Origin of the sequence: Brevibacillus sp. NPDC058079 (assembly GCF_042885155.1) — a bacterium.
Taxonomy (GTDB): Bacteria; Bacillota; Bacilli; order Brevibacillales; family Brevibacillaceae; genus Brevibacillus.
The window spans coordinates 114,907-156,880 of sequence record NZ_JBHVSO010000012.1; the positions used below are offsets into that span (position 1 = coordinate 114,907).

Consider the following 41,974-nt stretch of genomic DNA (forward strand, 5'->3'; position numbering starts at 1 on the left):
AAGAAATCTTCTCGCTTGCTTATACATGATCGATAACGTCATTTCCCTGATCTTGTTCATGATCACTTCTTTATCCTCTGGATGCACTTCGGAAGAGAGCTGCTGTTCTTGCAGCTCTAGGTAAGACATCACCCATTCCGGGTCTAACTTATAGGCAGGCAACGACAGCGACTCCTCTACTCTAGTAATCTACTCTAGTCTACAGGTGGAAGCGTCGCTTTCCCAGCCCTCAATTACTGGCTACGCCACTAATTATTTCCCTTGCTCCAATTCCTCTACCAATGCTGATAATTCCGCCCAACGCTCAATGGTTGCCTCCAGCTCTGCCGCCACTTGCTGTTCTTCTGCATAGAGCTTTTCAATTTTGCCATAATCGCTGCCAGACGCTGCAATCTCTTGCTTTAGCTTGACGCTGCGCTCTTCCAAAGCCGCGATCTTGCCTTCAATCGCATCCCATTCCTTCTGATCCTTGTAAGACAGCTTGCGTGTGCGGTTGTTGCCGCGATTAGCCCCGCTGTTGCTTTGCGTCTTTTCTGCCTGTTGATCCGCTTCTTGCACCTGAGTTACTTTTTCCTGACGTCTTTCTTCCAGATACTCGGAGTAGTTGCCGTAGTATTGACGGATGTTTCCTTGCCCCTCAAAAGCAAACAAATGGTCAACGGTACGATCGAGGAAATAGCGGTCATGCGATACCGTGATAACTGCCCCTGGGAACTGCTCGAGATAGTCTTCCAAAATACTGAGCGTTTGAATATCCAAATCATTCGTAGGCTCATCTAAAAACAGCACATTCGGCTCTCCCATCAGCGTACGAAGCAGATAGAGACGTCTGCGCTCTCCCCCAGACAGGCGGGAAATCGGTGTCCATTGCATATGCGGCGAAAACAGGAACCGCTCCAGCATTTGCGAAGCCGTGATTGACTCGCCATTGCTCGTCTGAATGACCTCTGCTGCTTCCTTTACATATTCGATGACGCGCAGCTTTTCGTCCATCTCGACATTATCTTGCGTGTAGTAGGCGATTTTAACGGTCGTCCCGATTTCCAATGAACCGCTATCCGGTTGAATTCTTCCTGCTAGCATGTTCAAGAGTGTCGTTTTTCCGCTTCCGTTTGGCCCGATAATCCCCACACGATCACCCGGCAGGACAATATAGCTGAAATCGTTGATCAGTTTTCGCTCACCGTACGCTTTATGGATGCTTGTAAGCTCGATCACCTTTTTACCGAGACGGCTGGCCCCGAGTGCCATTTCCATCTTGTTAGCAGGTCCATCTACGACTTTATCTCGCAACTCCTCAGCCCGTTGCACACGCGCCTTTTGTTTGGTCGTCCGCGCTTTTGCTCCACGACGAAGCCATGCCAGCTCACGTCGAAGCAGATTTTGTCGCTTGCTCTCTACGGCCGCTTCATTTTCTTCACGCTCCGCCTTTTTCTCCAGAAACATCGCGTAGTTGCCTTCATAGCTGTACAGCTTGCCGCGATCCAGCTCAAACGTGCGGTTCGTCACGCGATCCAGGAAGTAACGATCATGGGTGACGAGCAGCAATGCACCCTTGTAGCGGGACAAATACTCTTCCAGCCACTCGACTGTCTCATTGTCAATATGGTTCGTAGGCTCATCCAAAATGAGCAGGTCTGCTGGTTGGATCAGAGCACGTGCCATTGCTACCCGCTTTTTTTGTCCACCAGAGAGCTCTCCTACCTTTTGCGAGAAATTGTGCAGGCCAAGCTTGGTCAGGATCATTTTGGCTTGCGTATTGCTCTCCCACGCATCAGCCGCATCCATCCTGTTTTGAACAGCAAACAATCGCGCCTGCTTTTTCTCGTCGTCAGGAGATTCCTGAACAGCCTCTAGCGCAGTTTCATAATCACGCAAAAGCTGAATGAGCGGAGAATCGCCGTAAAATACTTGTTCCAGTACGGAGAAGTTTTCGTCAAAATCGGGATTTTGCGGTAAATACTCCACACGGAAATGATTCGCGTGAACAATTTTCCCGCTATCCGCTGTATCCAAGCCCGCCACGATTTTCAAGAGCGAGGATTTTCCCGTACCATTGACGCCGATCAGACCAATGCGCTCTTGCTCGGCAATATGAAAGGAAATGTTTTCAAACAATACTTTTTCTCCATAGCCTTTGGAGAGGTTTTCTACTGATAATATTTGCATGAACGTCACCTGTACTTTTCTATTTGCTTATCGAGAAGCCATATGAATCTTACACTCGATGGTATCATGTTTTTCGCGCAAGCTCTAGGGTGATTCAAATGGATCGAACAAATATTGGAATGTTATCTCACTAATGGTAAAATATTGAATATTAAGTAATAATGACACCTGTATAAAAATAAAATAGGAAGCGTCATCAGCAATAAGGCATGTAAACGAGCCCAAACAGAAGAAGCGTACTCTTTTCATCGAGCACGCCTGCTTTTATTCTCCTAACGACTGTCCTACTCTTTGCAGCACGTCGCCGATCCGTTCATTTTGGATGACCTCATCTGCCCACGCATCCAATGGGGTTGGTTCCTGATTGACAATGACTAGTTTGGCTCCTATTTCTTTTGCATGCTGCGGAAACCAATTAGCTGGACTCACCGTAAGCGAAGAACCTAATACGATGAACAAATCGGCTTGTTCGGTCCACGAGATGGCTTGATCGACTTGCGATTGCGGCAAAGATTCACCAAACAAGACAACACCCGGACGCAAAAATTCTCCGCATGCGCAAATCGTCCCTTGATCCTCCAGATAACGTGTATTGGCATATTCGGTCCCGCAGGCAAGACAGCGGATTTTCGCAAGGGAGCCATGGAGTTCGGCTACTGCCAAGCTTCCCGCCGCTTGATGAAAGCCATCTACATTTTGTGTAATGATCCCATGAACCAATCCAAGCCGCTCCCATTCAGCTAAGCATTCGTGTCCGGCGTGTGGCTTGCAAGACAGCAGTCCTTGAATACGCATCTGATAAAATTCCACAAACGCTTCCCGATTCTCCATCATTGCGCGTGTACTCGCGAGTTGCATCGGATCTTTGCCGCGCCATAGCCCGTACTGTGAACGAAAATCAGGCAAGCCACTCTCTGTCGACATGCCTGCTCCGGTGAATACAACTGTAAAGGAAGATGTCCGCAACCAGTGTGCCAGATGATCCATCATGGTCTCCCCTTCTTCTTTGAAAATGTTCTTCTCCTGATTGTAATAGAAGAATGCCGGATTTGGGAGACCTGCCCATCAAGACACTAGCTGTCTTTCCATTCAATAGGATGGATAAACGGGTTGGGGCGGGTATCCGGTATGGTAGGGATTCGTGCCATATTGCGGATAACCAGTCGGCTGTTGATAGACTGGGTGCTGTCCATACCCACCCTGCTGCACATAGTTGGCATCGTAATAACCGTAACTGTCTGGCAACTGGCTCGAGTAGCCATGGTACGGGTACTGACTTGCGGCAGCTCTATCTGGCAACTGCCCTTGCTGCTGACATCCTACTGGTGGGCCAATCACAACTGTTTTTGTAAGAGGCGCAAATGTTTCTTTTACCTTTGCTTCGTCTAAACAATACGTATGTGCCCACACACTTGCTGGAGTCAACCGTAAAATATCGGAGCCAAAGATCACCTCAGGATCAGGCGCATCAAAAATAGCCAGTAGATGCGTATCATCTGTCAAAGCCATTTCATAATGCCACCAGCCCTGCGGGATATTGGCAACTTGTCTCGGTTTAATATTGTAGTTGAGCAATTGATTAGTAAAAGGATTGATTAAGGACACAATGGCCTCACCAGCGATGCAATACACCAGTTCCGCTGCATTTTGATGAATGTGTGGCTCGACAACATTTCCCGTTGTCAGGAAAATATCTAGCAGTGAGCTGTTGCCCAATGTATTTAATTGTGCGATCCCCAAGGCATCGATGAAATTCCGATCGTCCTTTTTGAAAAACAGATTATTTCTCATATCGTACGTGAACTGAGTATTTGGCGATGTATAGTCGCGATAGGAAGTAGCCATCTGTCGTTTGATCCTCCCACCGTATGGGTATTTGACTCATTATGCATCTCTATTCCGGTTCACAAAATATGTGCACCCATCTATTCCATCAAGAAAGAGACACACCTTTCACCCTCCACTTTACACAAACATATCCTACTAAAAGGCATAACGGGTACTCGAGGAGGGTGATCTTGTTTGACTACTTATTTAGTCTCGGACATACATGGTCAGAATCAGGCTTTTCAAAAGGCGCTGCGGGACGTTTCCTTCTCATCCCAAGCTGGTGATCGCCTGTACGTATTGGGGGACATGATTGATCGAGGACCGGAATCAAAGGAAGTATTGCTCGATCTACTCGCTCTTCGGCATGCGTATCCGAACCAAATCTATCTCATAAAAGGCAACCACGAGCAGATGCTCGAGGATTGGCTATCCGGCAACGGCAATCCAGAGTTATACCTGCGCTACAATGGCGGCGATGCCACCATACGTTCTTTCTTAGGGAATCACCCGCTTCGGCGAGCTTTTCTTAACCGGATGCCTTCTATGCAGGAACAAGAAGAAGCGCGGCAATTCATCCTTTCTCGCTATCCAACAATTTTGCCAGCCTTGTCGTCGCTTCCTTTGTATATAGAGCTGCCAGCCGATCCGCGAACAGGAGCTCCAGCCGCACTTTTGGTACACGCAGGTATTCGGCCCGGCATCCCCTTGCAGGAACAAAATCCGCAAGATTTACTATGGATTCGCGAGCCTTTTTACCTTTATTATGATGGAGAACTCCCTGTCATCTTTGGTCATACCCCTGTTCCAGGATTGCCTCAATACACAGGCAGCGGTCCTTGGCGCAGAGACAATATCGTCGGCATTGATGGTGGCGCAGGATATTGGCGAGGCGTCATGCTCGTCGAATGGCCTTCTCTTCAATCCATTTTCGTACCGATTCGGGATAGGCAATCCTCTCCACAAGTAAGAGTCTACTGATCATGCTCGGGAAAACTGGTAGCTTTCGCACTGGTGCTCCTACCTGCTGCAAGCGCATCGGGTAGTGCATCCAGTATGATGCGGGAGACAAGCCCATTCGTTCAACAAATTATTACTTTTTATAATCTACTTTCGATTTGTAATATGTTAAGATATGGACGAGGTGTTTATATGAAACGTCAGCAAATCGTGGAACAAGCCATGTTTGCCGCTTGGGGAGTCTCCCTGATCGCAACCGGAGGCAGTTTGTTTTTTTCAGAGGTGTTAAAGTACATACCGTGTGACCTGTGCTGGTACCAGCGAATCTTGATGTACCCACTCGTCATCTTACTCGGGGTGGCCACCGCGAAGAAAGATGACAAGATCGCGTCGTACGCCTTGATTCTCTCCATCATAGGAGGACTCACATCGCTGTATCATTACTCGATTCAAAAAATACCTGCCCTGCAAGATCTGGGTAGCGCTTGCGGCATTGTACCATGCAACACGGACTATATTAACTGGCTAGGCTTTATCACAATTCCGTTCCTTGCTCTCATTGCCTTCACCTTGATCAGCATCCTGCTTGTCATCGTTATGAAAAATGCAAAGGAGAAATGATTCATGAAGAAAGTCATCTTTCTATCTATCCTTGTGGCTGCGCTCCTGATCGGTGCGATTGTGTACGCTGACATTTCGAACCGTCAGCTTGCGGAAGGAAACCCTTACGGTAAAGCCAATTTGCACCCCGCTACTCTCGATCAATTGAGTGACCCGCTGTACGATAATCTCATTATGCCTAATGAGCTCAAAGGTAAGCTCGATAATCAGGAGGACGCGTTTGTTTACTTTTACAGCCCGGTTTGTGAGCATTGCAAAGCAACTACCCCCGTCCTTGTGCCGATCGTGAAAAGCTTGGACATCGATATGAAAAAGCTCAATTTGCTGGAATTTAACGCCAGCTATGGTGAATACAACATCGAATTCACTCCGACCCTCGTTCATTACAAGGGCGGCAAGGAAGTAGCTCGACTCGTCGGTGGACGCGAAGCAAGCGAATGGAAAACTTGGTTGGAAGAACAGAAAAAATCATAACATTTGGTAGCCTCCCACAATTCTTTGCGGGAGGCTCTTTTCATATTGGACATACGTGACAAATATGTGAAGATTTCCGTTCCCTTGGAAGAAATAGCCCGAACGAGTCATTAGGCTTTTCCAGTTATTTGCCTATAATGAGTACTGGGGATAATCCTTGAAAACGGAGGTAATCGCATGACCCTCACTTATTTCACTGAAACCTTTGGCTTTCGGGCGACATGGAATCCAGAGCTGATTCTTTTGACCTTCTTGATCGGTCTGGCTTATTTCTCGCTGACCGGACCATTACGCCAAACTTTTCAAGATTCCACACCTGTTACACGAAAGCAAAAGACTTTTTTCACCCTCGGCTTACTTGGTTTTTACTTTAGTATGGGGAGTCCTTTGAACGTAGCTGGGCATTTTTTGTTTAGTGCCCACATGCTGCAGCAATCGTTGCTCTATCTCGTAATGCCCTTGCTCCTCTTGGCAGGGACCCCGTCATGGTTGATCCGCGGCCTGTTCTATCGCCGGGGGCTCAAGCTGTTCATGCGCATAGCGAGTCACCCGATACCAGCTATTCTCATGTTCAATGCCCTGTTCTCTTTTTACCACATGCCCGTTATTTTAGACTTGGCAATGAACAACCTGGCCCTACATAATTTGATTCATTTACTGCTGCTGGTGACTGCGATTTTGATGTGGATGCCGGTTGTCGCACCGATACCGGAAATTCACCGTCTGTCGGAACTGCAAAAGCTTGCCTACATCTTTGCTAACGGCGTTTTAATTACGCCTGCATGCGCACTGATTATTTTTTCAGCAACACCGTTGTATACGACATATGTAGACGGTCCTTCCATGCTCTGCGCTCCATTCTTTTCCACGCCGATCGACAAATCGATGTTTGCCGTTCCTCTTCTCCCTCTCGAGGATCAACGGCTGGGCGGAATTGTGATGAAGCTCATGCAGGAACTGACGTACGGAGTCGTCCTGGCTTACATCTTCTCTACCTGGTATCGAAAAGAAAAGAATCAGGAAGAGGACGGCCTCATGACGCCATAGCCAAAAAGAAACAGAAAGGAGGCGCCACACACACGTGAATATCGCCCCTGCTACCGCTATCCGAATCCGACGGTTGCTCTTGTTGTTACCCGTCCTTGTGCTTGTTGCTCTTGTCGCTTCTTGGGTTTGGTTCGGGCCCAAGAACGCCCAGGCGAAATTACCTGATGTGACTTTGCAAACCATCGATGGACAATCCTATTCGCTAGCACCGCAAAAGAAAACGTTTCGCTTGGTAGAGCTGATTTATACCCGTTGCCCGGATATTTGTCCCACGACAACGATAAAAATGGTTCAGCTACAAAAGCGCTTGCTCGAAGCAAACTTGATGGGGCAAGACGTTGAGTTTTTGACCATCACGATTGATCCACAAAACGACACCCCTGATGTCATGCGCTACTATGCCAAGCAGTTGGGGATACAAGAACAAGGCTGGACCCTGCTTCGGGGTGATGAGACAACGATCAAAACGGTTACAAATTCGCTTGGCTTTTTTGCCAATAAGATGGATGATGGATTTATCTCTCATACCTCGAGTACGTATCTCGTGGATGATAACAATGCCGTCATTCAAAAATTCGGCATGGGAGACGATTTCGATCCCGAACAAATTTATCAGGAACTGTTGAAATTGAAGAAGGAAGGGTAATCCAACATGAAACGTACGATGATTCTGCTCTTATCCATGCTTATGCTCCTTTTAGCCGCTTGTGGAAAAGAGAACGAGCAACAAGCTTTGCTACCTGGATCTCCCGTCGAGGCTGCCTTTACATTGGAACCAAAGGAACTTGTAGCCGGCGACACAGTTACCTTCTCCGTTAAAGTTACACAAGATGGCCAACCCGTGGATGATGCCAAGGAAGTGAAGTTCGAATGGTGGAAAGATGGGCAAGAAAAGCATGAGACGATCCCGGCTTCGCTGCAAGGAGACGGTGTCTACACGGCCCAACAAACCATTAGCGAGCCAGGTTCTTATTTTGTCTACTACCATGTAACGGCACGTGATTTCCACAATATGCAGAAGACACCGTTTACCGTAAACAACAAGACTGGCGAGACGACTGGGGCAACGCCATCCGCACCTCCAGCTGACGCAGGTCAGTCACATGATCATGGGGCGGCAGGTCACGCGAATGGTGAAACAGTTGATTATCATTTCTCTCCAGCCGACAATATTCAAGTGGCAACACCAGCTGCTCTCACCGTTCATCTGATGAAAGACAACAAAGCGTTGGACAAAGCGACAGTCAAATTCGAGTTCTGGCTGGGAAATGACGAGAAGCACAGCTTCGTCGATGCAACGGAAACTGCGACAGGCCAGTATGAAGGCAACGTACAGTTCCCCACTGCCGGAGATTATACAGTGAAGGTTCATGTGGAAAAAGGAGACATTCATGATCACAAGGATTTCTCACTCTCCATAAAATAAGTCCTTCAAAATAAAAAGGCCATCCTCCCCGGGAATGGCCTTTTTGCTCGTAAATGGAGTCAACATGTAAAATAAGCGATTCGATCCAAGTCTGTCCCGTAATACTGCCATCGATTCCCTCTCCAGCGATAACCGGATACAGAGTTACGACTGACATAGACGGGGTAAAACCAGAAAGAGCGACCATTTCGCAGCCAAACATACGTGTAACGATATAAACAGGGGTAGAATCCGCCAGCATCGATCCGGCGTGTTCCCCCATAGCCTCTTGCTCCCGGTGCACTTGGCGTCCTGCTCGGTGGAGGACCTGGTGGCGGAGGGGGAAAACCTCCCGGTGAACCAGGGGAACCTTGATAACCTGGGGAACCTTCTGGACCGCCAGGGGGAAATTGATATGACATGACGTGTCACCTCCTACTAGTCTCCCTATAGGAAATGCAGCAAACGCACAGATGGTATGTGCGTTTGCCCGCCGTCATTCACCTATTTTTTCCGCAATAGCCTGTATGCAAATCCCTTGTCCGCACCCTTTCAGGCGTCCCCACTCTTTCATCCTTTCCGATTGCTTAGATTGGCTGTTACTCTGCACAAAAATTGTACAGTCTCTCCCATTTTCAACCGATTCGATCCTTTTACGAGGAAGGCTGTATCTGGCTTCAGCTGTTTTGCTAGACGACGATGCAAGCCTGCCTTGCTCAAACAATGCCTGACCCGATTTGCCGGAAAACCGGAGAGAATCGCTGCTCTGGCAATATACCTAGCACTTCTCCCCAGCGTATATAAGTAGTCTACATTTTTTTGACTCAAATATTTCCCGACATCCTCGTGACCTTTCACGTCGTATTTGCCCATTTCCAGCATACTGGCGAGCACCGCGATCTTTGTGGTATGCCCTACCTGGCTTAATACATCAATCGCTGCCTTGGCCGCATCCGGATTCGAGCTGTAGGTATCATCCAGCACCTGAATGTTATTCGCGAATCGATAGCTGGTTAGTCGTTTTCGTTGTCCGCGAAACTGGCTTAACCCGCGACGAATATCATCGACGGGAATCCCCATCGTATGCGCGACTGCGATAGCAGCCAACGCGTTGTACAAATTATGCTCGCCGGGAATAGGAACAAAAAATGACTCCTTTTCTCCACGCAAAGAACATTCGAATCGAAACCCATTGCCCTCTATTTTCGTTCGCCCCGCCTTATAGTCCGCCTCCTGCTCCTTGCCAAATGTCACGACTTTTCCCGTGAACGAACCCAGGTAAGGCTGTTGAATGAACTCGCGAGAAAAGGGACAGTCCCCATTCAGAAAAATGGTTCCCGTGGGTTTCATATGACGAATTAACTCCGTTTTTGCTAATGCCAGCTGCCTAGCATCACCGCCAAAATTTCCGATATGAGCCGTGCCAATATTCGTGATGACTCCCATCGACGGCTGTATGATTTTGCAATGCTGTCGCAAATGACCACGTCGATAAATACCATACTCAAGCACTGCGGCCTTGTGCTCGTCCCGAATTCTTTTGGTATGCGCTCTTGTATTTCCCAGGAAGTTCTTGTTGTGCATCGATTTATATGTGGGCATGCGTAGATTCAGGATGGTATAGATCATTTCCTTTGTCGTGGTCTTCCCTGCACTTCCTGTCACAGCAATAACGGGCTTGTCGAGAATCAGTGTCTTTACCGGTACAGCAGCTCTTCTCTTCTTTTTCACGGGCATCACCCCTTTGCCTCGTTCTTCTCTCGATCAGCTTTCCTATTGTATGAAAGGCATAGACAGCCTGTATAGACCATTATCTATGAAAACGTTCCGCTACTATCCAAATCAGACGGACGACTTCTGGAATAGAGTAGGAGGGGAGGTGAAGCGCATGAAAAAAAAGGCCACCATCGCCGCTGTAGGCGACATCCTGATGTGGAAAGAGCAGGTGGCAACTGCCAGACTGCCTGGTACAGATCAATTCACTTTTACGGATATGTTTCATCCCGTGACACCGATTCTCTCAGCGGCAGATCTCACGATTGGCAATTTAGAAACCACCTTTTCCGGGAAAACGCAGCCCTATCAAATCGGTTCGGCACGAACCGGTTACCCTCGCTTCAACTGTCCAGATGAATTGGCTCGGGACTTGAAAACATCTGGCTTTGACGTATTGACTACAGTGAATAACCACTGTCTGGATGGCGGAGTAACCGGACTTTGCCGAACCCTTGATGTTTTGGATCGATACAAGCTTGCTCATACCGGAACCTATCGAAGCCGCGAGGAGGCAAATACCTACCTGATTAAGGAGGTAAACGGCATTCGCATCGCTATGCTTGCATACACCTACGGGACAAACAAGCAGGTGATCCCCGCTCATACGCCATGGATCGTCCGACTTCTTCATCTTGACACGATATTATCCGACCTGAGAAAAGTCCGTCCTCTCGTCGATGTTGTGATCATCTCCCTTCACTTTGGGATTGAATTCCGCTATACACCAACGACGCGCCAGCGACAGCTCGTACAAAGCCTGCTCGACAACGGCGCTGATATCATCCTCGGAGCTCATCCACATGTTCTGCAGCCTGTTGTCACCCCGAGTATCACGACTGCTCACGGAACAAAGAGACAAACACTAGTCGCGTATTCATTGGGCAATTTCACATCAGAGAAAATGCTCTCGTTTGATCAATCTCAGTGCGGAGCAATCCTGCGATTTACTGTCGAGAAGGATGAAAGGAATCAGATTTCACTCGAGCAAATTTCGGTCATCCCGACGTTTTCGCAACGATATGTAAGTCAAGGGCGTATATGCTTTCGTGTCATCCCCATGCGTTCGTATCTAAAAAGCCCTGATCTGTATGGGCGACCCCTGCTGAGAAAAAAGCTCCAGTTGCTGTGGAATCGCGCCATCCGCATCATAGGTAGAGCGCGGGGCGTATTGATTGAATAACACCGGAGCAAACGAGGGAGCGGGCAGTTTGCTCCCTACCCTTCCTCTTTTCCTACATAGATCCCGATTGACGATTCACAGAACATTTTGGTAAAATTCTTTTGTAACTAACAAACTTACTTTAGATAGTTACAAAGGAGAGATGACCTGCATGATCACCGTTCGCCGTATCCACTCGGAGGATTTACCTGCATTTCTTGCCTACCCGTACCATCCTGCGTCCGTTCAGGATGATGTAGCTGCTTACCTCGACAAAATGTTCACACAAGGAGCCATGCGTCAGGACTGGTGCTTCGTTCTGGAGGTACAGGGTGAGATCACTGGTCGTCTTGCCTTCTGGACATTGCCTGGCAGTAATCAAGCGACTGATTTGGTATTGTGGGAGCTTCCATGGAAAGAAACAGAATGTCCTTCGCTCGGAGCTCATTTCTTACGCGAAGTCTTTACACTCATGGCAGGGAATCTTTCGGAGAAAATCGGTTATGTTCTGGATTCACCTTCCTCCTCTCCCCAATGGCATACGGATCACCAGGAGCGGAGAAATGTTCTGGAAGCGCTCGGCTTTCGAATTAGCCGGGAAACAAACCGCTTCGAATGGCATGCTCCGATTGATGCAACTGTTATACCATCAAACGAAACGCATGATCCCATTGTGTATCGCAGTCTTCCTGAGGTTGGCGAGGCTGCATTTATGGATGCCATCATGCGCGTCTCACAATTCACCCATGATCAACAAATTGCAGAGGAGCGCTTGGAAAAAGGCCCACTAGCCCAAGCAAAGGAAATGTTCCAAGATTTACAACAAATGAAGTACGAACCGGAATGGTGGCAGCTTGCCTATACAGCAAAAAATGAGCTTATTGGTTTTTTGATGCCTACGGTCAGCCCTACCTTTGCCACGATTGGATACATAGGTGTTCTCCCCGAGCAAAGAGGACACGGCTATATAGATCGATTGCTGAAGCAGGCCACAGACGTTCTTGTACAAGCAGGAGAAACGTACATCCGCGCAGATACCGATGTAAAAAACACGCCAATGGCCAAAGCCTTTTTACGTGCTGGATACCACCAGTTTGCCAGTCGCCAAGAATTTTCCCTGGATCGCAGCTTGTTGCTCTAACAGACATACAAAAAAGGGGGTGATTGTAGTAACAATCACTCCCCTTGCTTACCTCATATCAACAAAATTTATGGCACAATCTCAGACATTTCTTCTGGGCATACAGCTTGCTTTAGCATCTCTGTTGCCTGATCCGTATCTACGTCTTTTACCAGTTCAATCTCACTAATGAGGAGCTGCTGCGCATTATCCAGCATCACTTTGTCACTCGTTCCCAATACTTTCTCTTTACTCATACCAACCAAATCGCGAATGACCTCAGATTGCTCGTAAATATCGCCACTCTTCATTTTTTCTGTATGAAGTTTGTAGCGCTGCGCTGCATTCAAGGTGGTGTCGCGTTGCCCCTCTCGCATGGCGGCCAAAACATTCTCCAGAATGTCGGCTTCGACCACCTTTCGAATACCAAGAGCGGACATCTTTTCAACCGGGACCATGATGTTTAACTCTTTCAGCAGCATGTTGAGCACATAATAGAGGTGTTTTTCACCCAGAAATTCTTTCTCCTCCATCGCCTCGATTACGCCTGCTCCGTGCATCGGATAAAAAACCTTGTCTCCAACTTGAAACATACGTCCACCTCCTTCAAAGCAATCTAAATCCATTATAGCACAAAAATTGAATTTAAAATTTTTTATTTTATCATGACGTTTAAAATTAAGTCAATAAAAATTTTACATCTTACTTATTGAGCGATTCTGCTGCCATTCGCCGCCTAGTTTAAATACGATCACACCCCCGACAATGACCAGAACCCCAAACAATTGCGTAAAAGTAATTGGCACTTGAACTAACCCTAACCAGCCGATTGAATCCGACCATAAAGCAAAGCCAAGCTGGGCAGTGAGCACGATGGAAATGGCATACGTTGGGCCAAGCAGTCTCATCCCTTGCACCAGACAAAAGACCACTCCAACGCCGATCATGCCGCTGAACCAGTACCACGGCTGCATAACTGGAAGCGAAAACAACTGATTTCCTTCGAATATGAGCCCCATCGTCAAAGACGACAGAAATCCCATCCCAAGCACAAGTGTCGTCGTAGTCCATGTTCCTGCCTGTTCACTTACTTTTCTGTTGAAAATATTTTGCAAGCTGACCAACAAGCCAGCCACTAACGCGAAAAATAGCCCGACTACCATGTTTTTGACACTCCTGTCTCATTATTGGTTCGGAGTCTCGCTCGCCATTTTAGCTAAACCTTCCCTATCCTTAATCAGAAGGAATCCATTGGCACGCTCAATCAGCCCCTCCTTGCAGAACTGCTGGATGACCCGATTCAAATGTCTGTAGCTCGTTCCAATCATATTCGCTGCATCCAAGAGATTGCTCGTACTAATCTGTTCTTTGTTGGCAGAATTCCACTCTTCTATCGAAACGGACAACAAATAACGAGCGAAACGTACTTCTACTGGGTACAGAAGGTTGATGCTTAATGAGTTGGACTTCACACAAAATTTATGCGTAATGATTTGCAGTAAAAATTGCAGGAGTGGAGCGTAGTCTGTACCGTATTTTTTCAACCAGCGATAATGAATCCCGATCATCTGAACAGACGAGGCCGCTTCCACCGAATTCAGATAAGAAATTCCCCTTACGTACTCAATATCTCCGATCACTTCAAGCGGCTTTTTAAAGGAAAGGATCAGGGTTTTTCCTTCGGGGGAAGTCGTAAAAATCTTTACTTTTCCCTCAACTAAAACATACAGATGACAGGCCGTTTCGCCCTGAGCACAAATGAGCTCCCCTTGATCAAATTGGAACAAGGACAAATGCGGCAAAAAAGGCTCATGAAAAACAGACGCTAACTGATGGTCACGGAGATATTGTTGCAAAAGCTCACGATTTTCGATTTCCTTCATTCCTCTGTTTCACCCTCTCGTCATCAGGCCCTCAGTATTAGTACCCCCAGAATCATTATCCCGATCCCAATAAAATGCGGCAGCCTCATCTTTTGTTTATCGACACCGAACCACCCATTACTGTCAATGAGAAAAGTCAGGCTTAGCTGCGCAATCAAGAGGGCGGAAATCGTCATGGTTACCCCGATATGGTGGATGGCCGTAACATTGCTAAAAATGATAAACGCAGCGAATGCCCCACCTGTCAAATATAACGGTTTCACTCGCCTGTATGCCTGCCATTTTCCATCTCGAAAAAACAACAGGAGTAAAAAAGCTGTGAGGAAGCCCGTTAACTGCGTAAGTGTCGCGGTTTGCCAAGTACCAATATCCTGACTGATTTTTGAATTCGCTACACCTTGCAAGGTAATAAAAACGCCGCCCAAAATAGCAAAAATAATCCCTTTCATCCTCTCACCTCACACTGATCTGCTCCTAATTAAAAAGGATCGCAAGGTGGATAGGGAAGGACATATGTCCTCATGATTTTCGTTGCAAAAACAAAGGAGAGGACCTTCCCGTTAGAAGGACCCCTCGCTCATTCTTTTCATTGAATCTTTTTTTGTTTCACGATTCCTATCACAAGCAGAACGATCATCCCAATGATGGTGATCGGCAGAAACCATTTCCCAAAGCCGCCTCCCCATCCTAGAGCAATGGAAACCGACTCCAACAAGATTACGGAAAAAATAATTAAGCAGCTATTTTTTATTTGGTTCACGATTTTTCGACTGTGCAAATAAAACTGCTCGGCATTCAATTCAGTGAAGCGTCCTGGATAGTTATGCAGCTCCGGATGTTTTTCGAGTACCTGCATGAGGAAAATGATAAAGACGCCAATCCCAGGTAAAAGAAGCAGTTCCCATTTTGATCCCCAGCGATCTACTTCCCCCAATGCATTGTAATGGGCAGGCACCTCGTCAGGAAGCTTATTCCATGCAAAGACTAAAAAGAGTAGCGATCCCACGAAAAATAAACAACCAACGACATCCCATAACCATTCGCTGCCTGTCTTTGGTATATCTATGATTGGTCTCTTCATATTCTCCCCCCTTTCTGCTGCTCCTCCTACAAGCATTTTACCATTTATGTCCATTTGCGAGTCAAGGTACAAGCTTTCCGATGCGGTAGGGCATGCAGCCACCAGACTGTTTCCCGACCAGACCGCGAATCGAGTAAAAAATTCACCCTGTTCAGAACGGGGCGAAAGCTAAAGGCTTTACGCCTCTTTTTCATTCTTTCTTTGCGATATCCACTCATGCATAAGCAAGCAGGAAGCTGTCCTCATATCTTATAAAGTACCAACGTTAAGGGGGAAGTGTCATGGATCCGATTGAGCATCATAGACAGCGAATGCATCATCACATGAGGCAAGCAGAACGTTTTCGCTCTTTAGCTTTTGAACATCGTCATGATCGCATGCGTCATCATACCTTTCGAGAAAAAGAACACTTCCATCGCATGCGGGCCCATCACCACAGAACGCAAATGCATTCGATGCGTCGTTATTAACATTGAAACTCCCATTACAGGGAGTTTTTTTTGTGGGACAAGTCAAATGAACGCCCGAGACAATCGTATGAAGAAATGGGCTTCGTTCTTATGTGGATTCTGTGCTCATGCCCATTCACGAAACTGGGTAAACGCATAGACATACATCATGTGTGATCAAAAGTGGAAAATGGGCTATGATCCGCCCAAATCCTTATGCGGAGGTACAAAATGACAGATGTTTTTGTAGAACGATCATTAGAGGAAATACGTTTTTGGTCTCGCATCATGAAAGAACATTCCCTGTTTCTCAAATTGGGCTTTAACTGCGAAGACACAAAATTGATTGAAGAAGCGAATCGCTTTTACAGCATTTTTGAAGAAATTGAAAGCCAAGCACTTGCCTATTCTTCCGACGTAGACCCTCAACGAATCTATGACTTTAATCAAATCGTTCACAATGCCGTTTCATATATTTGGGCTTTTAAACGCAAAGTACTCGGACTCATTATTCAATGCAAAATCGGTGGTAACAACTTTCCGCTCTTGGTCGATCACACAAGTAGGGAGGCTGCCTATTTTCGAAATCGATTAGAACAACTGAATACAGGAAACCTTGATCCCTTACCTGATGCGGTGATTAATGAAAATGTCTTCTTCCTACGAATCATGGCTGACCATGCGAAATTTATTAACCATTTGCTCGATCCTTCCGAAAGAAAGCTAGTGGATCAAGCTAGAGAGTTTAGTCATGATTTTGATCAATTATTGTTCCAAGCTCAGGATCTTGATTCCATGCGCCCCCAGTCTCAAACGCAACCGCTACTGAATCAATTTGTCGATCAAAATCGCGTATCCGTCCGTCAATTGCGTGACTTCAAAAAAACAGCTCGTGATCTAATTGAGGAATGCAAAATTAAGAGTATAATCCCCCCATTGCTCGCTGACCATGTATTTAGAGAAGCCTCGCATTTTCTAGAGATTTTAGATGCCTTTGAGGTATCCCTTACACACGCAAGGTAGCGAAAATTCGCCCGTAAGATTGTCACTTTTTGCAAAGTGTATCTTTCGGGCAATTGCTATTGTGCGTACCTGGGAACAACAGATTAGCGATACATACCCTGGTATTACTGCAAGTTGTATATTCATTTTTCTATTGTGAATAAAATGAGCCCAGTAAAAAGATGTTGACCCCAACACTGACAAGCATAAATAAAATAAAAAAGAATTCCCCTGCAATAAAAACCTATTTACCAAATATGAATATATGATGCCTGTTAATACAAAGATCAAAGTTACAAGAAAACGGTTTACTATATTGGATGTAAAAGAAAATACCAATTCTCCTATTAAGCATCCAACATAGCAAAACGGTAGTAAATAAAACGCCAACATAAATGTCAAGGAAGTTAAAACATTAAACACTCCTTCACCTTTATATGATAGGAAGGTGAACATACTAATGACATACAATATGGCACTGACAAGAAATGCTACACCTGCTGCACTAAAAAAACGTAAAGTACGCATAAACACCTCATTAAATTGTTCAATAAAGGGAATCTCCTGGACCATCAACCAGATTATATAATAGATCAGTCCCAACTATCAGATTTATACTTTTACAGGGTTGTATTTCCATCACAGTTCGTTAGTGAGGATTTAAATCTCTGTTAAGAGGCTGTTATATTCCATGTGTTTATGGGGTTTTTGGCTTCTTTTTGTAGCAATGGAGATGTTTGCACGGCAGTAATCGAATAAAGAATGCTGGTAAGGAAAGTTGGCCTTCCAAACACGCTTGAATACTTGCTATGACTGCGTTCTCGCCGCCTAGACTTGTGGACTGGCATACAGTGACACCTTCGCTAAAAAGCCTGCATCCATGTATGTGAGCTGATCAACCAACATATGAGACCGCCTGCCATTCTTCATCTTCACAAACTTGACATCTCGCCCACCTCAATAAAAAAGCACCCTATAGGTGCTTTTACGTCTATCTATTCCGTTAGCCATTACTTTAACATAAGATAAATAACCGTATCTTGACCTCTTGTCCCTCTAATTTCCACCGAATTTGATACTGCGATTACATTATTGTTTTGGTCTAAAGCATAAGCATGTAATCTGTATAGTTTTCCAATACTAAAACTATAAATTTTTGTGCTAGTAGTGTACGAAGTACCACTCATGTCCTCATATCCATCGGTTATATTGTAACGAACCCACTTATATCTATCTACATTTGGAACATGATTAAAACGCACCTCAATATCTTGAAACACATCTTCATACTTTTCATCTTCGTTAGAAGATATTTTTGATGAGGAATATTGAGCGGTTGCAGTAGTTGCAGTTGATTGCTGTCCCTCCTGTGCAAATGCAGGTACGGCTGATGTCAATAGTGCCAGTGTTGCTAAACTAGTCAGAAACTTTTTCATCGAAAAACACTCCTTCTTCCTCTTATTTTTACCCGACCTCAGAAGAGAAGCAAGTTGATAGGGAGTGGACTTGGTAGCCGACATTCGAGCAATGGAATAATCCTTACCATGGTAAGTTTTAGTGTAACTCGCACCAAAACTAAGATAGATCGCTCACTGATGTCACCTATCCATTTTCATTTCCATTTACTTCCAATCACAAAGAATCATAACATGCGATTTTAAACAATACAACCGTGCTATTTAAAAATTTTCTAGATTTTTTATTGTTGCAATATAACCATGCCTAAAATCATGAGTAGTGACGAAATCAAATCCATGAAGAAATACAGCATAGGTGCCCCTGTCATTACATGTATTGATTTACCGAGACAGAAACATCTGCCGGATCACTTGAGTGATTTCGGAAGTTCACATGGTACGTGCCAGGTGGGAGCCAAAATGTCTGTGTACCTATGGTGTCTCCTTTTAACTGAAAAGTCTTTGGTTCCTTGCCTTGGGCAGTCACTACGTATTCGATATTAGCAGTCTGTCCTGATTGGTTGATGGTAATCTCTACTATTCGGTAGTAGTTAACAGTGAACTTGGCATAATCCTCAAAAGCTACCCATCCATCCGTATTTCTTAATCCCAGCTTTCTAAAAAAGATGTTTTCATTAGATAGCTGCTGAACATTTTTGATTTGTTGTTCTTTACCAATGACACTCCCCTCTTGTAACCTAGCCTTTTCTTGGCTTAATTTCTCGGTTTGTGAAATGTCATTTGCAAGCACAGCTTGCGAACCGAAAGTTAATGCAGAAACAACTGCACCCAAAGTCATTAACTTTTTCATCATAATATCCACACTCCTCTTTCCACTTAATCTTTTCGAACATGCCTTTTTCATAATTCTTATCTAATATTATATAATTTCCACCTCTTTCCATTTTTTCAAAAACATCATAACACGCAATTTTAAACAATACAACTGTACTATTTAAAACCACTCTGATTTTTTTCTTGTTACAATTTAACCTTGCCGATAAGCTGCTTTCCAATGCGAGGAAACTCGTTTATGAAAACTCAGCAGACTCCTGTCGGGGGATTATTTTTTATCTCATTTGTTTTACTGTCGAAATAGCGTTTTGACAGATCCAATGAGAGCGACTTGATCAGCATGCAAATAGAAAAGCCACCCGACATCCGAGTGGCTTCATCCCTTTTACTTGTCTGTGTTTTACCAGAATATTAAATCCAACCATCAAAAACACTTGTTGTGTAAACTTTTGTAATGAAATGTCATTTTTCACAACGCTTTATCATTCACTTTGAATAGAAGTAGAGAACGAGCTACGAAAGGTTTCCCTCAAAATAGTGTCCTCCGCTGCGAACAAACTACCGATTCTGCGGCTGTTTCGTCCGATAAAACTCATTAAACAACTTCATTAACGCTCGCTTTTCGATACGGGATACATACGAACGAGAAATGCCCAGCTCACGCGCAATTTCGCGCTGCGTCTTTTCTTTGTCCTGATCCAACCCAAATCTGCCGATGATGACCTCTTTTTCGCGCTCATCAAGGATGTGAATGTGCTGGTAAATTTTATTGGACTCCAGCTTGAGCTGTACTGCGTCGACCACTTCGTCGGTTTCAGTGCCAAGGACGTCGATTAAGGTAATTTCATTGCCTTCTTTATCCGTCCCGATTGGGTCGTGCAAGGATACGTCTTTTTTGGTTTTTTTCAAACTTCTTAGATGCATGAGGATTTCAATCTAAATGTCAAAAGGGGTGCGTAGACAGACTTAGAACGTGTATATCTCCACGCTTTCTTCAAATACCCTTACTTCCCTTACCACATGACGGATCAGTTCTTTTTTATCCTCAAAGGTTAGCTCATCCTGTGCCTTCGATAAATAATATTCAGCAGCTTCCTGGATTAAGTTGCGGCTATACTCATGATTAATTTGCAGTTTCGTTTGTTCTGTCAACTCACTTAAACGCTGATTTATTTTATCTTCCTTCTCCTTCAGTTCTTTCAACTCTTGGCGAATATCTTCTTCACCAATATCTTCTTCGCCGGAAGCAAACAATTTAAGCAATCTCTTACGTCCTGTTTTTGTTTTTTCGAGTTCCTTTTGCAATCGCTCCAACTCCACTTGCTCGAATGGAGTTTCCACTTTATCTTCTACTGCCACCGCAATCTCGTCAGGATTATTCAACCAGGACGCAACCATTTCCCAAACCTGATTGTCCAATTGCTCACATCTTACACGGCGACCGCATCCCTTATTTTTTGCGCCTGCTGTATTCTTAACGTCGGTATACTCAAAAACATGCTGGCTCCAGTTTTTCGCTTTTTTGCCTGACATCGTATTTCCACAAGTCCCGCATCGTACTAGGCCGCTTAAGAGGTACTCGTTTAAGCTCCGGCCCGCCCATCTTCTTCTGGATTCCTTAAGTAGTCGCTGGGCATGTTCAAATTTTACTTCGTCAATAATGGATGGGCAGGGCAAGGATATCCACTCTTCTTTTGGTCGCATTTTCATACGGACTTTCTCATCTGGCTGGCGAAACTGATTACCCAGCATCCCTTCCGTATTCCACTTATTTTGATAAAATCTCCCTACGTACGCCTCGTTCATCAACATCTGTCGTACCACCTGACGATGCCATACACTAGCACCACGCTTTGTAGGGACCCCTTTATTAGTTAAGTAAACAGCTATCCCATTTATCCCTTGAACTAGCTCGTTGGGCTGAGTAAACAGATCAAATACAAGTCGTACTACTGCTGCCTCAGCTTCATTTATTACAATCTGTTCCTTTTCAGGATCATAACTGTACCCATATATTTGAAAGTCACGGAGGACGCGGCCTTGTCTTGCCTTTTCTCTTCTTCCACGACTCATACGCTCATTAATTTTTGCTTTCTCAAATTCAGCAATCGCTCCACGCATACTGTAAAAGAGCTGACCTTCAGGAGTTTTCGCATATTCGCCATTCACGAACACAAGCTCTATACCACGTTTATCGAATTCATCTGTAATAAGCAGTTGATTCATTAGCTTACGCGATAAACGGTCAGGGTCCAGACAAACAATCTTTGTTATGACTCCATCCTTTACATCATGTCTTAGTCTTGAGAGAGCCGGCCGATCTAGGAACTCGCCTGATACATCATCTATGTACTCGGCAGCTTCACTCGTCGCTGCCTTTTTCCTGCATTCCCTTATCTGATCGTCGAGGCTGAATCCGCTTTTGGCCTGCTCCTCTGTACTCACCCTGGCATATATTCCGATCATACGGCTTCTCCCTCCTGTATTTTCCTAATAAATAATGATAACAGGCGGAACGAATACTGCCAGTAGAACTACCCGGTATAATCTTTACATGCACCGTTCATCCCCTCCTGTCGAGAAGATATGCGCGAACGGCTTGTCATAAGTAGTGAGGAAACATGAAAAACCCGTCTCCTTAAAACAGGGACGGGTTGTTTTTTAAAAATAAGGGCTTCGTAGAGACCGAGTGTTTAGCTTAATCAAAAAAATCATCACCATATTCAGCTTCTGAGTCACTAGAAACATCATCGATCCTCGCCATAATTGTTTGTAAATCACCTTCTCGAATAAGCTCATCCACTACTTTTTCAATCGTTCCACGACTCACATCTTCAACAATAACCATATTTATCGACCATAGATAAGTGCCAGACAGGTTCTCACCAGTATTTTTATTCTTCCGTCGTAATGTCTCGATGTTTTGATAAGTAAAAAATGTTCCCCACCATCTTGTTCGATCTGGTAAGGTGACAATTACATCTACATTATTATCATTTTTTTGTTGACTCTCGATATCAGATAATTCCGTGTTAATCCAAATATGCTTTTTCATAGTTAATAGATCCCTTCTCAATTGACAATATTAAACCAATATGCTCTAATCGTATAGTTTTCTCAAACGGTTGATAACGTCTTTCTGATTGTTTTTGTCAGATTTCGCTAGTACCTCAACAGTATCTCCTGACTTTCTCAAGTACACTCTTGCACCATTTTTTGATCTGAGTTCAAAGATGTCTCCAAAAATATTATTATTAGAGATCCCAGGATTATTATTCCCTTCTAGGTATCTTCTTAATAATGCATCAGCATCCTTCTGTATTTTCGGGTCTTTCATAGCCTTCTCAGCTTCTCTAACGAGAAGGCTATCTTCCTGTATACGAGACTCTACATAATATTTTCCGACTTTTACTTTTCCCGAAAGAGTACGATCAACAAACTTAGCAACATCTTCGTCAAATTTTTTTAGAAGTTTCATCCCTTTTATTGCCTTACCAGCAGGGAATAAAGATAAAGCAGCTAATCCCTTATCCGTATTGCTGGATTTAGGGTCAAATAATGTTTTTACATCATCTAATACAAGAAAATCAAGACCTGCTTTGCCTGCTTCTACTGCGAAATCAGCTGCATCAGATAACCATTGTTTCCCTATATCATACCATTCTGATACTATATCCTCTACGTCCTTCCAAGGACTACTGTATGCCGCACTTCTAGAACTTCTCAACATCAACTGCGCATCGTTTGAAATCTCTACAGTGTCGACATTATTACTCGGTACCTGTAATTTAGTTTCCTTTCCAGTTTTATATTTATCTTGTACACTATTTACGCTTGTCAATGAATCTCTATAGCTAGGCACAGCCTGAAAATTAAAGTTGTTTTCTATCCTTACCACAATATTACCTCCCAATATATTACATAACTACATGTAAAAATATTACATGGTAATTTAATCAAGTCAAGTTTTTTTATACATACTAAATTTTTATAAACTATAAAATATACAGGAAGCCACAGTAAAAATCCCTCCCCCGAATTATTCCGAAGGAGGTATCCGCTTTTAGAATCAATTAAAATTAACTCAAAATAACACGTCTCCTCTAAAAAGGACGGGTCAGTTATTTCTTGAATGCATTCGGACATATCATTTTTCAGGCTACTAATCATGGTCACCACAAACAAACGTTCCCCAAGCACTTACATTTCCTCTATTTTTCTAGTAAAATGAGGATATCTTGAGGAAAGGGTGTTTTCATGAATAAGACTGAACTGGTTACAAGAGTCGCTGAAACCACAGAATTAACTAAGAAAGATGCTACAAAAGCGGTAGATGCTATATTAGATGCTATTGCAGATGCGCTAAAAGAAGGGGACAAAGTATCCCTTATTGGATTTGGCAATTTTGAAGTGCGGGAGCGAGCTGCTCGAAAGGGTCGTAATCCTCAAACTGGAGAAGAAATTGAAATCGCTGCGAGTAAGATGCCTGCGTTTAAACCAGGTAAAGAACTAAAGGATTCAGTAAAATAATCAATACATACAAAAAACGCCCCGATTATTCGAGGCGTTTTCCTTTTTAAAGCAATAGTTGTCAATCAAGGTAATTCCGCGTTATGCAGGAGGTACCCTATATAGCATCACCGCTATAATTGTATCAATCAGTCGTGAAATATTAATTGGTAATTACTTCGTCAGCAACGTTAAACTAACAGGCAGGATAGTTTAATATTATCTTGAAGGGGGCTTAACATTGGAATTGAAATGGGAACCTTATTGGTACGACCTTGACCAACCGATCATCGTAGGTGATAAAGACTTTTTTTATCTTAATAACAATGGAACAGGATTTTCAAATGGTTTCGCTTCTGCTGAAGATAAGGAAGTGCTTGCTGAGGTTGTGAAGATATCTCATAGTGATTTGGGCGAGGTACTAGGTATATTAGCTTATGGACTAAGTTATAAATTCTTTCTTGAAGATGGTTCTTTTATTCAAGTAGATTCAGAGCAGGAGCCAGGTCTAATCGAACACTCCACCTCATCTAGCCTTAATGTGAGTAGTTGGGTTTTTAATGTAGAATTAAACGTACTTGAAGAGACAGGTTTTTCATCTAAGATGAGATTAGATCTCTTATGTAACGTAGAAAGGAATAGGCTGAAAATAGAAAGAGAAGAAAAATACAGACGTTTATTAAATATTGATTCCTTATGAACTATACTGAATTAACAGGAGTCGATTGTGCAATAAACACAAAAAGAAGCAGCTGGTAATCGAGCCTACGTTAAAATACTGGGTTCGATAGTTGAATAATGAGGTAAGACAAGCGGCATTCTAGGAGACTGATATGCTCCCCATACGGTAGACAGGCGAAATAATAAAAAGCTTGCTATTGTGAGGGGAGCTTTTTCATGTCTAGAGGTAAATATAATGCTTTCGAGAAACTCGCCATTCTCGAAGAAGTATCAAATGGGGAAATTGGTTTCCTGGCAGCTGCGAAGAAATATGAGATTAACAAGACGACTTTAATGAAATGGCAGCGTCGGTACAAGATGTATGGATATGAAGGGTTAGAGCGTCGTACGCATCTTCAACGCTATAGTGCTAAGCTTAAGCTCCGAGCGGTAAAGGATTACCTTGAGGGGGGATTGTCTCAGTACCAGATCATCGATAAATACAAGATTGCTAGCACGAGACAGCTTTTTAATTGGATCAACAAGTATAATGGTCATAGCAGCTTAAAAGCCTATAAAGGGGAAGCAAAAGCTATGACACAGGGTCGCTCTACGACTTGGCAAGAACGGATTGAGATTGTGCAGTATTGTTTGGCACATGGACATAATTACCAAAAGACAGCTGAACATTTTCAGGTCTCCTACCAGCAAGTATACCAATGGGTGAAGAAGTTCGAAGATGGCGGTCAGGATGCGTTAAAGGATGGCCAAGGGAGAAAGAAAACTCCGGAGGAGTTAACAGAGGCCGATCAACAGAAACTCAAGATGAAGAAGATGGAGTACGAAATTGAGCGACTTCGGGCGGAAAATGCATTCTTAAAAAAGTTAGAGGAGCTAGAAAGAAGGCGACGCTAAATCAGACACGGCAGGAAACAATTTACCATGCCATCCAAGCGCTTCAAAAGGATGCGTCAATTAGCGTTCAACTCCTATGTAAAATTGCAGGAATTGCACGCTCAAGCTATTACAAGTGGCTAAATCGCAAACCCAGTGCTCGAGAGATGGAGAATGAGAAGTTTACCCAGGTGATGATGACCATCTATGAGAAAGTGGAGCACACCTTTGGATACCGTCAATTAACCCTGCATATGCGAAAACAAACCAGAAAAACCATTAACCATAAGCGCGTAGAACGGTTAATGAAGGTAATGGGAATCCAGTCTGTTATCCGGAGAAAGAAAAAGAAGTACACAAACGCCACGCCGCAACAGGTGGCGGAAAACCTACTAAACCGTAAATTCCATGCCGATGCACCGAATGAAAAGTGGCTCACCGATGTAACGGAATTCAAGTACGGTAACGGCCAGAAAGCGTATTTAAGCGCTATTCTCGACCTTCATGATAAATCATGTATTAGGGCGTTCCAATAACAATCCACTTGTATTCCAGACGTTGAAACGGGCTTTGCAGGCAGCATCAGGAAGCAGCCCCATGCTTCATAGCGACCGAGGTTACCAATACACCTCCTTGGGCTTTAAGAAACTTTTGGATGACAACAACATAATCCAGAGCATGTCCCGTGTGGGACGATGTATCGATAACGGACCAATGGAATCTTTTTGGGGGACCCTCAAATGTGAGAAGTACTATTTGCACACGTACCATACTTTTGAGGAACTTGAGAGAGATATTGAGGCCTATATCCACTTTTACAATAACGAACGATTACAAGCAAAACTAAACGGCCTCAGTCCGATGGAGTTCAGGACCAAGGCCGCCTAAATTTTTATTATTTGTACTGTCTACTTGACGGGGTGCAGTTCATTTATAACCGCCGCCCTTGCTCACGCTTTATCTGCTTTCTAAGGTACTTTTATCTCGCCCGCTGCCAAAGTCACTACAAGACGCTTATTGCACCTTCTGCTGCTCTTCTACCACTGATTGTCTCGTATTTTTCACCGGTAATCCCCTCATATTGTTCGGGTGTTAACTTGCCTAGCCTACAAAACGAGCGACATCCTCTGTCGTATACTCTCCGAAACGATACAACAAGCTTATATACTTCGTGTAATCTATGCCTTCTTTTGTATTTATCGTTTGAATTTGGTCTGGTGTTTGATTTGTCATTTGATTTTCTCCTTTGTAATAGTAATTTGCGCTAGGCTATTTCTTTTGGTTCGTACAATTACCCCTTCCCCCTGCGCTTTGACTGATCCAATAAGAGCCTCTTGATCAGCAAGCAAATAGAAAAGCCACCCGGCATCCGAGTGGCTTCATCCTATTTACTTGTCTGTATTTTACGAGTGTGAATTCTAACCATTAAAAACACTTGTTGTGTAAACTTTTGTAATTCCCCTCAAATAGTGTCCTCCGCTGCGAACAAACTACCGATTCTGCGGCTGTTTCGTCCGATAAAACTCATTAAACAACTTCATTAACGCTCGCTTTTCGATACGGGATACATACGAACGAGAAATACCCAGCTCACGCGCAATTTCGCGCTGTGTCTTTTCTTTGTCCTGATCCAGCCCAAATCTGCCGATGATGACCTCTTTTTCGCGCTCATCAAGGATGTGAATGTGCTGGTAAATTTTATTGGACTCCAGCTTGAGCTGCACAGCGTCGACCACTTCGTCGGTTTCAGTGCCAAGGACGTCGATTAAGGTAATTTCATTGCCTTCTTTGTCCGTCCCGATTGGGTCGTGCAAGGATACGTCTTTTTTGGTTTTTTTCAGGCTTCTTAGATGCATGAGGATTTCAATCTAAATGTCAAAAGGGGTGCATAGACAGACTTAGAACGTGTATATCTCCACTCTTTCTTCAAATACCCTTACTTCCCTTACCACATGACGGATCAGCTCTTTTTTATCATCAAAGGTTAGCTCATCCTGTGCCTTCGATAAATAATATTCAGCAGCTTCCTGGATCAAGTTGCGGCTATACTCATGATTAATTTGCAGTTTCGTTTGTTCTGTCAACTCACTTAAACGCTGATTTATTTTATCTTCCTTCTCCTTCAGTTCTTTCAACTCTTGGCGAATATCTTCTTCACCAATATCTTCTTCGCCGGAAGCAAACAATTTAAGTAATCTCTTGCGACCCGCTTTTGTTTTTTCGAGTTCCTTTTGCAATCGTTCCAACTCTACTTGCTCAAATGGAGTTTCCACTTTATCTTCCACTGCCGCCGCAATCTCGTCAGGATTATTCAACCAGTGTGCAACGGTTTCCCAAACCTCATTATCCAGCTGTGAGCATTTGATACGACGACCGCAGCCCTTGTTTTTTGCACCCGCAGTGTTCTTAACGTCGGTGTACTCAAAAACATCCTGACCCCAGTTTTTCGCTTTTCTCCCAGGCATCGTATTTCCGCAAGTACCACAGCGGACGAGACCACTTAAAAGATATTCGTTGAAGCTTCGGCCCGCCCATCTTCTTCTAGATTCCTTTAGTAGTCGTTGAGCATGTTCAAACTTCATTTCATCAATAATGGATGAGCAGGGCAGTAATATCCATTATTCTTTTGGGCGCATTTTCATACGGACTTTCTCATCCGGTTGCCGAAACTGGTTGCCAAGCATCCCTTCTGTATTCCATTTATTCTGATAAAACCTCCCCACGTATGCCTCATTCAAGAGCATCTGACGTACCACTTGTCGATGCCATACACTCGCCCCACGCTTTGTAGGAACTCCCTTACTGTTCAGGTAAACGGCTATTCCATTTATTCCTTCAACAAGATCATTTGGCTGAGTAAACAGATCAAATACAAGTCGTACTACTGCTGCCTCAGCTTCATTTATTACAATCTGTTCCTTCTCAGGATCATAACTGTACCCATATATTTGAAAGTCACGGAGGACGCGGCCTTGTCTTGCCTTTTCTCTTCTTCCACGACTCATACGCTCATTAATTTTTGCTTTCTCAAATTCAGCAATCGCTCCACGCATACTGTAAAAGAGCTGACCTTCAGGAGTTTTCGCATATTCGCCATTCACGAACACAAGCTCTATACCACGTTTATCGAATTCATCTGTAATAAGCAGTTGATTCATTAGCTTACGCGATAAACGGTCAGGGTCCAGACAAACAATTTTTGTAATGACCCCGTCCTTCACATCTTGTCTTAGTCTTGAGAGAGCCGGACGATCTAGGAACTCGCCTGATACATCATCTATGTACTCGGCAGCTTCACTCGTCGCTGCCTTTTTCCTGCATTCCCTTATCTGATCGTCGAGACTGAATCCGCTTTTGGCCTGTTCCTCTGTACTCACCCTGGCATATATTCCGATCATAAGGCTTCTCCCTCCTGTACTTGCTTAATAAATAATGATAACAGGCGGAACGAATACTGTCAGCAGAACTACCCGGTATAATCTTTACATGCACCGTTCATCCCCTCCTGTCGAGAAGATATGCGTGAACGGCTTGTCATAAGTAGTGGCTTAATTGAAAAACCCGTCTCCTTAAAACAGGGACGGGTTAGCTATTTCTTGAACGCCTTATGAACATTTCCCTGAGCATTCCTTTGATTTGAATTTATTCCTTATAATGTTTTGCTCAATCCAACGAACTGTTATATATTTCTATGTGAAATTATCCATTTATAGAAATTCAAGGAGGTTTTTATGAATTTTGTTAAAAATTACAGAAAGCTAATTCTAAGTTTTGCACTTTTGATGTCTGTTGTATTTTCTGGTCAGACTATTAGTCTTGCAGCAGATGAGTATACTGAAAACCTAGTACCTCAGTTAACTAGCAACGACTCAGCTGCTCCTATTATTGTATCTGCTTCTAGCATTTACAGCACTGACTATGATGCTTGGAAAGCATTTGACAAAGTAAATTTTAGTTATGCGAATAAGTATGCCTATTGGAGCTCAGAATATAAAATTAAGAATGGTTGGTTAAAAGTTGATTTTGGGCTTGGTAATGAAAAAGCCATTCAGAAATATGTAATTGCAAATTCAAATGGGATTGTAGAAAGAGCACCAGTTACGTGGACTTTTGAAGGAAGCAATAATGATACAGATTGGACTATACTTGACTCCCAAACAAATGTAACAAATTGGGACGGCAATCCTAAAAGTTTCACATTCGATAATCCCTCTAAGTACAGGTATTACAGAATAAATATAGCAATTAACAATGGATATAAAACTGAAGTGGACATTGGAGAATTTGAGCTGATGGAGAAAATTAACTCGAACCCAGATCCAGAGCCAGACCCTGATCCAAAGCCAGAGCCAACTGGCGACAATGCATTACTTGTCATCAAAATGATCAGTGGACTCGAGAAAGAGTTTGAGCTATCTGCATCCGAAGTACAAGACTTCATTGATTGGTATAATGGCCGTGCAGACGGACGTGGTAAAGAAACATATATGTTCGATAAGGACTTTAACAAGGGGCCCTTTACTGCTAGAAAAGATTACGTAGCATTCAGTAAGATTCAATCTTTTGAAGTGATGGAATATACCAAATAACATGACGAGGCACCTCCTATAAACCAGGAAGGTGCCTCTATTTTTATAGATTAGCAATCTCTTGAATACATTCTGGCATGTCGTTTTTGGGACTGCCAACCATTGCTGGAACAGGGTAGGCTTTCATCTGTTCGTGATCATATGGTACAAGAAGCGATTGTAACAAGTCAGCATCGAACTTTTCGCGATCTAGCCAGATTGCCTCATCGTCTTTCTTCAATATAACTGGCATGCGATCATGGATATCTGCGACTACATCATTCGGTTTCGTTGTTATGATCGTACAGGTATGCAACCTTTCCCCTTCCGGACTTGTCCAGGTATCATACAAGCCAGCTAATGCGAACGGCTCGCCTGTCTTCATCATAATACGCATCGGCTGCTTTTCTTTTCCGAGCCTCTTCCATTCGTAAAAACCGTCTGCGGGGATGATACATCTTTTTCGGGCGAACAGGTTCTTAAATGCAGGTTTTTCACGTACTGTCTCCGATTTTGCATTGATCATCTTGTAGCCAGCCTTCTCGTCTTGCGCCCATGATGGAACTAAGCCCCATTTTAACTGACCTATCCGCCGCTTTCCTCGATCAGATATAATGGCAGGGATCAATTGACCCGGAGCGATATTGTATCGTGGCTGCATATCAAAAGGCATAACCTCAATTTGGAACCTTGCATTCCATAACTCAAGGTTGGTCACTAGCGTAAAGCGTCCGCACATACTATCACCTCTTACTACCATCATAGCCGAACGGCTACTTGGTATACCAGCTCTAAGCAGTCAGAATGAAATCAGCAAATATTGGTGATCGCAGCATGCGCTTAGAGTTCTGGGTAAACCAAGTCTAGATGAGAGCATACATCGCCCTAATTTCTAAATATTAACAATTTACTTTTTAATTGTAAATGAAATTTTGTTGGATATAATTAAACATGCTGGAAATATTTAATAACCCAACCTATTTTTAGCCTGATTTTTTAATCTACTATTTGCACAGGAATATGTAGAAATAATAACTGGGAGAGATTTAAATTAATGAAACACTTGAAGCGAATTTTAGCCTTTACTCTTGTTTTAAGTATCATTTTTACTGGAGTCTTTAATCCTTCATTAGCTTCGGCACAGATGGTCAACATTAGTGAATCACCTGATGAAGTGATTCTGGATGATCCAACTAAATATGATGGGAAACCGTCCTCTAATAGTCAGCAGCGCGCTTCGTTAAGAAGTGAAAATCCTCTTATGGATCATGTAAAAGTAGTAGCATTTTTTGCTGCTATACGCGGCTACATAACTTACTTTGAAAGAGAAGTCACAAAAAAAATTGTAAATAAAGTAACAAGGGCCGTAAAAGATCTAGTTGAAGAATATGGTGTTGATAAATTATCATGGAAGGGCCCTAAAAGAAGCGGTAGAAATGACGACAACCACACGTTATTTAGTCTGTCTTATGATAGAGTCCAAATTCTTCGTGTTGACATGAAAGTAGTAAAACCAAATGGAGGAACAGAACGGTTTGGTGATATTCATATGCATGTCCAACCAGATATGGGTGACCATATTCCAATAGCTATGGTACCCTTCGGTAATGACTTACCTAAGTTTCCATGGTAGTAATTAATTAATTAATTGGTTATTCCTGTGCAACCGTTGGATTAAAAGTAGGGAGGTTTAATTTTTGTCGGATGATTATACTAGATATCTATGCGAGTTGTACTTTAATGAATTCCCAAATCACAATGACATAAAAAAAGCAGTCATTGATGTATTGGGCGACAGCATGCCCATGTACAACGAAATAGATATGATGGAACTGAGCGGGGAGAAGATTGGTTTTAAGTTGTATATAAGACTACCCCAAACTTCTTCCACTCTATTACGAGAAAAATTGAACTGTATTAACGTGATATTTGATGATATTTTTCATCGAGATTTACGGCATTACCATCTGGAAATCGATCACAACGGAACAGAACATGTGGGCATCGCCATTGAATTAGAAGATGATTCGTGGGATCTCTACTATGAGGAAGGCTCATTGGAAGGGAAGCTAAGGCAATCAGATGAATACCCCGATGTAGAGGGCTACGGATTCCTGCTTGGAAAAATTGAAGCATCCGAAATTAAGCAAGCCCCTGAAATTTTCAAAAAGATTGTACTTATGATTTCCGAATAATAAATGTTACTTCAATAACCCGTCTTCCCAAAATAGGGACGGGTTATTTTTTAGCCAGCAAGAATAAAATCAACAAAAACTGGCGATCGCAGCATGCCGCCCTTTGTCTAGTTCCGCATTTTGACGCGAGCTTTAATTTGAGGCTGCATATAAACATATTCACGAACCTCGCCAATGATCAACTGTTTCGCCACTCCATAAAACGCTTGCTTGTGAGTAGGGGATACGCCAAGTTCAATTACACCTGCCCCTTATATTCTCCCTCACTCTATTTACATTAATCTAAGTTTAATAGAATCCCTCTTTAAGCAACAGGAGAATCTTTGAAGACATACTTGCATCCATTAATGGCTTATCTAGCACATGGAGTAGCATAACCGAAATAATTGTAAATACATATCCAGGTGTTTATTACTGGAATTTCTAACAAGTATCAAATTATATACTTTAAAATCTTTTAACAAAACTAGTATAATATTGGAAAAAATCAAGGAGAAATATATGCCGACAAAATTTCTTTATTCACTTTTCAGTCTAATATTAATCTTCGTAGTTGGCTGTAGTAGTGAAGAAGCAAGTGGAACGAATGCGATTAGGAAAGATTTGTATGATGAGTCATTGAAGTATTATAATTTGATGAATGAGCGTGTTAGCAAAGTGGAAGAGTTGTCTGAGGAAGAAAAGAAAGCGATTCAGGCGTTTGATACTAAATATGTTAATATGCTTGATCAATTGAATGAAAATGAACGGTATTTATCTGCTGAGATAGCGAATATGTGGAGATCGTTAGAGTTGGCACATGCTTCGAGGCTGAATAATGATGAAAAAGGATTGAAGAAAGACATAGACGACTATGTTAAAGCTAAAGCTGAAGCTAGCAAACTTTTAGGTGTACGTTTTGAATAATCGTATACATAAAGAACACCCCGCCTCTTTCTACAAGGCGGGGTGTTTGCTACTATAATCCCTCAGTACATATTATGCGCGCCCGTTCGCTTGCTGCTTCGCGCTGTACAGATAATCATTAAGTCTTACCTGGCATTCAGCTTTTAAATGATGCACATTGTAGACGCACTCTTCCTGTCGGCCTAGAACAGTAACAAGGACACGGTATAAAAAACCATCAGGTGACTGTTGAGAGTGTATTTTGCCCCCAAGCCGCCCGAACTGGCTCCGGTACTCATGGTGTTTCCGTTCGGTCCACATCGAAATGGAATCGAGCATAGGACGGTATGACAGCTTGAGTTGATTTTGATTTAGGTTCTGTACATCGAGCGCGAGTGCTTTAAAAAGCAGGCCATACAGGATCGCTTCGTGTAGGACTCACGCCATTGGTCTGGTTGCATCATATCCGCTCCACCATCAGCAACTTTGCGATTGGTACCCACCAAATCCCATCTACCTGTACAAGCTTGATCATGTGCTCATCCTGGTTAATGTCTTTGACTACGCCCCATTTTCGTCTGATACACTCCTGAAACCAAATGACCGTAATCGCAAAACCTTGACGTACTGAGTCATAGATAACCACAAACATGTTAGCCATGGCGTCTGGATCGACTGGTAGTAACGGAGTCACCGTTTGCTCATACAATGTAGTCACTGACTGTCTCCTCCACGAGTCCAGCCTCTACCAGATCCCGAAGGATGTCTGGGGCGCATCCAGGAATTACACCGGATCGGATGTTATGTATAGCCACAAGGTGCTTTGGAGTTAAAACGGGAACAGCTTGGTATTGGCCATTAATGACAGTGTTGATTCTTTCCATGCGAATCACCCTTTACTGAACGTTTGTTCTTATTTTATGATGGGTGATGAAAAAAAAAAAAAAAGCCCCACTTTTTAGTGGAGCAAAATCAGTAGATTCCAATCAACACCACCGTCCAAACTCAGGTTCCAATACTTTAACTGGATACTCAATCCTCACTATCTTCTAAGCATCCATTTCATCTAGTCGAAGTCTTTCCGCAATAATTTCTTTCAGTGAATCCTCACTGATAAAACGGACTGCCTCAGGTATAAGATCTCTCGAGGGGAATTCAATTATTTCAGCTCTCTCTATGAGTGCGTACCATACTTTGGGAATTTTGTTTTCTAAAGCAAAATCGTATAAATCTTGGGCTTCGTCAAGTGGCACATTTAATTTAATATGGATATTTATAATTATTCGCTTTCTAATTTGACGATGTAACCAATTCGTATGGTTGTACCGATAATACATAGAATCAATAATTGAGGCAGCAGCATACACTTGTTGTATATCCATAAATCCCCCTATAAGAAGACCATTTATATGTTGTAGAGTAATTAGTCTACATGATCAGAAAAATTTGCACATTGTCTAATATATCACATATAGTACGGGTGGTATTAGAATGGCTTACGAAAATAAAGAAGGTTTTAAAACTGATACCGTATGAGGGGTATGTCAAAAGTTTTGTGTACCTGTAAAGTCATCTCCCTAGTTGATAAATTAAGTAGTAGCCCTGGGAAGAACCAGGGCTACTTTAAATTGCTCACATATTAATCTTCGACTACATTCCAACCGTCTGGATAAACAGAGACTATACTTCCACTGTCAATTATCAACTTATATTTTTTACCACCAGATTTACCATAGTACGCTTTTTTGCTAAATTTATTCTCATCAATGTGCTCCTGTATCCGTTCAGGATTATTACGATCATCCATTACATCTCGAATGATCTCTTCAACATCCTTCATGGAAGTACGAGGATCAAACATTGATAGGGGGTCGTTGCCATAACCATTATAATCACCTGTCCAGTTTTCTGGACTGTGTCTGGCAAGTATGTGTGTCATTCCATATTGACGTGGGCCTCCATAATCGAGGGAAATACCATCATTAGAGTTTTTTATTCTGAATACTGTTAGAGTTACGTCGGGATAAAAGTTATCGTTGTCCCTCTTATTTATATCAGAATCCCTATAGTTAATTTTTCTTACATTCTTATAGTATCTAGTAACTTTCTCTTTTACATCGTCTTCGCTTACTTCCGCAAATTCTTTATCTGCTTTGTCTCGATACTTGAAGTACATGATACCTGATCTCACTATGATTCTAACAATTGAACCGATTGCTCGCAATTCAACTTCTTGTGTTTCCTCTTTGTCAGATAGAGCTTCTTCTTCAGTTACAGCTTCTTCCTCTGTTACAGCTTCTTCTTCTGGTGGCTTGCCTGTTTGACTCTTCTTTGCTAACTTAGAAACTTCGACCCGCTCTTGTGCATAAGCTGCTGCAGTAGGCGAAAGAATCGCTACAGTAGCTAAAGATAAAGCTAATACTAAACTATTTGCCTTTTTAAAAAAACTCACAATTTCACCTCTAGTATAATTAATGTAGATTTAGGTGAACACCAATCGCATGCATGCTTTAGCATTATATAAAAGAAAACCAATACTGGCAATATATTGATATAAGTATTTTTTTATATTCTACTACCATCTGGCAATCGGGCTTGAGTTTCCTCCTTCCTAAACTTCTTGAAACGATTGGTGTTTAAGATCAATTTGCATAATAAAATATCTTCCTAGACTCAGGCAAAGATTTGATTCTTACTAGGAAAATAGTCATATATTTTTCACCACTTTTATCCTAAAATGGAGTATTATCTTTGTTGTATAAGTTGTAATTCATACAAAAAAGTTGAAATTGGTGATAAAAAATGCACTTCCAGCTATTAACAAGGGACAAGCGAATCGACTATGATATTTGGCAAGGCAGGTACCAATTTTATTATGTACGAATTGAAAAGCCGTATAAAAAAGATCACCCGGATTTCAAACTATATTCCTTTAAAATCCGAAAACCTACTGGTGAGGTAATAACTTCTGAGTTTCTCAATCACAGTTTCACTAACTTGGAAGATTGTCGTAACTTTATCTTTAATTGGATCAAAAAAGAGTTGAAAAATCTAAAAACGAAGGCATTATAAATAATGACTTTAAAACTTACATAATACCAAAAGCCCTCCTCGGTTACACCGAAGGAGGGCCACTGTAGTTATTGACTTTTTTCTGATGTACCGACCGAATCTCCTGCATCATTCTTGATACGCTCTGCATCCACAAATCCTTCAGCCACCATTTACGCGACAACAGAGCCGAGAGCCGTAATCATGGCGGTTACCTTCGTAATCGTGTCACCGTCCATTCCAAACAGCACCAGCACGCTCGTGATAAAGGCAGCCACTGCCATCCACAGTTTGCGTGATGAAAGTTTTCGTTTAAACTCTTCGTTCATGATCTACATCCTCCTCTTGTTGGACAAGAAAATCCGGTGTATTGGTAGCTCTGTCCACCAGTACAAACAAGAGCCACGGTAGGTCATTCAAGACCTCCTGAGGCTCTGTTCGTAATCGTTTTTTCCACTCTTCTGCGTTGTTTATCAAGGCTTTGCCTTCTGTATCCTTCTTGCTGGCAAGGCTGTCCAACGCCTTGTCTGCGAGCTGGAGCTTCCACGGTTCCAGTTGTTTCATGGACACTTCTTCCTCTCTATCCACAGAGTTATCAACAGATTGGTAATATTCTCGCAAATACGCTACAGGATCGGTATGTGTACCGAATCCGCCGCGCCGAACCTCATAATGCAGGTGTGAGCCTGTGCTACGTCCGGTAGTACCTTGAAGTCCGACGACGTCGCCACATTCGACCCGGTCGCCAACCTTGACAGATGCACTGTGTAGATGGGCATATACGTGTGTGCAGCCGTTCTGATCTTTAACAGCCACTACTATTCCAAAGCCCCCATATCCTGATCCTTTTACACCTTCTTTTGTGTGCGTGACGACACCAGTAACAAAGACATGGATTGGTGATCGATGTTTTTTAACCAGGTCAATCCCGGTGTGGAATACCTGCTTGGTTGTAAACGGATCTGCACGCGGTCCAAATGGGCTGGTCACACGGTATCCTTTGAGCATCTCATCCACACTAGACACGTGCATCGTAGTCCTCACCATCCTGGTTATAGTCGTTATACCGTGGCTTACGGTACTCTTGGACCGCTCTGACACCAAAAACACCGCCAGCTACTGTCATAAGGACTGGGCCAGCCATATCCAATAGGGCTATATATTGTGGATCAATTTTTTTGCCAAGCAGGGTCAGAATCAGTCCCAGCACCACAAACAGAAAAAAGACGGTAGTTGAGACAACGAGTAGGTAATCCTTCTCACTCACACCGTCCTTGTCGTTTAAAAAATTTCTCATTTCTGACCGACTCCTTTAATAAAGTTCCATACCAAGGCAATAACACCGACGATCGTACCGATTAACCACTTCTTGTCATCTTTACCCTGGCGTTTCTCATCAACGAATCGTTCCTCCAATGCAGCCACTTCTTTAAAAAGATCATCCAGTCGCTTATGGGCTGATCTTGTGCTTTGAAGGGCCTCAATTGCCAACTTTTCAGTTTGATCGAGTTTTCCTGCCATGTTATTAAGTTGCTTCACTTGTTCTTCAATTTTTCCAATTGCAACTAGGATTTCGGTGATCCCCTTTTGCAAGTCTTTTACCTCGTTTCCCATTCAAGGCCTCCTCATCCTCACCCTCTCGGGGCAAAAGTAAAAGGAGCCGCGTGCGCAGCTCCCCGAAATCCTCATTTTGTTGAGTCTTGTTGTTCCAATTTCTCTATCCGTTTTTCTAATTCATATATCTTTTTCTTGAATCCAGATCGTATGGCCAAATAAGTGATTACACCAACAGGAAGCCCAACGAATAGGATGGACGATAGTAAACCTATCCAGTCCCACTCGACACGTATAGCACCAAATTCATACATGCATTATCCCCCCTGAATCTATCTCGAAAGTAATACGATTCAGATATTGGTAAAGTCTCGAAGTAGATACAGCTCCCCATGAAAAAACGCCCTCCTGATTAGGAAAGGCGTTTACACTACTTCTTGAGCAGCGAGATATTCAGCTACGGGGACCCGGTAAGATTCCGGGACAACTTTCTCCCCCTCAATTCCTGTCGGCTCGATCAGCCATCCACCGGATCTGACGAGAATTGCATAAGGTGCGACCATATACTTTTTCACCATCATTGACCACCTCCTTTCAGGGCTTGTACCTCTGCTTCCAGCGCAGTAATCTTGCCAGTAAGCTGCTCGTGATTTTTGGTGTACTCCTCATGCATGGCTGACATTTCAGCATCCATATGGGCAATTGTTTCATAAAGCACTTGAATTTCTGTAGGTAGAACTTCCGTGTGCCCTGGTGTTTCCACATGCTCACCAAACGTTCCACCGGGTTTTCGTTGTCGATACTTCATTACTCAATCACCCCTACCATCATCGTCGCAGCTTCTGTGGAATTCGTGTTCGAACGAGTAAAAGTCAGCTTAAACGTCAGGTTGGATTTAGCAGTTGCTACGGTAGATAGCAATTCGTCTTCACTGATCGATGATGTAAGATCAATACTATTCTTACTCATTGGTACATACTGTTCAGGCTGTCCTGCATCTACAAAGGAAACCTCTCCGTCCACGACAAGATCACCTTTCTCGCGTTTTAGCCAAGCAAGGATTTCTTTAGCTGAACCACGAGGCGATATAATTTTGTATCGAGCTACAGCTTTCTTGAGTGGAGACTGCACCACACCATTATTAATGTTGAATGACTTTACCGATGAAGAGCCGAATTGATCTGTTGCCGTTATGGTCAAAGTGTTTGCCCCTGCTTGTAACTCACTTACCTTGAACGGAAATGACCAATTCCCGGTTGATACTCCACTAAGAAGCGTTTTTTCACTCCCACTATTTAGCTTTCCTTTCACCGCAACTGTGTTACCATCCGGTTCTGATACGGACCCGGACAGTGATATCGTATCAGGTGGGATTAGGCCAGACTGTACAGGCGTAAAGGCGGTTACTGTTAGTACTGGAGCCTTATTGTGCTTGACGATGAAAGAGCGTGTGACGATATCTGATTTGCCGTCTGGTTGGTCATCTACTGCCCAGACTGATAGAGTGCGCGTGGTGCCTTCCGCAAGAAGCCCTGACACATCGGTGGTGCCATCGTACAAGCGTCCCCCTCTGTAGCTTAGAAGCTTGGCAAAAGAAATGGGCGTGCTTCCGTTAGATACACCAGAATGCGCCGCCCGAGCAGTACTGCTATTAATTTGATACTTCGTAGTGACGACGTTTCCGTTATCAATATCTGTTGCGTTCCCTTGTATAGATAAGATTACTCCTTCTGTCAGTACAAGGTTATTTTCCGTCGTTAAAGAAAGGGTAGGCTTGGTATTGGTTACACCAAAATGAGCATTCGACCAATAAATTTCTTTTGGATCACTCGTAGAACCTGTGTAATATTCAGCAACCAGCACTGCGTAATAGGCACCTGGAGGTACCATACCTTTCGCATAGTACCTGTCATAAGTCGCTTCTGAATTGTCAGGATTATCACAGACTGCAACCGTCTTCGCTATAAGGGTACTCATACTGTAGTCACTGTCTGAGTGCCAGTCAATTCTTGCAGATAGCCCCTGTTTTGGATTTGCTTGTCTCAACCAAACAATAAGCTCATATTCCTTTTTGGGTGTAACTGAAATCGCAGTTGTCCGTAACGTAATATGAAAGTTTGTTATTTGATTTACAAATCTCTTCACATAAAGACAAGGACCACCGTTGATGCCGCCATTCTCGATCCTTTGTAAGGACGCATAATCGTCACCTCTGATCATTCCGGTTGTTCCGGTTGCTCCCGTAGACTGATCTGGTGTTAATAAGTTAATTCCCACAAGCCCACCTCCTACACTTGGGTAATAGTCACAGTATCCGTTCCCCAACTACCGATCCGCATTTTTTGTGCTGCTGCATCCCGATAGATGGTAGAGCGACCGATGAGAGCACCTTTTTTGTAGTTGTTTGCCAGCGAAGCAAATGAAAGTGTCCCTGTTCCGATTGCAGTGATTTTTTGATTTTCAAAAGCCACATCGTCACAAATCGTAACTTCTTGTCCTACTGTAAAGCCAGTCGTTGACGCGACTGTAACTGCTATGGAAGAAGGTTTGGCAGTCAACGCTGTTGTCGCATACGTTTTTGTTTGATCTAGTTTCAATACTGGGTCATCTACGCCATCATAGGTGTCGGCAAATCTCGCTTGCGCTCCTTCGACGTCATGACTGTCTAAGTCAAGGTAAGCTTCTACTCGAGTCACCCGTCGTTCTAAGCGGTCAAACAGCAAGTGTGCCCCTTCAATCCCGTCCTCCATATGATTCAACCTAAACTCATCCACTGGCGTCCCTGCAATCTGTTGCCACGCTGGAACAATAGATACCGTTCCGTCTCCATTTTCTTGCAAGACGTAGGTGTTCGGTCGGTCCACAAAACGGTTCACATGCGTTTGCTTTTGGTATGTCACGTCATTCACCTACCTTCCATTTCAACTCGATGGGTATGCTCAAGGCGACTTCCCGTGCGGGCTTTAAAAAATTCACCGTATCTTGCCAGACGATCTTGCCGTTCTCATCCTTGATCAGTCGTTTTGTAATGATACCCGTTTCAGATGCAGGCAGCCGAATCAAGAAAGTTACCTTGCTGCTACTTTGTCTCGTTTTTATGAGTTCCGCAGGTCGAAATGTCCCGTTCAGCTCCACTTCTGCGCTAAAAAATATTGATTCGAGACTATTGGTTTGTCTTGTCAATGCGTGTTCTGTTAGCATAGATCGTTTTCACCTCCAGCTGAGAATGAACCGCGGAACAATGGGATAGTTTCAAATACTTGCATGGTTCCTGAAGAAAGAATAAGACTTCCGTTTTGTTGAATGATGATTCTCTCCCTATTTACATGAACGGGCCTCATTCTTTCAAATGTCCTCTGTAATGTTAATAGATCAAGTGGTGTGTTTTGTTGAAATGAGAATATAATCTCCTTCGCTTCGAAATCCTCGGAGACAGAAACCAGTTCACCCACCGCCCTACCCAATGACAGCAAAACTGGCATGGTAAAAGGTACATGAGAACCCCTCCCCAATGCGACTATTTACGTGCGTTACTTTTATCTTTCAGGAACTGCCGTCTTCCTGTGTCGCCCATCAATCGTTTTATCTCTTCGATAGTCATTACTTCAGCTGGTCTAGTGGGTATTGGTTTCTTACATCGGGCTTTTACCCGTTCTAAATGCTTTGAGAAACTGATTGGTTCCTTGCAACGCTTCTGCTTCTCGTGCATGATTTCGTAGATTCTAGCCATGGTTTGTCCTCCTCTCTAGGCAAAATAAAAAGGGCGTCAGAACACACCCGTTGTAGGTGTGAATCTGACGCCCTCCCGTTTCTCGGTATCAGGCATTTTATTTATTTTGGATGTTATGTTTCTCGATTAATTGATCAAGTTTCTGATTACGTTCCCTGTCAAGTTGTAGCTTTGTTTTCATAAAACTTAGCAGCTTAAATGTGAAAAATATTACCAACGTGTAGAACAAGAGCACCGGAAGAAAAGCAAGCAACTGTAATGATACTGCACCAAAGTCCAAAATTACTAACAACTCCTTTTTGACTAGAAGAGCTCACTTTCACGATAATCAACCTTGGAAATCTTTCCCTGACTTGATTTTACCACAGTTTCACCATGTTCTACCAGTGGAACTATCTTTGCTTTCCCTTGTTTTGGGTCTACCAAGATATTGCTGGAATTTTCCCCACCGGAACTGTGATTGTCATACTTTCTGTGTCTATCTTTACTTCTTTTGCTCGTGTGCTCATCTTCCGTTCCCCCTGTCCAGTTGTTCATGGTATAATATGGTTTGAAGAACGCATATTCGGCCTCTGAAGTGCACCCCTTAAAGTAGACATTGGAAAAAACCCTGTGGTTTACCGATGAACTTTAGGGGGTGCATTTTTTTATGGCAGCTAAAGGGCAAAAGTTTATGAGCTATCCAGAAACACTGAAAAGGGAA

Annotated in this window: 54 protein-coding genes and 4 pseudogenes (1 of these 58 cut by a window edge); 19 read left to right on the plus strand and 39 right to left on the minus strand. The window is 43.3% G+C overall.

All coding sequences use genetic code 11. From position 1 onward, the window contains the following. The 4 genes from ACFVS2_RS28025 to ACFVS2_RS28040 form a co-directional block, all read right to left on the minus strand. Positions 1 to 162: the 5' portion of a hypothetical protein gene (locus ACFVS2_RS28025; RefSeq protein WP_007727805.1), read on the minus strand. The gene continues 60 nt to the left of window position 1, outside the view; the window shows 162 of its 222 coding nt (coding positions 1-162); the start codon lies at positions 160 to 162; its stop codon lies off the left edge, out of view. A 90-nt stretch (positions 163 to 252) separates the two neighbouring features. Continuing rightward, positions 253 to 2,169, minus strand: coding sequence for an ABC transporter ATP-binding protein (locus ACFVS2_RS28030; protein ID WP_390239617.1), 1,917 nt, complete (start codon positions 2,167 to 2,169; stop codon positions 253 to 255). 264 nt (positions 2,170 to 2,433) lie between these two features. Further along, positions 2,434 to 3,156 carry an NAD-dependent deacylase gene (locus ACFVS2_RS28035; protein WP_390239664.1) on the minus strand — a complete coding sequence of 241 codons (723 nt, stop codon included), beginning with the start codon at positions 3,154 to 3,156 and terminating at the stop codon, positions 2,434 to 2,436. Between the two features lie 102 nt (positions 3,157 to 3,258). After that, positions 3,259 to 4,014, minus strand: a complete 756-nt coding sequence (locus ACFVS2_RS28040; protein ID WP_390239618.1) for a cupin domain-containing protein — start codon at positions 4,012 to 4,014, stop codon at positions 3,259 to 3,261. A 177-nt stretch (positions 4,015 to 4,191) separates the two neighbouring features. Here ACFVS2_RS28040 and ACFVS2_RS28045 point away from each other — a divergent pair, with 177 nt between their 5' ends. The 6 genes from ACFVS2_RS28045 to ACFVS2_RS28070 all read left to right on the plus strand — a co-directional run bounded on the left by ACFVS2_RS28045 (position 4,192) and on the right by ACFVS2_RS28070 (position 8,524). Beyond that, on the plus strand, positions 4,192 to 4,977 hold the full coding sequence (locus ACFVS2_RS28045) for a metallophosphoesterase family protein (RefSeq protein ID WP_390239619.1): 786 nt from the start codon (positions 4,192 to 4,194) through the stop codon (positions 4,975 to 4,977). A gap of 171 nt (positions 4,978 to 5,148) precedes the next feature. Next, on the plus strand, positions 5,149 to 5,577 hold the full coding sequence (locus ACFVS2_RS28050; protein ID WP_007727820.1) for a disulfide oxidoreductase: 429 nt from the start codon (positions 5,149 to 5,151) through the stop codon (positions 5,575 to 5,577). 3 nt (positions 5,578 to 5,580) lie between these two features. After that, the gene (locus ACFVS2_RS28055; protein ID WP_390239620.1) at positions 5,581 to 6,051 is read left to right on the plus strand and encodes a thioredoxin family protein; all 471 of its coding nucleotides are present in this window, start codon (positions 5,581 to 5,583) and stop codon (positions 6,049 to 6,051) included. A 177-nt stretch (positions 6,052 to 6,228) separates the two neighbouring features. Then, on the plus strand, positions 6,229 to 7,098 hold the full coding sequence (gene ctaG / locus ACFVS2_RS28060; protein ID WP_173620626.1) for a cytochrome c oxidase assembly factor CtaG: 870 nt from the start codon (positions 6,229 to 6,231) through the stop codon (positions 7,096 to 7,098). A gap of 34 nt (positions 7,099 to 7,132) precedes the next feature. Then, on the plus strand, positions 7,133 to 7,744 hold the full coding sequence (locus tag ACFVS2_RS28065) for an SCO family protein (protein ID WP_390239621.1): 612 nt from the start codon (positions 7,133 to 7,135) through the stop codon (positions 7,742 to 7,744). A gap of 6 nt (positions 7,745 to 7,750) precedes the next feature. After that, the gene (locus ACFVS2_RS28070) at positions 7,751 to 8,524 is read left to right on the plus strand and encodes a FixH family protein (protein WP_390239622.1); all 774 of its coding nucleotides are present in this window, start codon (positions 7,751 to 7,753) and stop codon (positions 8,522 to 8,524) included. A gap of 59 nt (positions 8,525 to 8,583) precedes the next feature. Here the strand turns inward: ACFVS2_RS28070 and ACFVS2_RS28075 are convergent, their stop codons facing one another. Then, entirely contained in the window at positions 8,584 to 8,925 is a 342-nt protein-coding gene (locus ACFVS2_RS28075; RefSeq protein WP_173620623.1) for a transporter, read from the minus strand. Positions 8,926 to 9,073: 148 nt separating this feature from the next. Beyond that, entirely contained in the window at positions 9,074 to 10,240 is a 1,167-nt protein-coding gene (locus tag ACFVS2_RS28080) for a UDP-N-acetylmuramoyl-tripeptide--D-alanyl-D-alanine ligase (protein WP_390239623.1), read from the minus strand. A gap of 151 nt (positions 10,241 to 10,391) precedes the next feature. Here ACFVS2_RS28080 and ACFVS2_RS28085 point away from each other — a divergent pair, with 151 nt between their 5' ends. Both ACFVS2_RS28085 and ACFVS2_RS28090 read left to right on the plus strand, forming a co-directional pair. Beyond that, on the plus strand, positions 10,392 to 11,459 hold the full coding sequence (locus ACFVS2_RS28085; RefSeq protein ID WP_390239624.1) for a CapA family protein: 1,068 nt from the start codon (positions 10,392 to 10,394) through the stop codon (positions 11,457 to 11,459). A gap of 151 nt (positions 11,460 to 11,610) precedes the next feature. Then, positions 11,611 to 12,579 (plus strand): GNAT family N-acetyltransferase, encoded by a 969-nt coding sequence (locus ACFVS2_RS28090; RefSeq protein ID WP_390239625.1) that lies wholly within the window; start codon positions 11,611 to 11,613, stop codon positions 12,577 to 12,579. A 68-nt stretch (positions 12,580 to 12,647) separates the two neighbouring features. Here the strand turns inward: ACFVS2_RS28090 and ACFVS2_RS28095 are convergent, their stop codons facing one another. The 5 genes from ACFVS2_RS28095 to ACFVS2_RS28115 form a co-directional block, all read right to left on the minus strand. Further along, on the minus strand, positions 12,648 to 13,151 hold the full coding sequence (locus ACFVS2_RS28095) for a CarD family transcriptional regulator (RefSeq protein ID WP_390239626.1): 504 nt from the start codon (positions 13,149 to 13,151) through the stop codon (positions 12,648 to 12,650). A gap of 102 nt (positions 13,152 to 13,253) precedes the next feature. Continuing rightward, entirely contained in the window at positions 13,254 to 13,721 is a 468-nt protein-coding gene (locus ACFVS2_RS28100; protein ID WP_390239627.1) for a DMT family transporter, read from the minus strand. A gap of 21 nt (positions 13,722 to 13,742) precedes the next feature. Next, positions 13,743 to 14,441, minus strand: coding sequence for a Crp/Fnr family transcriptional regulator (locus tag ACFVS2_RS28105; protein WP_173620617.1), 699 nt, complete (start codon positions 14,439 to 14,441; stop codon positions 13,743 to 13,745). Between the two features lie 23 nt (positions 14,442 to 14,464). Further along, entirely contained in the window at positions 14,465 to 14,890 is a 426-nt protein-coding gene (locus ACFVS2_RS28110) for a DMT family transporter (RefSeq protein WP_390239628.1), read from the minus strand. Between the two features lie 137 nt (positions 14,891 to 15,027). Further along, positions 15,028 to 15,522 (minus strand): DUF1648 domain-containing protein, encoded by a 495-nt coding sequence (locus ACFVS2_RS28115; protein ID WP_173620615.1) that lies wholly within the window; start codon positions 15,520 to 15,522, stop codon positions 15,028 to 15,030. 281 nt (positions 15,523 to 15,803) lie between these two features. Between ACFVS2_RS28115 and ACFVS2_RS28120 the strand changes: the two genes are divergently transcribed. Together ACFVS2_RS28120 and ACFVS2_RS28125 are read left to right on the plus strand one after the other, a co-directional pair. Beyond that, positions 15,804 to 15,992, plus strand: coding sequence for a hypothetical protein (locus ACFVS2_RS28120; protein WP_390239629.1), 189 nt, complete (start codon positions 15,804 to 15,806; stop codon positions 15,990 to 15,992). Between the two features lie 210 nt (positions 15,993 to 16,202). Then, entirely contained in the window at positions 16,203 to 16,994 is a 792-nt protein-coding gene (locus ACFVS2_RS28125) for a DUF2935 domain-containing protein (RefSeq protein WP_390239630.1), read from the plus strand. A gap of 989 nt (positions 16,995 to 17,983) precedes the next feature. Here ACFVS2_RS28125 and ACFVS2_RS28130 read toward each other — a convergent pair. The 6 genes and pseudogenes from ACFVS2_RS28130 to ACFVS2_RS28155 form a co-directional block, all read right to left on the minus strand. After that, positions 17,984 to 18,409, minus strand: coding sequence for a hypothetical protein (locus tag ACFVS2_RS28130; RefSeq protein ID WP_390239631.1), 426 nt, complete (start codon positions 18,407 to 18,409; stop codon positions 17,984 to 17,986). A 349-nt stretch (positions 18,410 to 18,758) separates the two neighbouring features. Then, positions 18,759 to 19,244 (minus strand): hypothetical protein, encoded by a 486-nt coding sequence (locus ACFVS2_RS28135; RefSeq protein WP_390239632.1) that lies wholly within the window; start codon positions 19,242 to 19,244, stop codon positions 18,759 to 18,761. A gap of 539 nt (positions 19,245 to 19,783) precedes the next feature. Next, a pseudogene (locus tag ACFVS2_RS28140) lies at positions 19,784 to 20,158 on the minus strand (sigma-70 family RNA polymerase sigma factor); the annotation flags it as partial. 33 nt (positions 20,159 to 20,191) lie between these two features. Next, complete coding sequence (locus tag ACFVS2_RS28145; RefSeq protein ID WP_390239633.1) at positions 20,192 to 21,691, minus strand: recombinase family protein; 1,500 nt, start codon at positions 21,689 to 21,691, stop codon at positions 20,192 to 20,194. A gap of 232 nt (positions 21,692 to 21,923) precedes the next feature. Beyond that, positions 21,924 to 22,280: a hypothetical protein gene (locus ACFVS2_RS28150; protein WP_144616679.1), complete on the minus strand. Its 357-nt coding sequence runs from the start codon at positions 22,278 to 22,280 to the stop codon at positions 21,924 to 21,926. 45 nt (positions 22,281 to 22,325) lie between these two features. Next, positions 22,326 to 23,123, minus strand: coding sequence for a hypothetical protein (locus ACFVS2_RS28155; protein ID WP_390239634.1), 798 nt, complete (start codon positions 23,121 to 23,123; stop codon positions 22,326 to 22,328). A 359-nt stretch (positions 23,124 to 23,482) separates the two neighbouring features. Between ACFVS2_RS28155 and ACFVS2_RS28160 the strand changes: the two genes are divergently transcribed. From ACFVS2_RS28160 to ACFVS2_RS28180, 5 genes are all read left to right on the plus strand, one after another. After that, positions 23,483 to 23,755 (plus strand): HU family DNA-binding protein, encoded by a 273-nt coding sequence (locus ACFVS2_RS28160; protein ID WP_173621504.1) that lies wholly within the window; start codon positions 23,483 to 23,485, stop codon positions 23,753 to 23,755. 220 nt (positions 23,756 to 23,975) lie between these two features. Next, on the plus strand, positions 23,976 to 24,434 hold the full coding sequence (locus ACFVS2_RS28165) for a hypothetical protein (RefSeq protein WP_390239635.1): 459 nt from the start codon (positions 23,976 to 23,978) through the stop codon (positions 24,432 to 24,434). A 197-nt stretch (positions 24,435 to 24,631) separates the two neighbouring features. Next, positions 24,632 to 25,309 (plus strand): helix-turn-helix domain-containing protein, encoded by a 678-nt coding sequence (locus ACFVS2_RS28170; RefSeq protein ID WP_390239636.1) that lies wholly within the window; start codon positions 24,632 to 24,634, stop codon positions 25,307 to 25,309. 146 nt (positions 25,310 to 25,455) lie between these two features. Then, a complete protein-coding gene (locus tag ACFVS2_RS28175) occupies positions 25,456 to 25,824 on the plus strand; it encodes an IS3 family transposase (RefSeq protein WP_390239637.1) in 369 nt (122 codons plus the stop codon). Continuing rightward, the gene (locus ACFVS2_RS28180; RefSeq protein WP_390239638.1) at positions 25,793 to 26,176 is read left to right on the plus strand and encodes an IS3 family transposase; all 384 of its coding nucleotides are present in this window, start codon (positions 25,793 to 25,795) and stop codon (positions 26,174 to 26,176) included. The genes ACFVS2_RS28175 and ACFVS2_RS28180 overlap by 32 nt, the downstream gene beginning before the upstream one ends. Before the next feature lie 115 nt (positions 26,177 to 26,291). Here the strand turns inward: ACFVS2_RS28180 and ACFVS2_RS28185 are convergent. The 4 genes and pseudogenes from ACFVS2_RS28185 to ACFVS2_RS28200 all read right to left on the minus strand — a co-directional run. After that, positions 26,292 to 26,378: pseudogene (locus ACFVS2_RS28185) on the minus strand (hypothetical protein); the annotation flags it as partial. An 11-nt stretch (positions 26,379 to 26,389) separates the two neighbouring features. Then, entirely contained in the window at positions 26,390 to 26,521 is a 132-nt protein-coding gene (locus ACFVS2_RS28190; protein ID WP_390239639.1) for a hypothetical protein, read from the minus strand. Between the two features lie 257 nt (positions 26,522 to 26,778). Continuing rightward, positions 26,779 to 27,153 (minus strand): annotated as a pseudogene (locus ACFVS2_RS28195) (sigma-70 family RNA polymerase sigma factor); the annotation flags it as partial. Positions 27,154 to 27,186: 33 nt separating this feature from the next. Next, positions 27,187 to 28,686: pseudogene (locus ACFVS2_RS28200) on the minus strand (recombinase family protein). 333 nt (positions 28,687 to 29,019) lie between these two features. On the opposite strand from ACFVS2_RS28200, the gene ACFVS2_RS28205 reads away from it, so the two are divergent. Continuing rightward, positions 29,020 to 29,877 carry a discoidin domain-containing protein gene (locus tag ACFVS2_RS28205; RefSeq protein ID WP_390239640.1) on the plus strand — a complete coding sequence of 286 codons (858 nt, stop codon included), beginning with the start codon at positions 29,020 to 29,022 and terminating at the stop codon, positions 29,875 to 29,877. Positions 29,878 to 29,920: 43 nt separating this feature from the next. Here ACFVS2_RS28205 and ACFVS2_RS28210 read toward each other — a convergent pair whose 3' ends face one another. Further along, positions 29,921 to 30,595 carry an SOS response-associated peptidase gene (locus tag ACFVS2_RS28210; RefSeq protein WP_390239641.1) on the minus strand — a complete coding sequence of 225 codons (675 nt, stop codon included), beginning with the start codon at positions 30,593 to 30,595 and terminating at the stop codon, positions 29,921 to 29,923. Between the two features lie 315 nt (positions 30,596 to 30,910). On the opposite strand from ACFVS2_RS28210, the gene ACFVS2_RS28215 reads away from it, so the two are divergent. The 3 genes from ACFVS2_RS28215 to ACFVS2_RS28225 all read left to right on the plus strand — a co-directional run bounded on the left by ACFVS2_RS28215 (position 30,911) and on the right by ACFVS2_RS28225 (position 32,957). Continuing rightward, positions 30,911 to 31,489 carry a hypothetical protein gene (locus ACFVS2_RS28215; RefSeq protein WP_390239642.1) on the plus strand — a complete coding sequence of 193 codons (579 nt, stop codon included), beginning with the start codon at positions 30,911 to 30,913 and terminating at the stop codon, positions 31,487 to 31,489. 64 nt (positions 31,490 to 31,553) lie between these two features. Further along, positions 31,554 to 32,051 carry a hypothetical protein gene (locus tag ACFVS2_RS28220; RefSeq protein ID WP_390239643.1) on the plus strand — a complete coding sequence of 166 codons (498 nt, stop codon included), beginning with the start codon at positions 31,554 to 31,556 and terminating at the stop codon, positions 32,049 to 32,051. Between the two features lie 501 nt (positions 32,052 to 32,552). Then, entirely contained in the window at positions 32,553 to 32,957 is a 405-nt protein-coding gene (locus ACFVS2_RS28225; protein WP_390239644.1) for a hypothetical protein, read from the plus strand. Positions 32,958 to 33,029: 72 nt separating this feature from the next. Here the strand turns inward: ACFVS2_RS28225 and ACFVS2_RS34630 are convergent, their stop codons facing one another. The 17 genes from ACFVS2_RS34630 to ACFVS2_RS28305 all read right to left on the minus strand — a co-directional run bounded on the left by ACFVS2_RS34630 (position 33,030) and on the right by ACFVS2_RS28305 (position 41,808). Next, positions 33,030 to 33,359 carry a YhjD family protein gene (locus ACFVS2_RS34630; protein WP_483862263.1) on the minus strand — a complete coding sequence of 110 codons (330 nt, stop codon included), beginning with the start codon at positions 33,357 to 33,359 and terminating at the stop codon, positions 33,030 to 33,032. 37 nt (positions 33,360 to 33,396) lie between these two features. After that, positions 33,397 to 33,654: a hypothetical protein gene (locus tag ACFVS2_RS28230; RefSeq protein ID WP_390239645.1), complete on the minus strand. Its 258-nt coding sequence runs from the start codon at positions 33,652 to 33,654 to the stop codon at positions 33,397 to 33,399. After that, on the minus strand, positions 33,638 to 33,820 hold the full coding sequence (locus ACFVS2_RS28235; protein ID WP_390239646.1) for a hypothetical protein: 183 nt from the start codon (positions 33,818 to 33,820) through the stop codon (positions 33,638 to 33,640). Before ACFVS2_RS28235 ends, ACFVS2_RS28230 begins: the two co-directional genes overlap by 17 nt. Positions 33,821 to 33,985: 165 nt before the next feature. Next, a complete protein-coding gene (locus ACFVS2_RS28240) occupies positions 33,986 to 34,318 on the minus strand; it encodes a hypothetical protein (protein ID WP_390239647.1) in 333 nt (110 codons plus the stop codon). A 257-nt stretch (positions 34,319 to 34,575) separates the two neighbouring features. Beyond that, positions 34,576 to 35,388, minus strand: coding sequence for a hypothetical protein (locus ACFVS2_RS28245; protein WP_390239648.1), 813 nt, complete (start codon positions 35,386 to 35,388; stop codon positions 34,576 to 34,578). A gap of 772 nt (positions 35,389 to 36,160) precedes the next feature. Further along, entirely contained in the window at positions 36,161 to 36,316 is a 156-nt protein-coding gene (locus tag ACFVS2_RS28250; protein WP_390239649.1) for a hypothetical protein, read from the minus strand. Beyond that, positions 36,300 to 37,019: a M23 family metallopeptidase gene (locus ACFVS2_RS28255; RefSeq protein ID WP_390239650.1), complete on the minus strand. Its 720-nt coding sequence runs from the start codon at positions 37,017 to 37,019 to the stop codon at positions 36,300 to 36,302. Before ACFVS2_RS28255 ends, ACFVS2_RS28250 begins: the two co-directional genes overlap by 17 nt. Further along, positions 37,006 to 37,284 (minus strand): hypothetical protein, encoded by a 279-nt coding sequence (locus ACFVS2_RS28260; RefSeq protein ID WP_390239651.1) that lies wholly within the window; start codon positions 37,282 to 37,284, stop codon positions 37,006 to 37,008. Before ACFVS2_RS28260 ends, ACFVS2_RS28255 begins: the two co-directional genes overlap by 14 nt. Continuing rightward, positions 37,281 to 37,601 (minus strand): hypothetical protein, encoded by a 321-nt coding sequence (locus ACFVS2_RS28265; protein ID WP_390239652.1) that lies wholly within the window; start codon positions 37,599 to 37,601, stop codon positions 37,281 to 37,283. Before ACFVS2_RS28265 ends, ACFVS2_RS28260 begins: the two co-directional genes overlap by 4 nt. A 71-nt stretch (positions 37,602 to 37,672) precedes the next feature. Continuing rightward, positions 37,673 to 37,855 carry a hypothetical protein gene (locus tag ACFVS2_RS28270; RefSeq protein ID WP_390239653.1) on the minus strand — a complete coding sequence of 61 codons (183 nt, stop codon included), beginning with the start codon at positions 37,853 to 37,855 and terminating at the stop codon, positions 37,673 to 37,675. A 111-nt stretch (positions 37,856 to 37,966) separates the two neighbouring features. Then, a complete protein-coding gene (locus ACFVS2_RS28275; protein WP_390239654.1) occupies positions 37,967 to 38,122 on the minus strand; it encodes a CD1375 family protein in 156 nt (51 codons plus the stop codon). Next, positions 38,119 to 38,349: a hypothetical protein gene (locus ACFVS2_RS28280; protein WP_390239655.1), complete on the minus strand. Its 231-nt coding sequence runs from the start codon at positions 38,347 to 38,349 to the stop codon at positions 38,119 to 38,121. The genes ACFVS2_RS28275 and ACFVS2_RS28280 overlap by 4 nt, the downstream gene beginning before the upstream one ends. Next, positions 38,349 to 39,818 (minus strand): hypothetical protein, encoded by a 1,470-nt coding sequence (locus ACFVS2_RS28285; RefSeq protein ID WP_390239656.1) that lies wholly within the window; start codon positions 39,816 to 39,818, stop codon positions 38,349 to 38,351. The genes ACFVS2_RS28280 and ACFVS2_RS28285 overlap by 1 nt, the downstream gene beginning before the upstream one ends. 11 nt (positions 39,819 to 39,829) lie before the next feature. Continuing rightward, the gene (locus ACFVS2_RS28290) at positions 39,830 to 40,441 is read right to left on the minus strand and encodes an integrase (RefSeq protein ID WP_390239657.1); all 612 of its coding nucleotides are present in this window, start codon (positions 40,439 to 40,441) and stop codon (positions 39,830 to 39,832) included. Between the two features lies 1 nt (position 40,442). After that, a complete protein-coding gene (locus ACFVS2_RS28295) occupies positions 40,443 to 40,742 on the minus strand; it encodes a hypothetical protein (RefSeq protein ID WP_390239658.1) in 300 nt (99 codons plus the stop codon). 316 nt (positions 40,743 to 41,058) lie between these two features. Beyond that, the gene (locus tag ACFVS2_RS28300; RefSeq protein WP_390239659.1) at positions 41,059 to 41,271 is read right to left on the minus strand and encodes a hypothetical protein; all 213 of its coding nucleotides are present in this window, start codon (positions 41,269 to 41,271) and stop codon (positions 41,059 to 41,061) included. 303 nt (positions 41,272 to 41,574) lie between these two features. Further along, the gene (locus ACFVS2_RS28305; protein WP_390239660.1) at positions 41,575 to 41,808 is read right to left on the minus strand and encodes an XtrA/YqaO family protein; all 234 of its coding nucleotides are present in this window, start codon (positions 41,806 to 41,808) and stop codon (positions 41,575 to 41,577) included. Positions 41,809 to 41,974 lie beyond the last annotated feature (166 nt).

Bases quoted from the DNA above. Each gene is read 5' to 3' on its own strand.
- ACFVS2_RS28175 (WP_390239637.1), top strand. From the start codon at position 25,456: ATGGAGAATGAGAAGTTTACCCAGGTGATGATGACCATCTATGAGAAA.
- ACFVS2_RS28120 (WP_390239629.1), top strand. From the start codon at position 15,804: ATGGATCCGATTGAGCATCATAGACAGCGAATGCATCATCACATGAGG.
- ACFVS2_RS28080 (WP_390239623.1), bottom strand. From the start codon at position 10,240: ATGCCCGTGAAAAAGAAGAGAAGAGCTGCTGTACCGGTAAAGACACTG.
- ACFVS2_RS28180 (WP_390239638.1), top strand. From the start codon at position 25,793: ATGATAAATCATGTATTAGGGCGTTCCAATAACAATCCACTTGTATTC.
- ACFVS2_RS28275 (WP_390239654.1), bottom strand. From the start codon at position 38,122: ATGATGGTGAAAAAGTATATGGTCGCACCTTATGCAATTCTCGTCAGA.
- ACFVS2_RS28040 (WP_390239618.1), bottom strand. From the start codon at position 4,014: ATGGCTACTTCCTATCGCGACTATACATCGCCAAATACTCAGTTCACG.
- ACFVS2_RS28205 (WP_390239640.1), top strand. From the start codon at position 29,020: ATGAATTTTGTTAAAAATTACAGAAAGCTAATTCTAAGTTTTGCACTT.
- ACFVS2_RS28115 (WP_173620615.1), bottom strand. From the start codon at position 15,522: ATGAAGAGACCAATCATAGATATACCAAAGACAGGCAGCGAATGGTTA.
- ACFVS2_RS28145 (WP_390239633.1), bottom strand. From the start codon at position 21,691: ATGATCGGAATATATGCCAGGGTGAGTACAGAGGAGCAGGCCAAAAGC.
- ACFVS2_RS28130 (WP_390239631.1), bottom strand. From the start codon at position 18,409: ATGAAAAAGTTTCTGACTAGTTTAGCAACACTGGCACTATTGACATCA.
- ACFVS2_RS28240 (WP_390239647.1), bottom strand. From the start codon at position 34,318: ATGGATATACAACAAGTGTATGCTGCTGCCTCAATTATTGATTCTATG.
- ACFVS2_RS28265 (WP_390239652.1), bottom strand. From the start codon at position 37,601: ATGGGAAACGAGGTAAAAGACTTGCAAAAGGGGATCACCGAAATCCTA.
- ACFVS2_RS28160 (WP_173621504.1), top strand. From the start codon at position 23,483: ATGAATAAGACTGAACTGGTTACAAGAGTCGCTGAAACCACAGAATTA.
- ACFVS2_RS28260 (WP_390239651.1), bottom strand. From the start codon at position 37,284: ATGAGAAATTTTTTAAACGACAAGGACGGTGTGAGTGAGAAGGATTAC.
- ctaG (WP_173620626.1), top strand. From the start codon at position 6,229: ATGACCCTCACTTATTTCACTGAAACCTTTGGCTTTCGGGCGACATGG.
- ACFVS2_RS28050 (WP_007727820.1), top strand. From the start codon at position 5,149: ATGAAACGTCAGCAAATCGTGGAACAAGCCATGTTTGCCGCTTGGGGA.
- ACFVS2_RS28085 (WP_390239624.1), top strand. From the start codon at position 10,392: ATGAAAAAAAAGGCCACCATCGCCGCTGTAGGCGACATCCTGATGTGG.
- ACFVS2_RS28100 (WP_390239627.1), bottom strand. From the start codon at position 13,721: ATGGTAGTCGGGCTATTTTTCGCGTTAGTGGCTGGCTTGTTGGTCAGC.
- ACFVS2_RS28305 (WP_390239660.1), bottom strand. From the start codon at position 41,808: ATGAACAACTGGACAGGGGGAACGGAAGATGAGCACACGAGCAAAAGA.
- ACFVS2_RS28255 (WP_390239650.1), bottom strand. From the start codon at position 37,019: ATGCACGTGTCTAGTGTGGATGAGATGCTCAAAGGATACCGTGTGACC.
- ACFVS2_RS28075 (WP_173620623.1), bottom strand. From the start codon at position 8,925: ATGTCATATCAATTTCCCCCTGGCGGTCCAGAAGGTTCCCCAGGTTAT.
- ACFVS2_RS28095 (WP_390239626.1), bottom strand. From the start codon at position 13,151: ATGTTTCAAGTTGGAGACAAGGTTTTTTATCCGATGCACGGAGCAGGC.
- ACFVS2_RS28295 (WP_390239658.1), bottom strand. From the start codon at position 40,742: ATGCTAACAGAACACGCATTGACAAGACAAACCAATAGTCTCGAATCA.
- ACFVS2_RS28105 (WP_173620617.1), bottom strand. From the start codon at position 14,441: ATGAAGGAAATCGAAAATCGTGAGCTTTTGCAACAATATCTCCGTGAC.
- ACFVS2_RS28270 (WP_390239653.1), bottom strand. From the start codon at position 37,855: ATGTATGAATTTGGTGCTATACGTGTCGAGTGGGACTGGATAGGTTTA.
- ACFVS2_RS28235 (WP_390239646.1), bottom strand. From the start codon at position 33,820: ATGGAAAGAATCAACACTGTCATTAATGGCCAATACCAAGCTGTTCCC.
- ACFVS2_RS28035 (WP_390239664.1), bottom strand. From the start codon at position 3,156: ATGGATCATCTGGCACACTGGTTGCGGACATCTTCCTTTACAGTTGTA.
- ACFVS2_RS28125 (WP_390239630.1), top strand. From the start codon at position 16,203: ATGACAGATGTTTTTGTAGAACGATCATTAGAGGAAATACGTTTTTGG.
- ACFVS2_RS28070 (WP_390239622.1), top strand. From the start codon at position 7,751: ATGAAACGTACGATGATTCTGCTCTTATCCATGCTTATGCTCCTTTTA.
- ACFVS2_RS28300 (WP_390239659.1), bottom strand. From the start codon at position 41,271: ATGGCTAGAATCTACGAAATCATGCACGAGAAGCAGAAGCGTTGCAAG.
- ACFVS2_RS28280 (WP_390239655.1), bottom strand. From the start codon at position 38,349: ATGAAGTATCGACAACGAAAACCCGGTGGAACGTTTGGTGAGCATGTG.
- ACFVS2_RS28210 (WP_390239641.1), bottom strand. From the start codon at position 30,595: ATGTGCGGACGCTTTACGCTAGTGACCAACCTTGAGTTATGGAATGCA.
- ACFVS2_RS28170 (WP_390239636.1), top strand. From the start codon at position 24,632: ATGTCTAGAGGTAAATATAATGCTTTCGAGAAACTCGCCATTCTCGAA.
- ACFVS2_RS28150 (WP_144616679.1), bottom strand. From the start codon at position 22,280: ATGAAAAAGCATATTTGGATTAACACGGAATTATCTGATATCGAGAGT.
- ACFVS2_RS28225 (WP_390239644.1), top strand. From the start codon at position 32,553: ATGCCGACAAAATTTCTTTATTCACTTTTCAGTCTAATATTAATCTTC.
- ACFVS2_RS28250 (WP_390239649.1), bottom strand. From the start codon at position 36,316: ATGAACGAAGAGTTTAAACGAAAACTTTCATCACGCAAACTGTGGATG.
- ACFVS2_RS28030 (WP_390239617.1), bottom strand. From the start codon at position 2,169: ATGCAAATATTATCAGTAGAAAACCTCTCCAAAGGCTATGGAGAAAAA.
- ACFVS2_RS28110 (WP_390239628.1), bottom strand. From the start codon at position 14,890: ATGAAAGGGATTATTTTTGCTATTTTGGGCGGCGTTTTTATTACCTTG.
- ACFVS2_RS28135 (WP_390239632.1), bottom strand. From the start codon at position 19,244: ATGATGAAAAAGTTAATGACTTTGGGTGCAGTTGTTTCTGCATTAACT.
- ACFVS2_RS28090 (WP_390239625.1), top strand. From the start codon at position 11,611: ATGATCACCGTTCGCCGTATCCACTCGGAGGATTTACCTGCATTTCTT.
- ACFVS2_RS28215 (WP_390239642.1), top strand. From the start codon at position 30,911: ATGAAACACTTGAAGCGAATTTTAGCCTTTACTCTTGTTTTAAGTATC.
- ACFVS2_RS28190 (WP_390239639.1), bottom strand. From the start codon at position 26,521: ATGACAAATCAAACACCAGACCAAATTCAAACGATAAATACAAAAGAA.
- ACFVS2_RS28055 (WP_390239620.1), top strand. From the start codon at position 5,581: ATGAAGAAAGTCATCTTTCTATCTATCCTTGTGGCTGCGCTCCTGATC.